At 60.5% G+C, this 56,843-nt stretch carries 51 protein-coding genes and 1 pseudogene; 21 read left to right on the top strand and 31 right to left on the bottom strand.

From position 1 onward, the window contains the following. Positions 1–267 (top strand): hypothetical protein (locus D7X94_RS18865; RefSeq protein ID WP_207667182.1); only part of this gene is annotated, 267 nt, incomplete at its 5' end. A 63-nt stretch (positions 268–330) separates the two neighbouring features. Here the strand turns inward: D7X94_RS18865 and D7X94_RS11750 are convergent. The 9 genes from D7X94_RS11750 to D7X94_RS11710 all read right to left on the bottom strand — a co-directional run bounded on the left by D7X94_RS11750 (position 331) and on the right by D7X94_RS11710 (position 6,944). Then, positions 331–1,098 (bottom strand): ClpP family protease, encoded by a 768-nt coding sequence (locus D7X94_RS11750; RefSeq protein ID WP_120427880.1) that lies wholly within the window; start codon positions 1,096–1,098, stop codon positions 331–333. 496 nt (positions 1,099–1,594) lie between these two features. Next, entirely contained in the window at positions 1,595–2,170 is a 576-nt protein-coding gene (locus D7X94_RS11745) for a SpoIIIAH-like family protein (RefSeq protein WP_120427879.1), read from the bottom strand. A 42-nt stretch (positions 2,171–2,212) separates the two neighbouring features. Next, complete coding sequence (locus D7X94_RS11740; protein ID WP_120427878.1) at positions 2,213–2,749, bottom strand: hypothetical protein; 537 nt, start codon at positions 2,747–2,749, stop codon at positions 2,213–2,215. Beyond that, positions 2,736–3,206: a hypothetical protein gene (locus tag D7X94_RS11735; RefSeq protein ID WP_120427877.1), complete on the bottom strand. Its 471-nt coding sequence runs from the start codon at positions 3,204–3,206 to the stop codon at positions 2,736–2,738. Before D7X94_RS11735 ends, D7X94_RS11740 begins: the two co-directional genes overlap by 14 nt. 401 nt (positions 3,207–3,607) lie before the next feature. Beyond that, entirely contained in the window at positions 3,608–4,729 is a 1,122-nt protein-coding gene (locus D7X94_RS11730; RefSeq protein WP_120427876.1) for a stage III sporulation protein AE, read from the bottom strand. Then, a complete protein-coding gene (locus D7X94_RS11725) occupies positions 4,726–5,121 on the bottom strand; it encodes a stage III sporulation AC/AD family protein (protein ID WP_120427875.1) in 396 nt (131 codons plus the stop codon). The genes D7X94_RS11730 and D7X94_RS11725 overlap by 4 nt, the downstream gene beginning before the upstream one ends. Then, positions 5,118–5,312: a stage III sporulation protein AC gene (gene spoIIIAC, locus D7X94_RS11720; protein ID WP_120427886.1), complete on the bottom strand. Its 195-nt coding sequence runs from the start codon at positions 5,310–5,312 to the stop codon at positions 5,118–5,120. Before spoIIIAC ends, D7X94_RS11725 begins: the two co-directional genes overlap by 4 nt. 226 nt (positions 5,313–5,538) lie before the next feature. Beyond that, positions 5,539–6,015: a stage III sporulation protein AB gene (locus D7X94_RS11715; protein ID WP_120427874.1), complete on the bottom strand. Its 477-nt coding sequence runs from the start codon at positions 6,013–6,015 to the stop codon at positions 5,539–5,541. Further along, positions 6,015–6,944 (bottom strand): stage III sporulation protein AA, encoded by a 930-nt coding sequence (locus tag D7X94_RS11710; RefSeq protein WP_120427873.1) that lies wholly within the window; start codon positions 6,942–6,944, stop codon positions 6,015–6,017. Before D7X94_RS11710 ends, D7X94_RS11715 begins: the two co-directional genes overlap by 1 nt. A 571-nt stretch (positions 6,945–7,515) precedes the next feature. Between D7X94_RS11710 and D7X94_RS11705 the strand changes: the two genes are divergently transcribed. After that, positions 7,516–9,084: a carboxylesterase/lipase family protein gene (locus D7X94_RS11705; protein ID WP_120427872.1), complete on the top strand. Its 1,569-nt coding sequence runs from the start codon at positions 7,516–7,518 to the stop codon at positions 9,082–9,084. Between the two features lie 961 nt (positions 9,085–10,045). On the opposite strand, the gene D7X94_RS11695 is transcribed toward D7X94_RS11705, so the two are convergent. Beyond that, on the bottom strand, positions 10,046–10,699 hold the full coding sequence (locus D7X94_RS11695; protein WP_120427870.1) for a TraX family protein: 654 nt from the start codon (positions 10,697–10,699) through the stop codon (positions 10,046–10,048). A gap of 1,010 nt (positions 10,700–11,709) precedes the next feature. Between D7X94_RS11695 and nth the strand changes: the two genes are divergently transcribed. From nth to D7X94_RS11675, 3 genes are all read left to right on the top strand, one after another. Beyond that, positions 11,710–12,339, top strand: coding sequence for an endonuclease III (gene nth, locus D7X94_RS11685; protein ID WP_120427885.1), 630 nt, complete (start codon positions 11,710–11,712; stop codon positions 12,337–12,339). Next, positions 12,336–13,295 (top strand): methyltransferase domain-containing protein, encoded by a 960-nt coding sequence (locus D7X94_RS11680; RefSeq protein ID WP_158591010.1) that lies wholly within the window; start codon positions 12,336–12,338, stop codon positions 13,293–13,295. Before nth ends, D7X94_RS11680 begins: the two co-directional genes overlap by 4 nt. Positions 13,296–13,660: 365 nt before the next feature. Continuing rightward, on the top strand, positions 13,661–14,824 hold the full coding sequence (locus tag D7X94_RS11675; protein ID WP_120427867.1) for a MalY/PatB family protein: 1,164 nt from the start codon (positions 13,661–13,663) through the stop codon (positions 14,822–14,824). A 445-nt stretch (positions 14,825–15,269) separates the two neighbouring features. On the opposite strand, the gene D7X94_RS11665 is transcribed toward D7X94_RS11675, so the two are convergent. Further along, a complete protein-coding gene (locus D7X94_RS11665) occupies positions 15,270–15,875 on the bottom strand; it encodes a ribonuclease H1 domain-containing protein (protein WP_120427865.1) in 606 nt (201 codons plus the stop codon). Positions 15,876–16,279: 404 nt separating this feature from the next. Here D7X94_RS11665 and D7X94_RS11660 point away from each other — a divergent pair, with 404 nt between their 5' ends. From D7X94_RS11660 to D7X94_RS11645, 4 genes are read left to right on the top strand one after another with little or no spacing between them, the layout of a single operon-like run. Beyond that, positions 16,280–17,716 carry an efflux RND transporter periplasmic adaptor subunit gene (locus tag D7X94_RS11660; protein ID WP_120427864.1) on the top strand — a complete coding sequence of 479 codons (1,437 nt, stop codon included), beginning with the start codon at positions 16,280–16,282 and terminating at the stop codon, positions 17,714–17,716. After that, on the top strand, positions 17,713–18,846 hold the full coding sequence (locus tag D7X94_RS19880; RefSeq protein ID WP_120427863.1) for an ABC transporter ATP-binding protein: 1,134 nt from the start codon (positions 17,713–17,715) through the stop codon (positions 18,844–18,846). Before D7X94_RS11660 ends, D7X94_RS19880 begins: the two co-directional genes overlap by 4 nt. Continuing rightward, a complete protein-coding gene (locus D7X94_RS11650; protein WP_120427862.1) occupies positions 18,836–20,971 on the top strand; it encodes an efflux RND transporter periplasmic adaptor subunit in 2,136 nt (711 codons plus the stop codon). Before D7X94_RS19880 ends, D7X94_RS11650 begins: the two co-directional genes overlap by 11 nt. Then, positions 20,964–22,220 (top strand): ABC transporter permease, encoded by a 1,257-nt coding sequence (locus D7X94_RS11645; RefSeq protein ID WP_120427861.1) that lies wholly within the window; start codon positions 20,964–20,966, stop codon positions 22,218–22,220. Before D7X94_RS11650 ends, D7X94_RS11645 begins: the two co-directional genes overlap by 8 nt. An 86-nt stretch (positions 22,221–22,306) precedes the next feature. On the opposite strand, the gene D7X94_RS11640 is transcribed toward D7X94_RS11645, so the two are convergent. Both D7X94_RS11640 and D7X94_RS11635 read right to left on the bottom strand, forming a co-directional pair. Continuing rightward, the gene (locus D7X94_RS11640) at positions 22,307–22,906 is read right to left on the bottom strand and encodes a 4'-phosphopantetheinyl transferase family protein (protein ID WP_120427860.1); all 600 of its coding nucleotides are present in this window, start codon (positions 22,904–22,906) and stop codon (positions 22,307–22,309) included. Positions 22,907–22,918: 12 nt separating this feature from the next. Then, positions 22,919–24,322 carry an MATE family efflux transporter gene (locus D7X94_RS11635; RefSeq protein ID WP_243111292.1) on the bottom strand — a complete coding sequence of 468 codons (1,404 nt, stop codon included), beginning with the start codon at positions 24,320–24,322 and terminating at the stop codon, positions 22,919–22,921. Positions 24,323–24,556: 234 nt separating this feature from the next. On the opposite strand from D7X94_RS11635, the gene D7X94_RS11630 reads away from it, so the two are divergent. The 3 genes from D7X94_RS11630 to D7X94_RS11620 all read left to right on the top strand — a co-directional run bounded on the left by D7X94_RS11630 (position 24,557) and on the right by D7X94_RS11620 (position 27,091). Then, on the top strand, positions 24,557–25,624 hold the full coding sequence (locus D7X94_RS11630; protein ID WP_120427859.1) for an RING finger protein: 1,068 nt from the start codon (positions 24,557–24,559) through the stop codon (positions 25,622–25,624). A 91-nt stretch (positions 25,625–25,715) separates the two neighbouring features. Beyond that, complete coding sequence (locus D7X94_RS11625; RefSeq protein ID WP_120427858.1) at positions 25,716–26,591, top strand: UTP--glucose-1-phosphate uridylyltransferase; 876 nt, start codon at positions 25,716–25,718, stop codon at positions 26,589–26,591. Continuing rightward, entirely contained in the window at positions 26,588–27,091 is a 504-nt protein-coding gene (locus tag D7X94_RS11620) for an AAA family ATPase (protein ID WP_120427857.1), read from the top strand. The genes D7X94_RS11625 and D7X94_RS11620 overlap by 4 nt, the downstream gene beginning before the upstream one ends. Positions 27,092–27,153: 62 nt before the next feature. Here the strand turns inward: D7X94_RS11620 and nrdR are convergent, their stop codons facing one another. Then, positions 27,154–27,618: a transcriptional regulator NrdR gene (nrdR, locus tag D7X94_RS11615; RefSeq protein ID WP_120427856.1), complete on the bottom strand. Its 465-nt coding sequence runs from the start codon at positions 27,616–27,618 to the stop codon at positions 27,154–27,156. Positions 27,619–27,832: 214 nt separating this feature from the next. Here nrdR and abc-f point away from each other — a divergent pair, with 214 nt between their 5' ends. From abc-f to D7X94_RS11580, 7 genes are all read left to right on the top strand, one after another. Continuing rightward, positions 27,833–29,737: a ribosomal protection-like ABC-F family protein gene (gene abc-f, locus D7X94_RS11610; protein ID WP_120427855.1), complete on the top strand. Its 1,905-nt coding sequence runs from the start codon at positions 27,833–27,835 to the stop codon at positions 29,735–29,737. Between the two features lie 1,417 nt (positions 29,738–31,154). Next, the gene (gene mtaB, locus D7X94_RS11605; protein ID WP_120427854.1) at positions 31,155–32,450 is read left to right on the top strand and encodes a tRNA (N(6)-L-threonylcarbamoyladenosine(37)-C(2))-methylthiotransferase MtaB; all 1,296 of its coding nucleotides are present in this window, start codon (positions 31,155–31,157) and stop codon (positions 32,448–32,450) included. A 799-nt stretch (positions 32,451–33,249) separates the two neighbouring features. After that, a complete protein-coding gene (locus D7X94_RS11600) occupies positions 33,250–34,560 on the top strand; it encodes an MFS transporter (RefSeq protein ID WP_120427853.1) in 1,311 nt (436 codons plus the stop codon). Beyond that, complete coding sequence (locus D7X94_RS11595) at positions 34,557–35,330, top strand: GNAT family N-acetyltransferase (RefSeq protein WP_120427852.1); 774 nt, start codon at positions 34,557–34,559, stop codon at positions 35,328–35,330. The genes D7X94_RS11600 and D7X94_RS11595 overlap by 4 nt, the downstream gene beginning before the upstream one ends. Beyond that, complete coding sequence (locus D7X94_RS11590; protein WP_120427851.1) at positions 35,327–35,773, top strand: DUF4190 domain-containing protein; 447 nt, start codon at positions 35,327–35,329, stop codon at positions 35,771–35,773. The genes D7X94_RS11595 and D7X94_RS11590 overlap by 4 nt, the downstream gene beginning before the upstream one ends. A gap of 190 nt (positions 35,774–35,963) precedes the next feature. Continuing rightward, on the top strand, positions 35,964–36,476 hold the full coding sequence (locus D7X94_RS11585; protein ID WP_120427850.1) for a CarD family transcriptional regulator: 513 nt from the start codon (positions 35,964–35,966) through the stop codon (positions 36,474–36,476). 523 nt (positions 36,477–36,999) lie between these two features. Next, positions 37,000–37,617 carry a transglutaminase domain-containing protein gene (locus D7X94_RS11580; protein ID WP_147401717.1) on the top strand — a complete coding sequence of 206 codons (618 nt, stop codon included), beginning with the start codon at positions 37,000–37,002 and terminating at the stop codon, positions 37,615–37,617. 103 nt (positions 37,618–37,720) lie between these two features. On the opposite strand, the gene D7X94_RS11575 is transcribed toward D7X94_RS11580, so the two are convergent. The 12 genes and pseudogenes from D7X94_RS11575 to D7X94_RS11525 form a co-directional block, all read right to left on the bottom strand. Continuing rightward, positions 37,721–39,511 carry a flavin reductase gene (locus D7X94_RS11575; protein ID WP_120427848.1) on the bottom strand — a complete coding sequence of 597 codons (1,791 nt, stop codon included), beginning with the start codon at positions 39,509–39,511 and terminating at the stop codon, positions 37,721–37,723. A gap of 31 nt (positions 39,512–39,542) precedes the next feature. Further along, positions 39,543–40,160 (bottom strand): MBL fold metallo-hydrolase, encoded by a 618-nt coding sequence (locus D7X94_RS11570; RefSeq protein WP_243111291.1) that lies wholly within the window; start codon positions 40,158–40,160, stop codon positions 39,543–39,545. A gap of 641 nt (positions 40,161–40,801) precedes the next feature. Beyond that, positions 40,802–41,266, bottom strand: coding sequence for a GNAT family N-acetyltransferase (locus D7X94_RS11565; RefSeq protein ID WP_120427847.1), 465 nt, complete (start codon positions 41,264–41,266; stop codon positions 40,802–40,804). A 3-nt stretch (positions 41,267–41,269) separates the two neighbouring features. Next, on the bottom strand, positions 41,270–42,487 hold the full coding sequence (gene ispF, locus D7X94_RS11560) for a 2-C-methyl-D-erythritol 2,4-cyclodiphosphate synthase (protein ID WP_243111290.1): 1,218 nt from the start codon (positions 42,485–42,487) through the stop codon (positions 41,270–41,272). Between the two features lie 188 nt (positions 42,488–42,675). After that, the gene (gene ruvX / locus D7X94_RS11555) at positions 42,676–43,107 is read right to left on the bottom strand and encodes a Holliday junction resolvase RuvX (protein WP_120427845.1); all 432 of its coding nucleotides are present in this window, start codon (positions 43,105–43,107) and stop codon (positions 42,676–42,678) included. Next, positions 43,104–43,778, bottom strand: coding sequence for a histidine phosphatase family protein (locus D7X94_RS11550; RefSeq protein WP_120427844.1), 675 nt, complete (start codon positions 43,776–43,778; stop codon positions 43,104–43,106). Before D7X94_RS11550 ends, ruvX begins: the two co-directional genes overlap by 4 nt. Continuing rightward, positions 43,772–44,686, bottom strand: coding sequence for a dihydroorotate dehydrogenase (locus tag D7X94_RS19235; RefSeq protein WP_442857908.1), 915 nt, complete (start codon positions 44,684–44,686; stop codon positions 43,772–43,774). Before D7X94_RS19235 ends, D7X94_RS11550 begins: the two co-directional genes overlap by 7 nt. 30 nt (positions 44,687–44,716) lie before the next feature. Next, positions 44,717–45,271, bottom strand: a pseudogene (locus D7X94_RS19230) (Type 1 glutamine amidotransferase-like domain-containing protein); the annotation flags it as partial. A 210-nt stretch (positions 45,272–45,481) separates the two neighbouring features. Then, positions 45,482–46,252: a dihydroorotate dehydrogenase electron transfer subunit gene (locus D7X94_RS11540; RefSeq protein WP_120427843.1), complete on the bottom strand. Its 771-nt coding sequence runs from the start codon at positions 46,250–46,252 to the stop codon at positions 45,482–45,484. Next, complete coding sequence (locus tag D7X94_RS11535; RefSeq protein WP_120427842.1) at positions 46,249–46,917, bottom strand: zinc dependent phospholipase C family protein; 669 nt, start codon at positions 46,915–46,917, stop codon at positions 46,249–46,251. The genes D7X94_RS11540 and D7X94_RS11535 overlap by 4 nt, the downstream gene beginning before the upstream one ends. Before the next feature lies 1 nt (position 46,918). After that, positions 46,919–47,860, bottom strand: a complete 942-nt coding sequence (gene pyrF, locus D7X94_RS11530) for an orotidine-5'-phosphate decarboxylase (protein WP_120427841.1) — start codon at positions 47,858–47,860, stop codon at positions 46,919–46,921. A gap of 753 nt (positions 47,861–48,613) precedes the next feature. After that, positions 48,614–49,870: a dihydroorotase gene (locus tag D7X94_RS11525; protein ID WP_120427840.1), complete on the bottom strand. Its 1,257-nt coding sequence runs from the start codon at positions 49,868–49,870 to the stop codon at positions 48,614–48,616. A gap of 325 nt (positions 49,871–50,195) precedes the next feature. Between D7X94_RS11525 and D7X94_RS11520 the strand changes: the two genes are divergently transcribed. Both D7X94_RS11520 and D7X94_RS11515 read left to right on the top strand, forming a co-directional pair. After that, complete coding sequence (locus D7X94_RS11520; RefSeq protein WP_120427839.1) at positions 50,196–50,732, top strand: GNAT family N-acetyltransferase; 537 nt, start codon at positions 50,196–50,198, stop codon at positions 50,730–50,732. An 82-nt stretch (positions 50,733–50,814) separates the two neighbouring features. Then, entirely contained in the window at positions 50,815–51,330 is a 516-nt protein-coding gene (locus D7X94_RS11515; RefSeq protein ID WP_120427838.1) for a GNAT family N-acetyltransferase, read from the top strand. Positions 51,331–51,438: 108 nt separating this feature from the next. On the opposite strand, the gene D7X94_RS11510 is transcribed toward D7X94_RS11515, so the two are convergent. From D7X94_RS11510 to D7X94_RS11490, 5 genes are all read right to left on the bottom strand, one after another. Further along, complete coding sequence (locus D7X94_RS11510) at positions 51,439–52,101, bottom strand: sugar O-acetyltransferase (RefSeq protein ID WP_120427837.1); 663 nt, start codon at positions 52,099–52,101, stop codon at positions 51,439–51,441. A 500-nt stretch (positions 52,102–52,601) separates the two neighbouring features. Then, the gene (locus D7X94_RS11505) at positions 52,602–53,375 is read right to left on the bottom strand and encodes a YdcF family protein (protein WP_120427836.1); all 774 of its coding nucleotides are present in this window, start codon (positions 53,373–53,375) and stop codon (positions 52,602–52,604) included. Positions 53,376–53,390: 15 nt separating this feature from the next. Continuing rightward, positions 53,391–54,068 (bottom strand): DUF3795 domain-containing protein, encoded by a 678-nt coding sequence (locus tag D7X94_RS18795; RefSeq protein ID WP_120427835.1) that lies wholly within the window; start codon positions 54,066–54,068, stop codon positions 53,391–53,393. Positions 54,069–54,132: 64 nt separating this feature from the next. Further along, entirely contained in the window at positions 54,133–54,564 is a 432-nt protein-coding gene (locus D7X94_RS11495; RefSeq protein WP_243111289.1) for a nucleoside deaminase, read from the bottom strand. A gap of 32 nt (positions 54,565–54,596) precedes the next feature. Continuing rightward, positions 54,597–56,138 (bottom strand): CPBP family intramembrane glutamic endopeptidase, encoded by a 1,542-nt coding sequence (locus D7X94_RS11490; RefSeq protein WP_120427834.1) that lies wholly within the window; start codon positions 56,136–56,138, stop codon positions 54,597–54,599. Positions 56,139–56,843 lie beyond the last annotated feature (705 nt).

Here is a 56,843-nt window from a genome sequence, read left to right as displayed (position 1 = left end):
AGCGGCAAGAGGAAACGGAGAGTTCATCTCGCCGTGCGAGATGAATCTCTTTTGCAACTGAGAAAAAAGTTTCCTAGTTCTGGAACCAGCCATCGCTGGCCGGAGGCACAACAGCCCGGCGAGTTTTGCTTTGCAAAACGGAAAGATAAACCGAGCGATGCGAGTGTTTATCTTTTTGACACTACCGCGAAACCCAGCCTACGCCTCGCACTCGCTTGGCGCCGTGCTCCGCAATCAGCCAGCGCACACACCCACGCGCCCATATAAAATCGCCAACGCCTGAAGCCTAGCCTTTTTATGTAGGCCCTTCCCGCCGGAAAGGCCGGTTTTCTATTGGGATTTTTTTGGCCGCCCGGGCCTGCGCTTCCCTTTCTCCTTGTCGATCATGCGGTTGAGGCAGTCCATGGCGTCAGAAAGAGAGCCAAGGGAGTCGATGAGCCCCTCCTCCACCGCGTCCGGCCCGTCCAGCACCGTGCCCACGTCCATCACCAGCTCCTGGGTGTTCATGGCCAGGGTGGTGAAGCGCTCTTTGCTGATGTTAGAATTTTGGGTGACGAAATTGGTGATCCGGTCCTGCATCCGCTGAAAATACTCCAAGGTCTGGGGGATTCCCAGCACCAGGCCGTTCATGCGCACGGGGTGGATGGTCATGGAGGCGGATTCCGCAATGAAAGATCGCTTCGCCGCCACAGCCAGAGGCACCCCGATGGAATGCCCGCCGCCCAGAACCAGAGACACGGTGGGCTTCTTCATGCCGGCCACCAGCTCCGCCAGGGCCAGCCCGGCCTCCACATCCCCGCCCACGGTGTTCAGCAGCATCAGGAGGCCGTCGATCTCCGGGTCCTCCTCCACCGCCACGATCTGGGGGATCACGTGCTCGTACTTGGTGGTTTTATTCTGAGAGGGGGAGATGTAGTGCCCCTCGATCTGGCCAATAATGGTCAAGCAGTGCACGGTGTGCCCGTGGTTGTGGGTGACCACTGAGCCGCTCTCCGTGATCTGCTTCTGCTGCTGAGACAGCTCCTCCTGCTCCTGGTTCGCTTCCTCCTGATTCTTCAAAGCCTTAACCTGGCTTTTTTTTGTGACAGTTTTTTTCATTGGACAGCACTCTCCTTTATGGAAAGAGTGTGCCCAAAACCGGAAAAAAGATACGGAACGATTTTTTAAAGTAATACTGTGTGGCCTCCGGCGGTTCAGGGGCTCTGCCCCTGAAAACCCCGCAACCTTTGAAAAGGTTGACGAAACTTTTACCCTGGTTTGCTTTGCCGCGTCCATTTGGCGATTGCCGTTGCCGTGGCTTTATTATACCATTCTTTTTCTCTCCGGGCAAGGCTAAGTTTTGAGGAAAAGCCAAATACATTATTCAGTCAATAACGAAATAATTTACGCGGTCAAGGGGCGGGGAAAATCGCCTGTGGCGATTTGTGGGGTTTGGGGGTGAGCGTCTGCCAGTGGCAGACATGCTGCGAACCGACCGAAGCGGTAGCTGAGACTCAAAACCCCAAGGTCTTGCCGTAGCCGCGCCTTTCCCCCTGCCACAGAAAAAACAGGCATCCCCGCGACCGGCGGAACATGCCTGTTTCTGAGCGCCGCCCTACTGCTTGGCGGCCCCGATGATCTTGATCTTTTCCGCGGAAAGCCCGGTCTGCTCCATCACCACCTCCTGGACGATAAGCATGTCGCTGTCCTGCAGGTCCCCGGACACCACCACGCTACACTGTTCCTCCGCAATATAGGCCACGGATTCCTCATAGCCCTTGGCCTTTAACAGGCTCTCCACATTGCTCTCTTTCAGAATGTTCTGGGCCATGGCCGAGGCCTGCTCTACCGCCAGCTTTTTGGCGTCGCTGTCCGCCTCCGCGTCCTCCAGCACATTGTCCAGCAGCTCCAGGGCCTCGTCCCGGGAGTTCTGCCGGTTCAGCCGGGCCTCTGCCAAGGACCCCGCCTTTCCGTTTGTCTGGACGGCTCCCTCCTCCAAGTTGTCGCTTACCGTCTCCACATAGGCGTTATTCACCAGCTGGGCCGCCCCCAGCTGGCTAGAGGTGTTCCCCTCGTCCCCCACGGGCAGTTTGTTGGTCCCGGCGAACTGCCAGTTCAAATACACCGCCGCCCCCAGCGCCAGCACCAGAGACGCCAACACCAGTTGTTTCCTGCCAAGTTTCTTTGTCATGGATGCACCCACCTTTGTCAATTTTCATTTATCAGTTTTCATTTATCCGCCCTCTACCACGCATACCCGGGAAGAGGATATCCCCAGGGCAGTGCGGGCGGCGTTTACCAGTTTTTCCCGCGCGGCCGGATCCGCCGCGCTCCGGCTTACAATGACAACCCCCTTTACTTTTGGCCTCAGTTCGGTTATAGAGAGCCCGCGCTGGGCTCCCCCGCTGTCTTTCAGGATCACATAGGTCCTTTCCGTCTCCCCGCCGCTTTCCCGGCGGTCCTCTTTACGGTCCTCGGCATAGACAGCTTCCCCCCCGTTTTCCAGAGTGACCATCACCTCCGGGTCGGGTTCTCCTGTCACCGCCCGGACCACCCGCCGCAAATCCTGCTCCAGCTGCCGCTGGTAGTCTCCGGCGGCCAGTGCCTCCTCGGTCTGTGTTTCTTGGGGCAGAGGCTCTTTCTGCCCAAACCAGGTGGAAAGATAGATCAGCGCGATCCCTCCCGCCCCCAGCAGAAACACCAGCCGGATGAATCGTTTGTCCTTTCTGACCGTATTCCAGAGCTCCCGCAGTTTTTCAAGATCCATCATAGCCTATCTCAACCTCCACCCTGTCTCCCAGGGCGTTCTCCAGCAGAGCCCGTGCCCGCTGGGCGTCGCTTTCATAGGAGAACAGGGCCGCGGCCTTGGTTAATACTATGCTGCCGTCCTCCATTATATTGATCGTAGCCGTGATTTTTTTCGCCGTCAGTCCCGCCGCCGCCAATAGCCCCTGGAGATATCTCTCCGTCTCCGCCTCCGCCGCTCCCGCGTATTGGCCCTCTACATATTCGTTGAGCTCCTGATTCTGCCAAGAATCCCCGGCCGGCTCCTCCGGCCATGTCCACTCCGCCCCGGCCAAGGCCGCTCCGGCGGAGGCCAGCAGCACCAAAGCCATCAGGGCCTGGACAAAGCCCAGCATCTTGCTTTTCGGGCAAAGCCGTCCGATCAGCTCCGCCGCGATGAGCGCGCCGCACACCATGCCGGCATTTTGCACCGCCTCTTCCATCTGTTTTCGCTCCTTTCTCTAAGGCCTTGGGGTTGTCTCGGCTGGTCTCGGATGCCGACTCGGTCGGGAGAGTTCATGCCTGCATGAACTCTCCCCCACTGGGGAGCTTTCCCGCCTCGGTCGGCGACGGGAAATCGCCGCAGGTGATTGTCATCCCCACACCCCACAAACTTTTTGAAAAGAAGTTTAAGACGTTACCTTCGGTAAGTCTCAAAAACTTTCACCCGCTCCTCATTTCATTCGTCGCGAACATTTTATGGAACAACATTGACCAGCTGGCGGAGTGTGGGGGTGAGCGTTCTGCCGGATACTTGGCAAAGCCAAGTATTGCAGACAACGCCGCGAACCAACCGAACCGGCAGACGAGCCCAGGTGAGACCAGCGCCCCCAAGATCTTGCCCTCACGAGCCCCCGGCAAAGACGATGGCGGCGGCGCTGGCTACGCACACGGCGCACACACTGGCCATCACAGCCAAAATCATTTTCGCTGTCCCGGAAAAGGCCTCCAGAAGGGCGCTCGCCTTAGAGGCTCCAAAAATGTCCCCTGCCGCCTGCCCCGCCGCGCACACGCCGCACCACAGGGCGCACTCGATCATGGCTGGGGCGAACAGGCACAACGCCGCAAGCATCCCGAAAGCCCCCACCCCGGATTTTACAATGTGCACGCTGTTCTGAATGGCTCCCACCGCGTCCCCCAAAGCTCCCCCCACAATAGGGACCCCCGTGGCAAGAGCCAGTTTCGCGGCCTTGGCGGCCGCCGCGTCTACCTGGGCGTTCACCGCTGTCTGCACCGAAAGCACCCCGGCAAAGGCGGTCACCGCCGTCACCAGCGCCCATTTCCCCAGAGCGTAGATCGCTTCGGCGGCTTTGTCCACCTTTACGGAGGACAAAGCCGAAGCCGCCGCCAACCCCAGATAGATCCGCAAAGCAGGCAAGAGAATTCCCCCTGCCAGCACCGGAATGGCTCCCCCGGCCAGCATTGCCAGAAAGCTGTACCCGCCGCCCGAGGCCAGGTTGCCCGCCGCTGCCAGCAGCCCGGCATAGACCGGCACCGCCGCCGCTAAAAACGCCGACGCGCTGTCAGCCACTTTCTGGCAGGCTCCCAGCATTCCCAGCACAGGCCCAACCATTACCACCGCGCAGGCGGCGGCTCCGATCATCTGGGCGTTTTCCCCCAGGGACCCCTCCTCAAAGCAGCTGCCCAGCCGGCAGAGGACGATAATTCCCAGCAGCGCCGCCAGGGCCTTCAAGGGGGCCCCCATCTTTTCACGGACCAGCTCCCCCGCCCCTTCCAGCAGGCTTTTTCCCGAGACGCCCTCCTCTACCATCCCGCCTTCCACGCCCGCCCGTGACAGCAGGTCCCGAGCGTCCTCGTCCAACGCCTGATACAGCTCCTCCGCCCCGCTTTTTTCATAGACTTCTCCTTGCGCCCAGGCAGAAGGGGCGGCGATTCCCAGAAGCAGGGCGATAACCAGCACCGTCAGACTCTGCCGGACCTTCCTTCTTTTTCCACTCTTTCTCATTGGATGATTTCTCCCAGAAAATCAAAAAGCTGGGCCAGCACCGGCATTGCCACAGCCAGCACGGCAATTTTCGCCGCCAGCTCCACCCCATAGGCCAGGGCTGCCTCCCCCGCGTCTTTACACAGTTGGGCCGCCAGCTGCCCCAGCACGGTCAGACCCACGGCTTTGAGCATCACAGAAAGGCACAGCCCTCCCAGTTCCCCGCCTCCCGCCAAATCCATGATCTGCTCCACCAGAGGCGCGGCGCTTTCCACCGCCCAAGCCAAGATCAGCACCGCCGTCAGCGCAGCCAGCAGCAGGGCGTATTCCCGGTTGCTCTTTTTTACCAGCGTGCCCAGCACCGCCGCGCACAGGGCGCATACGCCGATACCCAAAAGAGCCCCGGCGCTCATAGCTGAAACACTTCCTTGATGGTCTGGAACAGGGCGTCGATCTCGTTGATGATCATCATCAGCACCACGATGAGCCCCGCCAGGGTGGTCATCATAGCCTGCTCCTCCCGTCCGGAACGGATCAGCAGCTGGTTCAGCACCGCCACAATGATGCCAATGGCGGCTATTTTAAAAATCAGGTCCACTTCCACGGCTACGCCCACTTTCCTTTCCCGCATAACCGGGGACGTCCCGGTTTCGTGAAATATTTTTACGATAGTTACGGCCTCCGGCGGCTTAGGGAAGTTTTTGAAAAAAGTTCCCTAAGAACCCTCAAAAGCTTTTACCCTGGTTGGCATGAACCGGTCCATCTGGCCAGCGTAAAAGTTTTAGCTTTCTTCAAGAGCTCGCAGGGTGTGGGAGAGTTCGCCGGGGACCTCACATCACTACAATGCAGGCCGCCAGGCCACCGAAGAGCCCCAGGGCGATATAGAGCCTGCGCTTTTCCCTGCACTCCTCCCGGGCTTCCCTGAGATTCTCCTCCCCCAGGGCCATATGCAGCCGCAGGTGTTCTATCTGGCCCTGGGTGTCACTGGCCCCCAGACCCTGAGCAAAGTCCCGAAACAGCTGCCGGTCCTTGGGATTCCGGAGCAATTCCTCCCCCGTCCGGGCCAAAGCCTCCGCCGGGTTCCGCCGGAACTCCGGTCTATCCGCCGCCTCCCGGCAAAACCTGCTCTCACTCTTAGAGATTATCTCGCCCAATGGCCGGGAGGAATAGGAGATTTCCGTGCGCAGGGCCTGCATCAGCTGCTGGAATTCCGTCAACAGCCGGGCCCTCCGGCTCAGCCTCCCCGCCTCTCCCAGCCCCCAGCACAGGCCGCTGAGCACCAGCAGAATCCCTCCCAGAAGTCTCATCACCCAGCCCAGCTTTCCCGGCGGAACTCTCTCTCGACCTCCACATAGGCCAGACGGCCGGGGCTTCCCCGCCCCGCCAGAACAGCCAGCGTTTGAAACGCCCCTGTGTCCAGCAGCTCCCGGCAAAGGGGGCGGCTTTTGATGTGGCGGGCCTGCGCGTGCACGGTAGCCACCAGCCCCACTCCGGCATAGACCGACCGCAGCACCGGCTCCAGGTCCTGGGGGGCCAGCTCGTCGCACACCAAGACCTCCGGCGAAAGCGTTCGGATGGCGGCGTCAAAGGCCTCGGCCTTGGGATAGCCCCGAAGTATGTCCGCGCAGGGCCCCAGGTCGAATCCACCCAGCTCTCCCCGGCAATCCAGTACCGCCACCCGGCGGCTGGGCCCGAACCGCCCCAGGGACAGGGACCGGGCCACGTCCCGGAGAAAGGTGGTCTTGCCGCTGCTGGGCTCTCCGGCGATGAGCAGCCCCCGGGCTGGGTCAACTCCTTTTTGAAAAAGCCTGTCCCCGCAGCCGGGCACGTCCCGGGGAATCCGGAACACCAGAGAGGTGATGTCCCGCAGGGCTTTTACCCGGTGGTTCTCCGTTACGGCCGTGCCACAGACGCCCACCCGGCACAGGCCGTCCCAGTTCACATAGCCCTCCCGGATTTCGTTTTCATGGCTGAACACCGAATGCCCGCACACGGAGAAAAACAGCTCCTTGATGTCACCGGCAAAGACAGTGGCCAGCCCCGGTTCTAAAGCTCTGGACATTCCTCCGGACTCCCGCAGGTAAACCGCCCCCTCCCTCCCGCACACCGTCACCGGCTGGCCAACGGAAAAGCGGATGTCAAAGGCCTGGTCCTTCACCGGACCGGGCAGTGCCAGAAGCTCCTTCCCGTACAGGGGCAGCCGCCCCGCCACCGCGTCAAATCCCATGGTTTTCATCGTCTCACTCCTTTTTGTGTCTGGTCCATTCTATGGTTGTCCGGGAGAAAATAGAACAAGCCCTCCTGGGAAGACTTGTTCGGGCGTGTGTGTTGGGCGATGGTTTGGGACGATGTTTTAGACGATGTGTTGGAGTCTCGCCTGCCGGCTCGGTCGGTTCGCGGCGTGTCTGCCACTGGCAGACGCTCACCCTCCAGCGGCTTAGGGGCGTTGAGTCTCAGCTGCCGCTTCGGTCGGCGACGGAAGCGGCAGCTGAGACAGGCCCCTGGCCAGCTGAGAGCGTCCGCACCCAGCTTGGCAGAGTTTTCGCCGCACTTTTGCGCAGCAAAAGACAGCCGTCTCACGGCTGGGGCGGAAACGGAAAGATAGACCGAGCCGTGCGAGTGTTAATCTTTTTGACACCACCGCGAAACCTAGCCTGCTCATTTCGCTCCGCTTGGCGCGGTGTGCCGGAGGCCTCCTATTACTTCACAAACACCCCCACATTTTTCCTATTTTCTCTTGATCATCCTTCCAATTTATAGTAAAATAGTTGCAGATGAAAAATATTCCCTGAAAGGAACGATTGACTATGGCAAAACAGTTCGTCTGCTCCACCACCTCCCCCATCGTCCAGACCAAGGCCGGAAAGCTCCGGGGCTTCCTCTGGGACGGCACCTATACCTTCCACGGCATCAAGTACGCGGACGCCAAGCGCTTCCAGCCCCCCACGCCTCCCGCGCCCTGGGAGGGCGTGAAGGACGCCCTCTCTTACGGCTACGTCAGCCCCATGCTGGACCGGGAGACCGCCCAGGGCGAGGTGATGGTGCCCCACCGCTACTGGCCCAAGGACGAGAACTGCCAGTATCTGAACATATGGAGCCCCTCCATCGATCCCGCCGCCAAGAAACCCGTCATGGTCTGGCTCCACGGGGGCGGCTTCTCTGCGGGCTCTTCCATCGAGCAGGTGGCCTATGACGGCGACGCCCTCTCCAAGTTCGGCGACGTGGTGGTGGTCACCCTGAACCACCGGCTGAACATCCTGGGCTACCTGGACCTGTCCCCCTACGGGGAGAAGTACCAGAACTCCGCCAACGCGGGCAACGCAGATCTGGTGGCCGCTCTGGAGTGGGTCCACGAGAACATCGCGGGCTTCGGCGGCGACCCGGACAACGTGACCATCTTCGGCCAGTCCGGCGGCGGGGCCAAGGTGTTCAACCTGATGCAGATCCCCGAGGCGGACGGCCTCTTCCACAAAGGCATCATCATGAGCGGCGTGTTCGACGGCCTGCTGGGCCCCGCCCCGGACAAGGACAGCCGCCCCCTCATCGAGGCCATGCTCCAGCATCTGGGCCTCACGGCGGATCAGGTGGAGCAGCTGGAGACCATCGAGTATGAAAAGCTGGCGGAGGCATATAAGGCCGTGGCCCCGGAGATCGCCAAGCAGGGCCACTACACCGGCAACGGCCCCCTGGAGAACGAGTTCTACGTGGGCGACCCCAGGGAGGTGGGCTTCACGGACCACGCCAAGACCATCCCCACCATCATCGGCAGCGTGTTCGGGGAGTTCGCCTTTGCCCCCGGCGTGCCCCATAAGGACGAGCTCACCAAGGAGGAGCGCATGGCCATGGTCGCGAAGAAGCTCCGGGGCAACGCCGAAGAGGTCGCCCGGCTCTTCCGGGAGTGCTACCCGGAGAAGAACCTCACCGACCTGCTCTCCCTGGACGCCATGTGCCGGGAGGCCACCAAGGACTTCGCCCGGAAGAAGGCCCAGCACCCGGAGTCTCCCTCCTACTGCTACCTGTTCAATCTGGACATGCCCCTGGACGACGGCCACCCCGCCTGGCACTGCGCGGACATCCCCTTCTTCTTCCACAACACCCACATTGTGCCCATCTGCGACATTCCCGGCGTGTCCGACCGGCTGGAGGAGCAGATGGCGGGTTCCTTCGTGAACTTCGCCAAGTACGGCGACCCCAACTACCCGTCCCTGCCCCACTGGGACGCCTGCACCCCGGACGACGCCGCCACCATGATCTTCGACCGGGCCTGCGAGATGCGCCACCACCACGACGACGCCCTTTACGCCGCCTATCTGCCGGTAGCGCCCAATCCCTTCACCCCGCCCGAGGACGACGAGGAGCAGATCTTCCTGCACTGATTCCCGCATGGAAGTAGAATGAAAAAGCGGGCCCCGGAGCTTTTCGCCCTGGGGTCTGCTTTTGCTTTTCTGTTTGTTTTTGAAGGGGGGCTGTGGGCGCGACGGGCCCCGCTCGGGTTCGTCCTTCGGACGAACCGCCGGGAAAACGGGCTTTGCCCGTTTTCCCACGGCCATTTTGCGGCCTGCCGCAAAATGCGAGCGGGGTACACCGCGCCAAGCAAATGCAAGGCGTAGGCTAGGCTTCGCGGTCGTGACAAAAAGATAAACACTCGCGCGGCTCGGTTTATCTTTCCGTTTTCCTGCGGAAAACTCTGCAGGGCTGGGTGCGGGGCACATGCGGCAAAAGCCAGCGGCGTGTGCCCGCGCCCAGCTAGAAAACGTGCCCGGACTTGTGCTCCTTGCCTAGCCGCCGTGCGCGCCGTTCTCCACCCATCAAAAAAAGCACATGCTGCCCACAGAGCTGGCTTACCCCGAGACTAGGCCTCTTTCTTGCAAAAAGGGGCCTCTTGCCGGGCTTCGCCCGTCAATTCACCACCAAAAATGCGCTTCTTAGGAGTTTAAGGTCAAAGGCAAAACCATGGGACTCCGTCCCACACCCTGCAACCTTTGAAAAGGTTGACGAAACTTTTACCCTGGCTAGCTGAGTGCGCCTGCGCCCAGCTTGGCAGAGTTTTGCGAAGCAAAACTCATGACACACGGCGAAACCTAGCCCTATCTTTTCGCCATTCTTCGCGCCGTGTGCGACGAACGAAGTGAGGAAGCAGGGTAAAAGTTTTTGAGACTTACCGAAGGTAACGTCTTAAACTTCTTTTCAAACAGTTTGTGGGGTTCTTAGGGGGCGACAATCGCCAGTGGCAGACACGCCGCGAACCGACCGAGCCGGGGAAGATTGCCGGTGGCAATCGTTCTGACCCGACCGAGTCGGCAGACGAGACCAGGCGAGACCCAACGCCCCACGACCTTAAAAAGCCAGCCAGACGGCGTAAATGGCCAGCAGATGGGCGGGGTAGAACACATAGCCGAAGTACCGGGGCAGCCGCCGTCCCTGCTGGCCGTTGTAAAAGCCCAGGGGAACCGCCGCCCCGACGGCCCAGATCTGAAACCAGCTATTGTGAAAGCCGCAGTATAAAAGCGTCAGCGCACCAAGGCAAAGCATCCCCGCCCAGCGCTTCTCCCGGAACAGGAAAAATCCCATGGCCAGCAGCACGCCGTAACCCCCGTACATGGTCCCCAGGGCCTCTGCCAGCACCGCCAGTCCCCCGGCGCCCAGCCAGAAGAGTCCTCCCCGCTCCGCGCACCAGAGGGCCAGGAACATGAGCACCAGCTCGAAAAATACGTTCCGCCAGGGGTTCACTCCCATATATGTACCCCACCGGTCCCCGTACACGAAAATCTTGTATGGGATCTCGGACAGCAGGGCGAAGGCCCCCAGCCGCAGGAAGTACCGCTTCCGGTCCCCGGTTTTTACGAAGCCCTCCGCCAGCAGAAAGGCGAAGATGGGAAATGCCAGCCGCCCCACCATCCGCAGGGGCTCTGTCTGGGGGAAGAGCCGAAAGCCGATGTGGTCGATGAGCATGGTCCCAAGGGCGAGGCATTGCAGCGCCGCAGAGCTCATGAAATCCTCCTTTTTTTAAGACCTTGGAGGCTCTGCCTCCAAACCTCCGCAACCTTTGAGAAAGGTAAGACTTCGTAGAACGAAGTCTACGAAACATTTTACCCACTCCTCATTACATTCGTCGTGAAGGTTTTGATGTTGTGACAAGCTAACCGAACCATCGTAAAAGTTTTGCAGACTTCGCTCTGCGAAGTCTTAGCTTTCTTCAAAAGCTCGTGGAAGTTTGAGGGGTGAGCGTTCTGCCGGATACTTGGCAAAGCCAAGTATTGCAGACCATGCTGCGAACCGACCGAAGCGGCAAGCGAGACCGGCGTCCCCAAGATCTTGCCCTTAATAGCCTGAGAAGCGCAATTTTTGCGGGTGGTGAATAATAGGTCAACACTCGCTGCGCTCGGTTAACTATACAAGAGGGGGGCGGAGAGTTCATCTCGCCGTGCGAGATGAATCTCTTTTGCAACTGAATAAAAAGCTCCCCTGGAAACCGGAACCGGCCAGCGGCGTGAAGAAACGCACCCAGCCCGGCGAGTTTTCCGCAGGAAAACGGAAAGATAAACCGAGCTATGCGAGTGTTTATCTTTTTGACACTACCGCGAAACCCAGCCTGCTCATTTCACCATTCTTGGCGCGGCGGGCGTCCAGCACCCAGCTTTGCAAAACTCATGACGCCTGACGAAACCTTGCTATCTCATCGCTCCATTCCTCGCGTCGGGCGCCCCGCTCACATTTTGCGGCGAGCCGCAAAATGGCCGTGGGGAAACGGGCTTTGACCGTTTCCCCGGCGGTTCGTCCTATGGACGAACCCGAGCGGGGCGGATGCGGAGAACGTCAGCGGCGGGCGCAGCATCCCAGCCAGAAAATGTGCCCGGACTTGTGCTCCTTGCTCAGCCGCCGCGCGCACCGTTCCCCCTCAAAAAATCACACTTAAATTATATGTCCTGGTTTTTCCCTTGTCAACGGCCGGATTTTGGTGTATGATGTAGAAAAAAGCAAAAGGAGGCACGCCTATGCCCATCACTATCCAGGAGCGGGCCCTGCTGGCCGTGGACGCTCTGAAGAAAGAATATCCGGACGCCCTCTGCTCTCTGGAATACACCGACCCTCTCCAGCTGCTCATCGCCACCCGCCTGGCCGCCCAGTGCACCGACGCCCGGGTCAATCTGGTCACCCCGGCCCTGTTCGCCCGCTTCCCCACCCTGGAGGCCTTCTGCGAGGGCACCGAGGAGGAGATCGGGGAGCTGATCCACTCCTGCGGCTTTTTCCGGGCAAAGGCTCGGGACATTCTGGGGGCCTGCCGGAAAATCCGAGACGACTTCGGCGGGCAGGTGCCGGACAACATGGAGGACCTGCTCAGCCTGCCCGGCGTGGGCCGGAAAACCGCCAACCTGCTTCTGGGGGACGTGTTCCACAAGCCCGCCGTGGTCACGGACACCCACTGCATCCGCATCTCCGGGCGGCTGGGCCTGACCGCCAATAAGGCCCCGGAAAAGGTGGAGAAGGACCTGCGGGCCCTGCTGCCCCCTGAGGAATCCAACGATTTCTGCCACCGTCTGGTGCTCCACGGCCGGGCGGTGTGTACCGCCCGAAGCGCCAAATGCGGGGCCTGTTCTCTGGCGGAGTTCTGCCCCAAGGTGGGGATATGAGCGGGCTCCATCCGGTGTGCCCGGTGTGCCGGGGAGAATTGGCCCCCACCGGAGAGGGGGGCTTTTCCTGCACGGCCTGCGGTGCGGACTTCCCCAGCGCACGGGGGATTCCCTGCCTGTTTCCGCCGGAAACGGGGGACTTCTGGGCCGAGAGCCAGAGGGCTCTGGAGGAGTTTTTCGGGGAAAACCCCGCCCTTTCCAAAGCTCTGGAGGCGGCCCCTCCGGAAACCCTCAACGGCGCGGACCTCTCCGCCAAGGCCTCTCTGCTGCGAATCCAGGGGCGCTTCCGGGAGGCGGTGGAGGTTCACGAGGCCTCCTGGGCGCGGTGCTACCCCCAGGAATACAGAGACAGCTTCCAGGCCCAGATGGACTTTATCACAGAGAGCCTGAAAAGCGCCGTCGGGCCTGTGCTGGACATTGCCAGCGGCCGGGGCACGCTGATCTCCCAGCTTCTCTCTCAGGTGGAGGCCCCTCTGATTGCCAGCGATCTGTCTCCCACCGTGCTGGCGGATTACCAGGCCTCCCGCTGGGGGGAGCATCTCCAAAGCGGGCGGCTGGGTCTGATGGCCTTTGACGCCAAGAACATACCCTTTGAGGACGGCGCCGTCCCGGTCATCACCACCTGCCTGGGCCTGCAGAACATCCCCGGGCCCGAGGCCGCTCTCCGAGAGCTGCGCCGGGTCTGCGGAGGGACCCTCTACGCCATGTGCATGTTCTTCCCGGAGGAGGACGGGGTCAACCACAGAGCCGCCGCCAAAGTCGGCCTGCCCGGCGCGTTCTCTTTGGAACAGCTGCGGGGGATGATGGAGCGCTGCGGCTGGCAGGTCCGCCCGGAGGCGGGGCCCTGGTTCCAGATCCAGCCCACGCCCGAAGGGGAAATCGCCGCCGGGATGCGGGTGGACGCCCTGCCCGCCAGGGAAACCCGGTGCCGGTTCGCCACGCTGGTCTGCCAGTGATGGGCCGCTGGCAAGGTCGTGGGGCGCTGGGTCTCGGCTGCCGCCTCGGTCGGTTCGCAGCGTGTCTACCGCTGGCAGACGCTCTCCCCCACACCCCGCAAGGGGCCTAGACGCCTGAGACTTGGCTACGCCAAGTCTTTGACCGCGCAATGTCACTCCTCATTTCATTCGTCGTGAAGGTTTTATGTGTTTTGACGAGCTAACCGAACAACCGTAAAAGTTTTGCAAACTTCGCTCTGCGAAGTCTTAGCTTTCTTCAAAAGCTCGCGGAGGTTTGGAGGCAGCGCCTCCAAGGTCTTGCCGGAATGCGCGTTTCTTTGCGCATGGAGGCCCCATATTACTCAAAAAACAAAGGAGCAATCTCTATGAAGTACGATTTCGAGACCCTGATCGACCGCTCTCAGCACGGCAGCGGAAAATGGAACGGCATGAAGGAGAAAAAGCCCGATCTCTCCCCGGGAATCGTCCCCTTCTCCGTGGCGGATATGGAGTTCAAAAACGCCCCGGAGATCGGGGAGGGCCTGAAGGCCTATATGGACACCCATATCCTGGGCTACACCGGTCCCACAGAGGAGTATCTCGGCACGGTCTGCGCCTGGATGGAGAAGCGCCACGGCTGGCACATTGAGCCGGAGTGGATCTGCGGCACCCGGGGCGTGGTGGAGGCCCTGATGTTCGCGGTGCGGGCCTTCTGCCAGCCGGGCGACGGGGTCATCATCTTCACGCCGGTCTACTACCCCTTCTACATGGCCATTGAGAACCACAGCTGCCAGACCGTCCGCTGCCCCCTGGTCTATGAGGGCGGCGTTTATTCCATCGACTTCGGCCTGCTGGAAAAGCTGGCGGCGGAGGAGAACAGCAAAATGCTCATTCTGTGCAGCCCCCACAACCCCGTGGGCCGGGTGTGGACCGAGGAGGAGCTCCGGCGGATCACGGAAATCTGCCGGAAGAACCACGTGCGCATTGTCAGCGACGAGATCCACTTTGACATCATCATGCCCGGTCACAAGCACACCGTCATCGCCGCGGTGGCCCCGGAGGACGAGATCATCGTGTGCACCGCGCCCAGCAAGACCTTCAATCTGGCGGCCATGCAGACATCCAACATCATCATCCCCAACGAGGCGGACCGGGAGGCGTTCCGGAAGGTGGCGGGCCACGGCGGTCCCCCCGCTCTGGGCCTGGAGGCCTGCCGCATTGCCTATACCCAGTGCGAGGCCTGGATGGAGGAGATGATTGAGACCATCCACCAGAACTACCGGCTGGCGGTGGATTTCATCCGGGAGAATCTGCCGGAGATCAAGCCTGTGGAGCTGCAGGGCACCTATCTTCTCTGGCTGGACTGCACTGCTCTGGGCAAGACCAAGGAGGAGCTGGAGGAGATGATGGTCCAGAAGGCGGAGCTGTTCCTGGACGAGGGCTACATGTTTGGCGAAGAGGGCGCGGGGTTCGAGCGGGTGAATCTGGCGGTGCCCCGGCGGGTGCTGGAGGAGGCCCTGGAGCGCCTGGAGAAGGCTGTGCGGGGATAGACGCAGGCTTTCTGATTCCGGCAAAGCCCACCAGGGTAAAAGTTTCGTCCACCTTTTCAAAGGTGGTGGGAGTTTGAGGGCAACGCCCTCAAGGTCTTATCTCTTGACCTTACCTCCTGAGAAGCGCATTTTTGCAGGGGTGAATTTGCGCAGAATGCGCAAAGAGGGGATGCTTTTTGCAAAGAGAAAAAGCATCCCCTGGAAACCGGAACCAGCCAGTGCTATATAGCTTTCGTTGGCTTTGCAAATGCAAAGCCAAACAGGAAACCCCATACGTGGGTTTCTTGCGGGGAACAGTCCACTGGACTGTTCCCCTATTTTCCCGCGTTGCTTTCTCAGGTGTTTCAGGTCAAGGGCAAGACCTTGGGGCGTTGCCCCAAACCCCACAAACTTTTTGAAAAAAGTTTGATCAAAAACTTTTACGGCGCCCGCCGCCGGCTCGGCTCTAGATTCCCAGGGCTTTTCGCGCCAGCGCGTCCGCCATATCATTATACTTGTCGCCGGAGTGGCCCTTCACCTTCACAAAGCGCAGCTCCACCGTCCTGGCCGTCTCCCGGCACTCCGCCGCGTACCGCTGGGTCCCCGGCTTGTTGGCCTTCCAGCTGCCGTCCGCCCAGCGGCCCAGGCCCTCGTAGTCGTGGTGGATCTCCACCGCCGGAATCCCCCTCTCCCGGCAGTACCGCAGCACCGTCAGCACGCCCATGATCTCCCCCGCCACATTGTGCATTTCGGAGAGCTCCCGGTCCGAAAAGCGCTCTGAGAATTCCACCTGCCCCCCCTCATAGAACAGCACCGCCCCGCAGGAGAAATCCCCGGTGACCTTGTCGTAGCTGCCGTCCACATAGGCCACGGCCCCCTGCCAGAGCTCCTCCGGCTCCGGCTCCGCGCCCTTTTCCCAGCCCCGCACAAAGGCCTCCGCCTCCTCCCGGGTGGGAAAGCTCTTGTAAACCGCCCGGGCGACCCCATGCACCTGCCGCTTGCATTCGTCCCAGGTGGTATAGATCCCGGAACCATCCCGGCCTACCCGTACCGCGTAAAATTTTTTTGCCATGTCTGCCTCCTTTAAGGTGCGCTTTCCGAAAAGACTCCCTTTATAAACACGTTTTCCGCGTCTTTACAGTATAGCGGAAAAAAAAAGTAAAATCAACCGTGACCTTTCGCTGCAAAACGGTGTCTTTATAATTGTAGAGGGACATCTGCCGCTCTCGTTAATAAAATTTTAAAGATTGGAGGTCAAAAAGCGGTTGATATGTCTGGGTAAATGATGTATAATAACACAGTATATTGTGGGCATATAGTCAACGCGGTTCATAAAGAATCACAAAGGCTTTTTGAACCAGGCGGCGGAGTTCTTATCCCCCGGCCCGCCCGGCATTGTAATCGCCCTGCCGGCTTTCCCGCGCGTTTACTATAACTGTGCCCTGCAACTCTGTATAGCAAGGAGCGCACCCGTATATGGAACATAATACAGCGAACAATCCCGGGAGGAACCCCCAAAATAAGAAGCGCCCCGCCCTGATCGCGGCGGGATGCGCGGCGGGCCTGGTCATCATTGGGCTCTGCGTGTGGTTCTTCTGGCTGAAAGGCTATTTGGAGGCCAGCGGCGCCTCCCCTGTCTACGTAAGCTCCGTGGCTTCCATCACCGGCGCCGGCGTAGATACCGACCCCCGCTATTCCGGCCTGGTGGAACCCCAAAAGATCACCAAGATCAACAAGGACGACACCCGCACCGTCTCAGAAGTGCTGGTGGCGGAGGGGGATCCGGTCTCTGTGGGCACGCCTCTGTTCCGCTATGACACCGGCGAAATGGACCTCTCGATCCGCCAGGCCGAGCTGGAGCTGGAGGGCATCGCCAACCAGATCACCTCCTTCCAGGACCAGAAAAAAACTCTGGAGGCGGAAAAGAAGGACGCCAGCAAGGACGACCAGCTTTCCTATACCATTGAGATTCAGTCTGTGGAGCTTCAGATCAAAAACCAAGAGTACCAGCGTTCTGTAAAGCAGAGCGAGCTGGAAAAGCTCCGCTCCGCCCGGGACAACAACGAGGTTCTCTCCGAGGTGGAGGGCGTGGTCCAGCAGATCAACCTGACCCCCCAGACCGACAACATGGGCCAGCCTTTGCCCTATATGAGCATTCTCTCTTCCGGGGAGTTCCGCATTAAAGGCACCATCACCGAGATGAACATTGGCTCTCTCTATGAGGGCCAGGCCGTCACGGTCCACTCCCGGGTGGACAGCGGCGCTACCTGGTCCGGCGTTGTGGACACAGTAGAGCACGAGCCGGCCCAGGACAATAACAACAATATGTACTATTACGGCGGGGACCAGGGAGAGCAGAGCTCCAAATACAATTTTTATGTGGTGCTCAACTCTCTGGACGGCCTGATGCTTGGGCAGCACGTATATATTGAGCCGGACAACGGGGGCTCTTCTGCCCGCGCCGGCATCTGGCTTCCCTCCGCCTATGTGGTCAGCGACGGCGCGGGAAGCTATGTCTGGGCCCGGGACGAAAACGAAAAGCTGGAACGCCGGGCCATTATGCTGGGAGAATATGACTCCGCCGAGGACCTGTATCAGATCTCCAGCGGCCTGGAGGTCAGCGACTATATCGCCTATCCTGTGGAGGGCTTGGTAGAGGGCGGCCCCACCACCACCGACGCCTCCGCCCAGACCCTTCCCGGTGAGGACGGCATGGGCGGCGATACCACGGGCGGGGATATGGACCCCAACTTTGGAATAGACAACACCCTGCCCGAGGGCGGGGAGGCCATTCCCGATGATGGCGGCATGGTTCCCGAGGGGGACGCCGGCACTCTGGATGACGGCGCGGCCGTTCCTGAAGGCGGAGATGATACAGCGGGCGGCGACGGCACGGAGGGCACGGAACAATGATGCTTGAACTGCGCGACATCTATAAAACCTATTTGCAGGGCAAAATGGAGGTTCCCGTGCTGGGCGGCATCTCCCTCTCCGTGGAGGAGGGGGAATATGTGGCCATTATGGGGCCCTCTGGCTCCGGCAAAACCACCCTGATGAACATTATCGGCTGTCTGGACAGCCCCACCTCCGGGGAATATATCCTGGACGGCGAGGACATTGCCAAGATCAGCGAAAAGCGCATGTCCGAGGTACGGCTGCACAGCATCGGCTTTGTATTTCAGAGCTTCTACCTGCTCTCCCGGCAGTCCGCCTTGGATAACGTGGCCTTGCCCCTGCTCTATGCGGGCGTGCGCCGCCGGGAACGCCAGGAGATCGCCCGCAAGGCCCTGGAACGGGTGGGCCTGGGCGACCGCACGGAATTCAAGCCCACCCAGCTCTCCGGCGGGCAATGCCAGCGGGTAGCCATTGCCCGCTCTATTGTAAACAGCCCGAAAATCCTTTTGGCCGACGAGCCCACCGGCGCCCTGGACACCAAGTCCGGCGAACAGATCATGGAGATTTTCCAACGGCTGAACGACGAGGGCGTCACCATCGTGATGATTACCCACGAGCCGGAGATCGCCGCCCACGCCAAGCGCACCCTGCACATCCGGGACGGACTGCTTTTAGGCGGTTCCGGCCAAGATTCCGGAATGCCCCATTCTCCTGCCGCGACACAGGCGGCTACGGCGGCATCCGCCGCCCACGCCGCTCTCCCCCGGCCAGCGGTTCCCACTCCGCCGGCCCCGGCGCCTTCCACCGGCCAGCGGCCCCTCTCGCAGGCTGGCGGCCCGGCCCCAACGGCTGCTCAGCAGCCGGACCCCTCTCAAAAAGGCCCCGCGGCACCTCAAAGTCTCCCGCAGGCCGGGAAGGCGCCGGAGTCCAAGCCCCGTCCGGAAATTCAGAAGGCTCCTAATCCTGAAAAGGCCCCCGGGCCGGAGAAGCCCCAGGAGCCCGAATTCCCGGACGAGGAGCCTATCAGCGGCCAGTCCATCATCGCCGCCTTAGAGCGCCAGCTCAACCGGCTGACGGAGGATCTGGAAAATCCGGAACACGCAAAAGCCGCGCCGGAAGGAGGGGAGGAACCGTCTCATGAACAATAAGGCAAAAACCCGGAAACGGCTGATTATTCTTGGAATCACGGCGGTCGTCCTTGCCGGGATTATCATCGGGACCGTTCTCTATATTCAGTACCGCAACGACCAGAAAACCGTCAAGGTTCAGCCCGTGAGCTATGTGTCCACCAGCTACTGGGGGGATCAAACCTCCTGCTCCGGCAACATCGTCTCCGATTACGTGCAGGAGCTCTACCCGGACACCGGCAAGTCCATCAGCGAAATCTTCGTCCAGGAGGGGCAGCAGGTCAGCGTGGGCACCCCCCTGCTCCAATATGACCGCACTTCCCTGGAGCTGGACGTGGAGGCCAAGGAGATCGCCTCCAAACAGGCGCAGGTGCGTATCGACGAAGCCCAGCGCCAGCTGAAAAAGCTCCAGAACACCAAGCCTGTCTCCAACAACAACAATAATAACGGGGGCGGCGGCACGGTGGTGGTTCGGCCCACGCCCACCCGCAAGCCAACCCCCACTCCCAAGCCTACGCCAAAGCCCACACCCAAACCCGTGGTCACCCCCACCCCCTTCCCCACCCCAGACCCGGATGTGAACGTATATGAGGAGCTGGATGAAAACTCCAAGCCCTATAAGGGCAGCGGCACCAGCGAGGACCCCTACTATTTCCTGTGCAAGGACGGCTTCCGGATGACACCCGGATTCCTCAAGCTGCTCTTCGGCCTGAACCAGCCGGATCCCACGCCGGTCCCCGTTGTCACCCCGGAGCCTACAGGCGAGCCCACCCCCACCCCCACGCCGGAGCCGGACCCCACGCCCCCGGAGGGCGGCGGCTCTGAGGGCGGGGATTCCCAGAGCCCGGAGGCAGACCCTCTAACCCCCATGAACATGGCCTTTTTCCAGAGCCCGGGGGAGCCCCAGGCCCTGGCTGTGGAGGGGGAGCGCGACGCCCTTCGGTCGCCCTTCGCGGCGGTATTTGAGGTGCGCAAGCACGACTCCAATTACGGCGAGCTCATCTCTTCCTTCACTCTGGACGGCACCAGTCTTTCCGCCATTCTCAGCCTGCCCGGCCTGGTGGGCGGCATACAGGCCGGGGAAAGCATCCTGGAAGGAGACTTTTTCGATCCCGCGCCCAAGGATGCCACTCCCACGCCCAAACCCACCGCAAAGCCCACTCCCGAGCCTGATAATTACAATTCTATGGGCTATACCTCCGCGGAGCTGAACAAGCTCATCAAGGAGAAAAAGCGGGAGATTACCAATTTACAGCACAATTTGAAGCAGGCCCAGCTGGATCTGGACAAAGCCAAGCGCTCTCTGGAGAATTCTACCGTGCTCAGCACCGTGGACGGCCAGGTACGCACCCTGATCGACATCGACTCCGCCCTAGCGGAAAGCAAACCCTTCCTGGTGGTGTCCGGCGCCCAGCAGTACTTTGTCAGCGGCACCCTCAGCGAAAACCTGCTGGGCAGCGTAAACGTGGGGGATCAGGTGACTGTCACCTCCTGGATGAACGGCATGACCTACACCGCCCAGATCGTCTCCATCTCCGACTATCCTGTGGAGAACGGCTATTTTAATGGTGGCGGCAACCCCAACAGCTCCCAGTATGAGTTTACCTCCGTGCTTCTGGACCCGGACGACACCATTCAGTCCGGCGCCTATGTGGATATCTCCATGAACATCACAGACACTACCAGCACGGACGCCCTGTATCTGGATAAAATGTATATCCGGGAGGACGATTCCGGCTACTACGTGATGATGGCAGGCCGGGACAACCGGCTGGTAAAGCAATATATTCAGGTGGGCAAGACCATCTACGGCGGGGGATACTATGAGATCAAATCCGGCGTGGGGATCGAGGATTTCGTGGCCTTCCCCTATGGTCCGGATGTAAAGGAAGGCGTTCGGGCCCTGCTGGCCGATACGGGCGAACCTCCCTGGCCGGAGGAAAACGCTTCTTCTGATGTTTCCAGCCTACCTGAAGGCGGGGACGAAGAATTCGGCTCCCCTGATATGGGAATCATGCCCCGGACAGTGGATCCCGGCGAAGCCGAAGAGGGCGGAGAAGCCTCCGGGGAGGCTGAGGGCTCCACAGAGTCCGACGAAACCGGCGGCGTTGCTCCCGCTGAAAATGGAGGTGAGCTCCTTGATTGAGAATATCCGCCTGTCCTTTCAGGGCATCTGGGCCCATAAAATGCGGTCCTTTCTGACCATGCTGGGCATTATCATCGGCATTGCCGCCATCATCTCCATTGTCTCCACCATCAAGGGCACCAACGAGCAGATCAAACAAAACCTGATCGGCGCTGGCAACAATGTGACCCGGGTACAGCTTTACCGGGCAGACAACAGCGACTATCCCTATGGCATGGACGAGGGCATCCCCCAGGGCATCCCCCAGATTTCCAGTGGGACGCTGGACGAGATTGCCGCCATGGACGATGTGGTTTCCGCCAGCGCCTATACCCGCCGGAACTATGGCTACTCCTATTACTACGGTAACGTGGAGCTCTCCAGCTGCCCCACCTATGGGGTAGACAACAACTATTTCACCACCTGCGGCTATTCCGTCAAACGGGGGCGGATGTTCGTTCCCAAGGATTTCACGGATTTCCGCCCGGTAGCCGTAATCGACGACAACACCGCCAAGTCCCTGTTCCAGAGCGAGGACCCCATCGGCAAGACCATTGAGTACAATTCCATTGCCCTGGTGGTTGTGGGCGTGGTAGAGTTGGACACCAAGTTTGAGCCGGTGATCAATTCGGAAGAAGATTACTACACCTACATGAACAACCGCAACGCCGGCGCGGTTTTCCTGCCCAACGTGATCTGGCCCACTCTCTTCGCCTATGACGAGCCCCAAGAGCTGGCCGTGCGGGTAAGCTATACCGAGGCGATGTCCAAGGTAGGCAAGGACGTGGCCGAGCTGCTGAACACCCACTGCACCAATGAGACGATCGTCTACAAGGCAGAGAACACCCTGGAAAAGGCCAAAGACCTCCAGGACCTGAGCAACGCCACCAACCAGCAGCTGGTATGGATTGCCAGCATCTCCCTTCTGGTAGGCGGCATCGGCGTAATGAACATCATGCTGGTGTCCGTCACCGAGCGCACCCGAGAAATCGGACTGAAAAAGGCCATCGGGGCCAAAAAAAGCCGGATTCTCTGGCAGTTCCTGACAGAGGCGGCCGTACTCACCAGCCTGGGCGGCGTTCTGGGCGTGGGCGCGGGCATTGGCATGGCGGAGCTGATCTCCAACGTGGCCCAAACTCCGGTGGCCATCAGCGTGCCCGCTATTTTCCTGGGTGTGTTGTTCTCCATGGTGATCGGCATTATCTTCGGCCTGATCCCTTCCGTAAAAGCCGCGAACCTAAACCCCATCGACGCCCTGCGGCACGAATAACCGTGTTCCTTTTCCAAGATACAAAAAAGCTCCCCCGACAGAATCGGGGGAGCTTTTTTGCGGCGGTATGGCGGCGCAGGGGGGCATTATATCTGTGCATACGGCTGAAGTGCCTCCCAGCTCACCCACTCCAGCTCCAGGGCAAAGGGCTCCCCGCAGCACTCCGTCAGATGCCAGGCCTCCGGTCCCCGCTCCAGCCGCAGGCTCCGCAGCCAGGGGCCTTCGCCCCGCAGCCGGGGTTCTGGCCCCAGCCGGGAAAAGGCCGTCTCCTGGATGCCCTGGGCCATTCCCATCCCGGTGTATTTCATGTGGGCTTCCTTGCAGGTCCACAGCTGGGTCAGAAGGGACGGGTCCTCCCCGGTGAGAGCCTCCTCCCCCTCTCCACGAATCCGCGCCGCCAAGGTCGATGAAAATACCCTCTCCCGCTCCAGATCCAGCCCCACGGGGAAGGATTCCAGGGCGCAGGCCGCCAGCCCTCGGCTGTGGCTGATGTTGAAGTGGAACCGCTTGTCTCTGAAATAGGGCTTGCCGTGTTCCCCGACCTCCAGTGCCTGCTTTATGTTAACCGGAACCTCCAGCCCCAAGCGCTCCATGCCATAACAGAGCAGGGCCCATCCGGCCTTCCGCTCCGCCGCCACTGCGGCTTTCCGGTCAAGCTCTTTGGGTAGTTTAGTTATGTAAACCAACCGGATTCCCCCTTACTGGCCCTCGGCTCCGGCGGGCTCCTTCTCGAAGAGGCCTTCCCGGGTGATGTTCTTCAGCCATTTCCCGGAGCGGTAGCGCTTAAAGACCCAGGGCCACTTTACGAACTCGTCGGTACACATAATGAAATACACCCACAGCACCGGCAGCTTGAACACGAACGCTGCCAAAAAGCCCACCGGCAGGGCGTAGACCCACATGTCGAAGAAGTCGCAGATCAGGCCGAAGCGGCTGTCCCCTCCCGCCCGGAACACGCCGGCTATCAGGGTGGTGTTCACCGCCGCGCCCATCACGTAGTAGCTGTTGATCAGGAGCATCACGCTCAGGTAGCCCAGGGCCGTCTCGGTGAAATTGCCGTTCCCGGCGTACAGCAGCACAAAGGGCCGGGCACACAGCACGATCAGCCCCCCCACGGCTCCCGCGGCCACGGTGAGCCATAAAAGCCGCCGGCCGTCCGCACGGGCCTCCTCCAGCCTGCCCTCGCCGATCTTCTGCCCCAGCAGGATGCCTCCCGCACTGGCCAGGCCAAAGCACAGGACAGTGCCGAAGCCCCGCACCACCGTGGCCAGAGAGTTGGCCGCAACGGCGTCGTTGCCCAGATGGCCGATAATCACCGAGTACAGGGAAAACGCCAGCCCCCAGACCACGTCGTTGGCCATGGCGGGCAGGGAGAGCTTGAGAAAGTCCCGGAACAGCACCGCGTTCTTCACAAAGATCATCCGCAGCTTCAGCTTCACCTGGGGGGACCGTGCGGACACCACAAAGCACAGGGCCAGCTCCACCAGCCGGGAGATGGAGGTGGCCAGGGCCACGCCGTTGGCCCCCATCTTGGGCACGCCCAGCCAGCCGAAGATAAAGACCGCGTTCAGGATTACGTTCAGCACCACCGCCACTGTGTTGAGCACCGTGCCGATTGCCACCCGGCCCACGCTGCGCAGGATAGAGATGTATACCTCCGTCACGCCCCAGCACAAATAGCACACGCTGAGAATCCGGATATACCCTGCCCCCAGCTGGATCAGCTCCTGGTCGTTGGTAAACACCAGCATCATATACTGGGGGACCGTCAGGGCCAGCACCGCGAAACCCAGGGAGATGCCCACGGAAAACCGCAGGGCGATCCCCTGAACCACCTCGATGGCCCGGAAGTCCTTTTTGCCGTAATACTGGGCGCAGAGCATGGTGGCGCCGGTGCCCAGACCATAGAACACCATGAACAGCACGCTGGCGTACTGGCTGGCCAGGCTCACCGCCGAGATGGCCGATTGGCCCACAAAATTAAGCATCACCACATCCGCCGAGCTCACCGCAGAACTCAGCAGGTTTTGCAGCACAATGGGTGTGACCAGCTTGACGATCTGGCCATAGAAAGGGCTGCTGAACCGTTCCTTCAACCTCATTTTCATTTCCTCCGCAAGCAAATAGAATTGCTTTATCATAGCATACCCCTCTGAAAAATGCAAGGCGGCGGAAACTTTTCCTCTCCGTTTCGCCCTGAAAAGCCTGGGAATTTGTTAACAGAATGAAAATTCCCCGGGTTTTCGTTGCACTTTTCGCCGGAATCGTGTACAATATCTAATATCTTATTATAATCGTTTCGGAATTCTAGAACGGAGAGGGAATGGCTTTTGGCTATGATTGATTTTAACGGCGTGAAATGCCCTGTCTGCGGCGTACCCTTTCAGGAGGACGACGATGTCGTGGTCTGCCCCCAGTGCGGCGCGCCCTATCACCGCCACTGTTATGAGAAAGAGGGCAAATGCATCTTCACCGGCCTGCATGAATCCGGCAAGGAATGGTCGCCCCCCAGCCCCCCCAAGGCTCCCGACGTGTCCGCCGAGATCAAGGACCGGGAGTGCCCGGCCTGCGGCTGCCTGAACAGCCACAGCGCCCTATTCTGCAGCCGGTGCGGCGGCTCCCTTCTGGGCCAGCCCCAGCGCTATCAGAATTCCCCGCCGCCTCCGGTGCCTCCCCACCCCGGCCAGAGCCAGCAGCAGCCCCCTCCGTACGCTCCCTATGGCGGCGCGCCCCAACGGGGGCCCTATATTCCCGCTCCCTTTATTTTCGACCCCATGGGCGGGGTGAACCCGGCGGACATGCTGGACACGGGGGTGAGCTTTGGAGACGCCTCTAAGCTGGTGAAGCAGAACACCTCCTATTATATGCCGGTTTTCCGCTATATCAAGCAGACCCGCCGGAACAAATTCAACTTTTCGGCCTTCCTCTTTTCCGGGGCCTGGATGCTCTACCGCAAGCAGTATAAGTACGGCGCCATTTTTACGGGGCTGATGTTTCTGCTCTATCTGCTGTACCTGTCGGCCTCGGTGTTTGTGGCCACCCCCCAGCTGATCTCTCTAATGGAACAGGCGGGCATGGACATCAGCCAGGGCTTCTCCCCCAGCAGCGAACAGATGCTGGTGATCTCCCAACTTATGGGCGAGGACCCCGTCATCTATCTGAAGGTCTGCCTGCCCCTGATCTGCCTGGTGCTGATGCTGGCCGTAATGATCTTTTTGGGCGTGCGGGGCAATAAGATGTATATGAATCACTGTGTGCGCAAGGTCCGGGAGGTAAAGTCTGCCAACCTGGCAGACGAGCCCCAGATGACGCTGGACAATCTGGGGGGCGTGAACACCTCTATCGCCGTGTGCATGTTCGTGTGCTATTTTCTGCTGGTGAACGTGGTTCCCCTGCTCTTGTAGTTTTTGATACGGGGGCCAGCGCATTCCGCTAACCAAGGTAATAGTTTCAGGGAAGAGGCCTCCACGGCCTCCCAGAAAAAGGAGTAGAGCGATGAAAAAGGTACGCAAGGCCGTAATCCCCGCGGCGGGTCTGGGCACCCGAGTGCTCCCCGCCACCAAAGCCATGCCCAAGGAAATGCTGCCCATTGTGGACAAGCCCGCCATTCAATACATTGTGGAGGAGGCCGCCGCCTCGGGCATTGAGGAGATCCTGATTATCACCAACCGGGGCAAGGGCCTTCTGGAGGACCATTTCGACCGGGCCCCCGAGCTGGAGGACCGGCTGGCCACCGACCCGGGCAAAGCCGCCATTCTGGAGCAGGTCCGAAGCATCACAAAGCTGGCGAATATCTGGTATGTGCGCCAGAAAGAGACCAAGGGCCTGGGCCACGCGGTAAACTGCGCCCGGAACTTTATCGGCGGGGAGCCATTCGCCGTGCTCTATGGGGACGATGTGATTATGGGAGAGGACCCCGCCTGCGGCCAGCTGATTCGGGCCTATGAACAGTATGGCCTGGGAGTGGCGGGGGTAAAAGAGGTCTCTCCCCAGGCCATCCACAAGTACTCCTCTCTGAAGGTGGAGCCCTTGGCGGGGAACTGCTTCCGCTGCACGGACATGATCGAAAAGCCCGCCCCAGGTCAGGAATTCTCCCTCTATTCCATCCTGGGCCGCTGTGTGCTGCCCCCGGAGATCTTCGATATTCTGGACGTGACCCCTCCCGGCGCGGGCGGCGAGATCCAGCTCACCGACGCCATGAAAACCCTGGCCCGGCGGAAGGGCATGGTGGCTCTGGACTTTACAGGCAAGCGCTACGACATGGGCAGCAAGCTGGGGGTCATGCAGGCCGGGGTGGAAGCCGCCCTGGGCCATCCTGAAATCGGCGGGGAATTCCGGGCCTATCTAAAGGAGCTGGCAAAAACCCTGTGAAGCGACTGATTCTGATAAACGGCACTATGGGCGTGGGAAAGACCGCCCTCTGCCAGGAGCTGAAAAAGAGGCTTCCGCCCTGCGTGTTTTTAGACGGCGACTGGTGCTGGGATATGGAGCCGTTCCAGGTGACCCAGGAGACCAAGACTCTGGTGATGAACAACATCACCGATATGCTCAACCGCTTTTTGGCCTGCCCGGCCTTTGAGACAGTGCTCTTTTGCTGGGTCCTGCATCAGCAGGCTATTTTAGACGAGCTGCTGGCCCGGCTGCATCTGGAAAGGGCAGAGCTCCGCATATTCACTCTGACGGCAAAACCGGATACCCTGCGGGCCCACATCCAGAAAGACGTTGACACCGGACTCCGCGCCCCTGATGTGCTGCAAAGAAGCCTGGAGCGCCTGCCGCTATACGAAAAAATGGACACGGAAAAACTGGCTGTAGAGACAGGCTGTCCCGCCCAGTTGGCGGATGAAATCCTGCGGAGGCTGGCAAAATAAAAACCAGACGCGACCGGTTCCGGCGCGCCTGATTTTTCCTTCGGGGAGCGGTTCCCCGGGCTTTATCCGTTCTGCTTGCTGCTGATGATTTTGCTCAGCTCTTCCATAAAGCTGTTGATGTCCTTAAACTGGCGGTACACTGAAGCGAAGCGCACATAGGCCACCTCGTCCACTGTTTTCAGCTTTTCCATGGCATAGGTGCCAATGCGCTGGGAGGAAACCTCCTTGTCCAGGGAATTCTGAAGCAGCGCTTCGATCTCTGTGACAATATGCTCCAGGGTGTCAATAGATACCGGGCGTTTCTCGCAGGCGCGCAGCAGGCCGTTAAGCAACTTCTGCCGGTCAAAGGCCTCCCGAGAGCGGTCTTTCTTGATGACCACAATGGGCACGTTCTCGATGATCTCATAGGTGGTGAAGCGCTTGCTGCATTTCAGGCACTCGCGACGGCGGCGGATTCGTTCGCTTTCGTCTGTGGGGCGGGAATCTACCACTTTGCTCTCGGTATATCCACAGTAGGGGCATTTCACGGTTACAACATCTCCCTTTCTTGTGCTGTTCTTACGATTATACACGAAATCTGCGGTAAATGCAAGGATTTTAAGAAATTACTTTACATAAATTATTAAGACATGATTTGGCATATCGTTAACGCGGCCCAAAAGGGAACGCCCGCTGTTCTCCTGTTCCGGGGCGCTTTTTCGCGATGCCCCATTCCCGCTTTTGAAAGGAACGTTTTTCTCTATGGCAATTTTAACAGTCAGTGGGATTTCCCTCAGCTTCGGCGAGGAAAAGATCCTGGAAAATATCAGTTTTGAAATACAGAAAGGCGAGCGGGTGGGCCTTGTGGGGGTGAACGGCAGCGGCAAGACCAGCCTGTTCAAGGTCCTCACCGGGGAGTATGTCCCGGATACCGGCGCGGCGGTGTTCTCCAAGGAAACTTCCCCCGGCTACATGGAGCAGCACGTATGCCGGGACCTGGAAAAGACCGCCTACGAGGAGGTCATGACCGTGTTCGCCCATCTCCTCAGAATGGAGGCCGAGCTGGAGGAGCTCTCTCTGCGGCTCTCCCAGAACCCGCCCCCAGAGGAGCAGGAGGCCCTCATCCTCCGCCAAGGGGAGCTGAACGACTGCTTTGTGGACCAGGGGGGCCTCACCTGCCGCTCCCGGGCCAGGAGCACCCTTCTGGGCCTGGGCTTCACCGAGGAGCAGACGGAAAACCGGGTGGGCGTGCTCAGCGGCGGCCAGAAGGCCAAACTCCAGCTGGCGAAAATGCTCCTGGGCGGGGCCAATCTGCTGCTGCTGGACGAGCCCACCAACCACCTGGACATCCCCTCTGTGGAGTGGCTGGAGGGCTTTCTCCAGAGCTATGCCGGGGCCTACATCGTCATCTCCCACGACCGGTACTTCCTGGACAAGGTGACCACCCGCACCCTGGAGATGCACGGCAGAACTCTGGACTCCTACAAGGGCAACTATAGCCGCTCTCTGGAGCTGCGGGCGGAGAAGCGCCTGGCTATGGAGCGGGTGTACGAGAACACCCAGCGGGAGATCAAGCGCATCGAGGGGATCATTGAACAGCAGAAGCGCTGGAATCAGGAGCGCAACTACGTGACCATCGCCAGCAAGCAGAAGGCCATCGACCGGCTGGAGGCCACCCTGGAGAAGCCCGAGCAGGACCCGGAGAGCATCCGGTTCCAGTTCCACGCCAGCCGCCGCAGCGGGGACGACGTGCTCACGGCGGAGGACCTGAGCCTCTCCTTCGGGGGCCCGCCCATCTTCCAGAACGTGAACCTGGAGATCAAGCGTGGGGAGAAGATCTTCCTCATCGGGCCCAACGGCTGCGGGAAAACCAGCCTTTTCAAGATCCTGCTGGACCAGTACCGGCCGGACACGGGCTTCGTGCGCATTGGCGCGGGGGTGGACCTGGGGTATTACGAGCAGTCCCAGATGAGCCTCCACGACGAGAAGGAGGTCATCGACGAGATCTGGGACCTGCATCCCCGGATGAACCAGACGGAGGTCCGCAGCGCCCTGGCGGTGTTCCTCTTCAAGGGGGAGGACGTGTTCAAGCCCGTGGGGGCCCTCAGCGGCGGCGAGCGGGCGCGGATCCTGCTTTTGAAGCTCATGCTCTCCAAGGCCAATTTCCTGCTGCTGGACGAGCCCACCAACCACCTGGACATCGGCTCCTGCGAGGCCCTGGAGGAGGCCCTTTCCGGCTACGACGGCACTCTCTTTGTGGTGAGCCACGACCGGTATCTCATCAACAAGCTGGCGGACAAGGTGTACGTGCTGGGGCCCTGGGGCGCGGCCCTGTACCACGGCAACTACGACTACTACTTGGAGCGCCGGGAGGCCATGGAGGCTCTGGAGGAGAAGAAGGCCCAGCCCAAGGTGAACCTCTACAAGCAGCGCAAAGAGCGGGACGCGGAGCTGCGGAAGAAGAAAGCGGCCCTGGCCCGGCTGGAAAAAGAGATCGACCAGGCGGACGCCCGCAGGCAGGAGCTGGAGGCCCGGCTGCTGGACCCGGAGGTCTCGGCGGACTATCAGGCGGTGACAGAGGCCTCGGCGGAGCTCTCCGCCCTCTCGGAGCAGACCGACCGGCTGCTGGCCCAGTGGACGGAGCTCAGTGAGGCTCTGGAGGGGTAGTCACACCGCAAGGTCGTGGGGTTTCACCCCACACCCCACAAACTTTTGAAAAAAGTTTGATCAAAAACTTTTACCCACTCCTCACTTCGTTCGTCGTGAAAATTTTATAGGGGGAATTGACCGGTCCAGCTGGTCTTAAGCTGGTCGTCGTGCGGGGGCGAAACCCCGCGACCTTGCCCTTGACCTTAACACCTGAGAAAACAACGCAGGAAAATAGGAAAACAGTCCACTGGACTGTTTTCCGCAAGGTCTCAGCTTCCGCTTCGGTCGGCGCTGAACGGTCTCCACAGGAGACCAGCGCCCCTCGTCGGGGGGTGAGCGTGTGCCTGTGGCACACAAGCCGCGAACCGACCGAGCCGGCAGGCGAGACTTCTTGTTTGGCTTTGCATATGCAAAGCCAACAAAAAGGCCTGGAAGCCGGAGAAAGCCAGCGGCGTATGCCCCGCTCGCATTTTGCGGCGAGCCGCAAAATGGCCGCGAGGAAGCGGGCCTTGCCCGTTTCCTCCGGCGGTTCGTCCGAAGGACGAACCCGAGCGGGGCGCCTGACGCGAAGAATGGAGCGATGAGATGGCTGAGCTTCGTCAGGCGTCATGAGTTTTCCTGCGGAAAACTCGCCGGGCAGGGTGCGGTGCACACCCTGCGGAGAAAGCCAGCTCTGGGCGCAGCATCCCGGCCGAAATGCCCGCCCGGCCCTGTGCCCCGCAACCAGCCAGCGGGCGCACTCACGCGCCCATATAAAAAAGGAAACGAAACGCTCCCCCGCCTGGGATAGGCTTGACAAAGTTTCGCCGCTATGCTAAAATAAGCGTAAGAAAAGGGCATTGCCGCAAGCGGTTGGCCCGGTTCAGGTGTTTTGTATTTCTACAAAAGCCGTCACTTTGCCGAGTGGCGGTTTTGCTTTGTTACCCTCTTGAACAGCGGCAGTCTTGACAAATCCCGGGCGCACGTGTATAATAAAAGCAGAAAATAAGGAGAGTCCGCCGGATAGACGGTTGGCCCGGTTAATTGGTACTTCTAAATAAAAGCAACCGCTTTACCTTGGCCGGGGAGCGGTTACTTTTTTGTGTTCTTTTTTGAGTGGTAGGGGGCCTTCGGGCGCACAAGACTTGGCTACGCCAAGCCTGCCGCGCCCTACGGCAAGACCTTGGGGACGTTGGTCTCGCCTGCCGGTTCGGTCGGGTCAGAGCAAGAGTTCATGCCTGCATGAACTCTTCGCCACTGGCGATTTTCCCCGCCCCTTGACCGCGCAATGTCACTCCTCATTTCATTCGTCGTGAAGGCTTTGATGTTTTGACGAGCTGACCCAACAACCGTAAAAGTTTTCGTCCACCTTTTTCAAAAGGTGGCGGGGTTTTTAGGGGTGGAACCCCTAAACTGCCAGCGGCCATCCGATACTTCAAAATCCAGGAGCGAAGCCATGAAAGTGAAATTTCTGACCCTTGGCTGCAAGGTGAACCAATACGAGTCCCAGGCCATGCTGGAGGCCCTGCTGCGCCAGGGCTTTCAGGCCGCGGAGGAGGGCGAGCCCGCCGACGTGGCGGTGGTGAACTCCTGCACCGTCACCGCCCAGAGCGACCAGAAGGCCCGGCAGGCCCTGCGCCGCCTCAAGCGCCAGAACCCCCAGGCGGTGATGGTCCTCACCGGCTGCTGGCCCCAGGCCTTTCCAGAGGATGCCGCCGGGCTTCCCGAGGCGGACATTGTGCTGGGCACGGTGAACCGCGGCGCGCTGGGGGAGCGGATCCTGGCCTTCCTCTCCACCCGGGCGCGGATCGTGGACATCGCCCCCCACGAAAAAAAAGAGGCCTTCGAGCCCATGACGGTCCACGGCTTCAGCGGCCACACCCGGGCCTTCGTGAAGATTCAGGACGGCTGCCAGCGCTTCTGCTCCTACTGCGTGATCCCCTTCGCCAGGGGGCCGGTGCGCTCCAAGCCCCTGTGTGACCTGCGCCGGGAGGTGGAAGGGCTGGCCGCCTCGGGCTTTCGGGAGGTGGTGCTCACGGGGATCAACCTGCCCGCCTACGGCCAGGACCTGGGCCTTGACCTCTGCGACGCCATCGAAGCCGCCTGCGGGGCCGATGGGATCCGGCGGGTGCGCCTGGGCTCGCTGGAGCCGGAGCGCCTGACCCCGGAGGTGATTGCCCGGATGCGTGCCCAGGAGAAGCTCTGCCCCCAGTTCCACCTGTCCCTGCAGAGCGGCTGTGACGGCACCCTGCGCCGGATGAACCGCCACTACACCGCCGCCCAGTACCGGGAGATTGTGGAGAACCTGCGGGGGGCCTTCCCCGGCTGCGCGGTGACCACGGACATCATGGTGGGCTTTCCCGGGGAGACGGAGGAGGAGTTCGCGGCCTCCCTGGCCTTCTGCCAGGAGCTGGGCTTTGCCAAGGCCCATGTGTTCCCCTATTCCCGCAGGCCGGGGACTGTGGCGGACCGTGCCCCAAACCAGGTGGACGCCGCCGTGAAGGAGGCCCGCGCCCGCCGGATGTCCGCCGCCATGGACCAGAGCCGCCGGGCGTTTTTCCAGGCCCAGGTGGGGCTTGAGGAACCGGTGCTTTTTGAGGAGGCGATGTGCCCTGGGGTCTACGAGGGGCACACGCCCAATTACACCCCCGTGCGGGCGGAGAGCCGGGAGGACCTCTCCGGGCGGATTCTGCTGGTGCGGCTGACGGGCGCAGAAGGGGACTGGTGCCGGGGGGAGCTGGGGTTTGCTTGATTTCCGGCGGCCCCCGCTCGGGTTCGTCCGAAGGACGAACCGCCGGGGAAACGGGCAAAGCCCGTTTCCCCACGGCCATTTTGCGGCGAGCCGCAAAATGCGAGCGGGGCACACGGCGCGGACAATGGCGAAAGGATATAGCTGAGTTGCGCCGTGTGTCACGAGTTTTGCAAAGCAAAACTCGCCGGACTGGATGCGAGGCGCACAGAGCCGACTCCGCGGGCGGAGAGCCAGCCGGACGCCCTGTGCCCGGTGCGCGCCCATCAAACAAAAACCCACACGCCGCTGGCTTTCTCCGGGCTAAGGGCTTTTGTCCCGCCTGTTCCGCAGTCGGGATAAGAGTCTCGCCTGCCGGCTCGGTCGGTTCGCAGCGTTGTCTGCAATACTTGGCTTTGCCAAGTATCCGGCAGAACGCTCACCCCCCGACGAGGGGCGCTGGTCTCCTGTGGAGACCGTTCAGCGCCGACCGAAGCGGAAGCTGAGACCTTACGGAAAACAGTCCACTGGACTGTTTTCCTATTTTCCTGCGTTGTTTTCTCAGGTGTTTAAGGACAAGACCGTGGGACTCTGTCCCACACCCTGCAACCTTTGAAAAGGTTGACGAAACTTTTGCCCTGGCTGGCTGAGTGCGCAAAAGCCAACCAGGGTAAAAGTTTTTGAGGGTTCTTAGGGAACTTTTTTCAAAAAGTTCCCTAAGCCGCCAGCGGCCATCCAAAAACAAAATAAATTCCACAAAACCCCTTGTGCTTTTCCCAAAAATATGGGATACTATATCCATACCATGCAAAGGGGTGTTTCTATGGCAACCAAGAGCCCGGCAAAAAACGAGAAAAAATTCACCAGGGAGGAAAAAAGCTGGATCCTCTACGACTGGGCCAACTCCGTCTACGCCACCAATATCCTGGCGGTAATCTTCCCCATCTACTTCGGCAATGTCTGCCAGCAGAACGGCGCGGACAATCTGGTGCTCTGGTCCTACGGCACCTCCATCTCCACCTTTGTGGTGGCCATCCTGGCCCCGGTGCTGGGCGCATTGGCCGACCACAAGGGCCACAAGAAAAAGCTCTTCGCCGCCTTTCTGGCCATCGGCGTGGGCTTCACTCTGGTCAGCGCCCTCTTCGGAGAATACCGGATGCTCCTCATCGGCTACGTGCTCTCCCACATCGGCTTCTCCGGCTCCTGCCTCTTCTACGACTCCTTCCTCACGGACGTGACCACCAACGAGCGCATGGACCGGGTGTCCTCCTGGGGCTACGCCATGGGCTACATCGGGGGCAGCACCATCCCCTTTGTGATCTCCATCGTGATCCTTCTGGTGATGGGCATGGAAAACATGCTGGCTTTCAAGCTGGTAATCGTCCTCACCAGCCTGTGGTGGGCGGTGTTCAGCATCCCCTTCCTGAAAAACGTGCGGCAGGTACACTACATCGAGGCCAAAAAGAACCTGGTACGCTCCACTTTTCAGAATCTGGTGCGCACCGCCAAGGATATCTTCTCCCAAAAGCACATCTTCCTCTTTATCCTGGCATATTTCTTCTATATTGACGGCGTGGGCACCATCATCTCCGTGTCCACTTCCTATGGCTCCAAGCTGAAGCTGGACAATATCAGCATGATTTTGGCCCTGCTCATGACCCAGATCGTGGCCGTGCCCTTTTCCATCCTCTTCGGCAGGCTGGCGGAGCGGATCGGGGCGCTGCGGGCCCTCTGCGGCGCGGTGGGGGTGTACTTCTTTATCTGCCTGGTGGGCTTCTACATGGGCTTCAACATTGAGAACCACCCTGACGACCTGTCCGCCCGCACCCTGTCTCTGGTGCTGTTCTGGTGCATGGCCTTTCTGGTGGGCACGGTCCAGGGGGGCATTCAGGCCATCTCCCGGTCCCATTTCGGCAAGCTCATCCCCCCAGAGCGCTCCAACGAGTACTTCGGCTTCTTCGATATCTTCGGTAAGTTTGCTGCGGTGATCGGCCCTCTGCTGGTGGCTCTGTTCACTCAGCTCACCGGCCGGGACTCCATCGGCGTAATCAGCCTGGCCATCCTGTTCCTCCTGGGCTTCGCGCTGCTTCTGGCAGGCCAGCGGCAGGCAAAGCAGGGAGGGCGCGCCGCATGAGCGCACCCATCGACCCCGCCGGCATCTGGTATCACGGCTCTCCCCTGGAGCTCTCAGAGCTTCGGACGGGCAGCACCGTCACCCAGTGGCGGGCCCTGGCGGAGGCCTTTTCCCACAAGCCCACATGCCTGGGCTATGAGACATATGGGGACGGCGGAAGCATCATCCACAACGGCACGGCCCCCGGCTGGCTCTACGTGGTGGACGAACCAGTGGCCCTGGACGCGGACGTCTATCCCCACCCCCGGACCACCATGGACGAGAACGCGGAGTTCCTCACCCGGCGGCCCCTGAAGCTGCGGCGGGTTGCCGGCCTGCCCAAGCCCGGCTGGCGGATTCGCCCCGCCCGCCCGGAGGACGCGCCCCAACTGTTTTTGCTGAACCAGCGCTTCAACGGCCCCTCCCTGACCACCGTGGAGGCCGTGGCCCGCTCCCTAGGGGAAAACTCCCAGGAGACCGCCTTTCTCGGGGAGGCGGAAGGCCAGCCCGCCGGATTCCTGTGCGTTCAGGCGCTGCGGTCCTTCTGCTACGAGCGGCCCACAGCCCAGGTGACGGAGCTCTTTGTCCGGGAGGAATTCCGCCGCCAGGGCCTTGCTCTGGAAATGCTCCGGTTTAGAGAGGCGTACTGCCGGGATGCCTGGGGCGCGGAGGAGTTCTCCCTGCTCACCGGGAAAGACAACCTCCCCGCCCAGAGCCTCTACCGTAAGGCGGGCTACACGCCGGAAGATGAGCTCCTTTTCGCAAAATCCATTCAGGAGGTATCACCATGAAGCAATGCGCCCATTGCGGCCAGTGGAGCGAGGATCAGGCTCCGGCCTGCGCCGCCTGCGGGGCCCCTCTGCCCCCCAGCGCTCCTGTTCCCGCCCAACCGCTTCCCTACACCCCGCCGGGATTCGTGCCCCGGCCTGTCCGCCCAGGGACACCGGTCCCTTCTGTGCCCCCGGCCCTGTTTCCCCGGCAGAAGCCCTTTACCTGGATGGATATCTGCACGGTGTTGGGCTTTACCTCTTCCCTGGTGGGCTACTTTTTCACCAGCATTGTGCTGTTGCCCCTGGGGCTTGTCGCCTCCATCCTGGGCTTTCGGGGGGACCGCACCCGGGGCTTGGCCGTCGCCGGAATCGTGATCTCCGCCTTGGGGCTGCTGATCCGGATTATGGTTCTGCTCACCGATTGCGGGCTTCTGCCCCACTGGGTTGCCAACGGCGTGTGGTAACGTTAGCGTGGTTCCAAAGAGATCAAATGCCAGTTTTTTAGTGCGTTTACAATAAGGCTCATTTTTTGAAAAAAATTTCCAATTCACCCCCTCTTTTATGATTTCTTGCTTACATTTTTGAAAAAAACGTGTTATACTATATATATGTAAAAAAGCACGGACGCAAAAAGAAAAAAGAGGGGGTAAAACTATGTATCAGGTAGGGCAGTTGGTACAGTACGGCGGAACAGGCGTGTGCCGGGTCAGCGAGATTAAGGCCCAGCAGTTTCCCGATTCCCAGGAACGGCTTTATTACATCATGCGGCCGCTGTATCAATCCTGCGTTATTTCCGTGCCGGTGGACTCTGAAAAGGTGTTCATCCGGCCCATCATCTCCCGGGAAGAGGCGGACCGGCTTATCTGCCTGATTCCCACCCTGAACTGTCCGGCGGTCCACTGCCGGGCCAGCCGGGAGCTCTCCGAGCGCTATGACGCCATGCTGAAAAGCCATAACTGCCAGGACTGGATGGAGCTCACTCTCTCCATCTCCGCCAAAAAGCGGGCCATGCTCCAGCAGAAGCGGAAGTTCGGCAGCGTGGACGAGCGCTTCCTCAAGCAGGCGGAGGACATGCTCTTTGGGGAGTTTGCCGCCGCCTTGGAAATCCCAAAGGACCAGGTGCGGGGGTATATCGACGCCAAGCTGGAGAGCCTGCAGGCGAGCTGACGCTGACGCGCACAGCTGACCAGGATAAAAGTTTTATGGAACTATTTTTTGAGACGCGCCCCAGGCAGAGCACGTTCGGCTGGCTCTTTGCCCGCGGGGATAGCGCTGCGCACCCAGCTTTGCAGAGTTTTGCTTTGCAAAACTCATGACGCCTGGCGAAACCCAGCTATCTCATCGCTCCATTCTTCGCGTCAGGCGCCCCGCTCGCATTTTGCGGCTCGCCACAAAATGCGAGCGGGGTGAATGCGGAACCAGCCAGTTCTGCGTGTATACGTACCCAGTTTTGCAGAGTTTTCGCCGAACTTTTGCGTAGCAAAAGACAGCCGTTTCGCGGCTGGGGTGGAAACGGAAAGATAGACCGAGCCGTGCGACTGTCAATCTTTTTGACACCACCGCGAAAACCAGCTTACGCCTCGCACACACTTGGTGCGATGTGTTTGGGAAAAGCTATGGGGTAATGCTTCGGAATGACGTACACGCTGAAAATTCCATAGATGATACGCTCATCAAAGGAATGGTTCGATTGGACGATGCGTCTTATCGGTCTCTGTATTCTCAAGTAAAAAAGTATGATATGACCCGGCATGAATTATTTGATTTTGCAGGACAGTTTCGTGGGAAAACAGATAGAGAGACAATCTCCAATGTGATAAAGTTTACCTCTGAAATTGCGGCAAAATATGATGTAGATTTTAAAGATATGCTTTTTGGAGGTACTGAGAAGCAAATTATAGAACGAGGCACAGACTGGTGTGCGGATATGGCGCGGGTTTGTGCCGTATTCCTTCAGTGCTCTAACATACCATGCCGGATTGTGTATCTGGCAAATCCTGAAAAGGCATATAACGGCTATGTGGTCTGCGAAGCATACTATGAGGGACGGTATGGTGTGATAGACCCGATTTATGGATATATGTTTTATGACAATACCCCAATCAGCGCGTATGATATTATGAAAGAAAAAAGGCATCTCCATCCATATAACGAAAACTACAGCGGTTTATACTCTGCAATCGCCATAAGCGAGTATGACCCAACAAGTGGCAAAAATGATTATACGATATCTGTTCCCAACGCGTACACCTTGAAATTGATTGATACGGAGCATAATGACCAATGGATTATGGGAGAGGACAGATAAACGATACCGTATAAAAATAAAAGGGCAAGACAGACCGCCGCGGCCTGTCTTGCCCTTACCTTCTTTATGAGGTCTTCCCCTCTCTGGTTCTCGCTTCTCTTTTTTACTCGATCCGCTCAAAGTCCGCCGGGCCGTGCTTGCACAGGGGGCACACGAAGTCGTCCGGCAGCTCCTCGCCCTCGTACACGTACCCGCAGACCTTGCACACCCAGCCCTTCTTGCCCTCGGTCTGGGGCTTGGGCTTCACGTTGTTCTGGTAGTAGGTGTAGGTCATGGTCTCCACGTTGGAGATCACCCGGGCTTCCGTCACGGTGCAGATGAACATGCCGTGGGTGTCCAGGTCCACGTACTGCTCCACCTTCAGGGACAGGAAGGAGTTGATATACATGGGCAGGAAAGCCAGGCCGTTGTCTGAGCGGAGAATCTCCTGACCCGCGAACTTGTCCGCCGCGCGGCCGCTCTGGAAACCGAAGTTCTGGAACAGGGAGAAGGGCGCGTCCTCTGAGAGGCAGTTGATGTTCATCTTCCCCGTCTGCTTGATCACATGATGAGAATAATTGTCCTTATTGATGCACACCGCGATCTGGTTGGGGGTGTTGGTCACCTGGGTCACCGTGTTCACAATCAGGCCGTTGTCCTTTTTGCCGTCGTTGCTGGTGACCACATACAAGCCATAGCCGATGTTGAACAGAGCGGTGAGGTCGTGCTTGTCTGCGGTGTCGTCCTGGCGGGCCAGATAGTCCTGGCACAGGTTGTTGGCCAGGGCCTCCAGCTTCTCGCCGCTCTCCCCGTTCAGGGCGGAGCGGATGGTCACCACCGGCTCGGCCAGGGTGATCTTTTTAGACTTCTCCAGCATTCCCTTCATCACCCGTGCGGCCATGGGGGCCCAGGTGCCGTTCTCAATGAGGGCCACGGTGCGGTTCTGGAAGTTCCTCTCTGTGAGGTGGTTGATGAAGGTGCGCATAAAGGGGAAGATCTCCGCGTTATAGGTGGTGGTGGCCAGCACCAGCTTGTTGTAGCGGAAAGCGTCCTCCACTGCCTCCGCCATGTCGCAGCGGGCCAGATCGTGGATAACCACCTTGGGGCATCCCTTCTGGCGGAGCTTCTCCGCAAACTGCTCCACGGCCTTTCTGGTGTTGCCGTAGACAGAGGTATAGGCAATGACAATGCCCTCGCTCTCCGGGGTATAGGAGGACCACAGATCATAGAGCCGGAGATAGTGGCCCAGGTTCTCCTTGAGCACGGGGCCGTGGGTAGGGCAGATGATCTGAATATCCAGCCCCGCCGCTTTCTTGAGCAGGGCCTGCACCTGGGCGCCGTATTTGCCCACAATGCCGATATAATACCGGCGGGCCTCGCAGTCCCATTCCTCCTCCACATCCAGCGCGCCGAACTTGCCGAAGCCGTCGGCGGAGAACAGGACCTTGTCGCAGGTATCATAGGTCACCAGCACCTCCGGCCAGTGGACCATGGGAGCGGCCACAAAGGCAAAGGTGTGCCTGCCGGTGCACAGGGTATCCCCTTCCGCTACCACCAGGCGGCGGTCCTCAAAGGCTGTACCAAAGAACTGGCCCATCATGGCAAAGGACTTCTCGCTGGAGACGATGGTGGTTTCCTGATACATCTGCATGAAATGGGCGATGTTGGCGGAGTGGTCTGGCTCCATATGCTGAATGACCAGGTAGTCCGGCTTTCGGGAGCCCAGAACGCTCTGGATATTGTCCAGCCACTCATGGGTGAATTTGGCGTCCACCGTGTCGAACACCGTAACCTTTTCGTCCAGCACCACATAGGAATTGTAGGCCATGCCGTTGGGCACCACGTACTGGCCCTCGAACAGGTCCACCTGATGGTCGTTGACGCCTACATACTTGATATCCTGGGTAATTTCCATATAAACTCTCCTTTAATTATAGAATTTGCAATTAAGATCCTGCATAAGCGAGCACCACCACCTCCGGCTCCATGCCGGGGGTGATCTCCAGGGTATCCCCCTCTGCCCGGCGGACCTTGCCGCACAGCGCCAGAAAGTCCTCCACCGTGCCCAGCACATCAAAGCCAAAGCTCTCAGAACGGTAGTGCATGGGGATGACGACCCGGGAATGGATGGCGTCCACAATGGCCTTGGCCTCCTGGGGGCCCACAGTGTAAAAGCCGCCCACAGGAATCATCACCGCGTCCAGGTTCTGGAGCCGCTCCAGCTGGGCGGGACTGGGCATACAGCCGATGTCCCCGAAATGGGCCACACGGACGCCGCCCGCCTCCAGGATATGGATGCGGTTGGGGCCGCGCTTTGCGCCCTGGCAGTCATCGTGAAAGGAGTCCAGAGCCTCCACATGGAAGGGGTTCTCCCCCTCTTTCAGCGTGACGCCCGCAATGTAGTTATGGTCATGGTGCTGATGGCTGCACAGCACGCCCCCGGCGGTCTCCCGGATCTCCTTGCAGCCCGGCACGCTGCCCGGCTCAAAGGGGTCCAGCACCAGGGCAAAATCTCCGCACTCCACCCGGAAGCAGGAATGGCCCAGCCACTTCAATTTCATCATGCTATTTCCTCCGTAACATATTTGTTTGATCGCTATACTTTCTGGGAGTTTTTTATGGGGGGAACGGCACACGGCACGAAGAATGGCGGAAGGAGATAGCTGAGTTTCGCCGTGTGACATGAGTTTTCCTACGGAAAACTCTGCCGGGCTGGGTGAACGGGCAAACAGCCCGGCGGGAACTTTTGGCTGAGATACTGCGCCCAGAGTTGGCTGTCTCCGTTTTCCAGGGGTGCTTTTTGTTCCGTTGCAAAAGAGTTTCATCTCGTGCAACGAGATGAACTCTCCGCCCCCCTCTTGATAGTTAACCGAGCGTAGCGAGCGTTAACTATCATTCACCACCCGCAAAAATTGCGCCTCTCAGGTGTTAAGGGCAAGACCGTGGAGCTCAAGAGTTCGCGAAGCGAACTCTCCCACACCTCGCCGCCTTTCAGAAAGGCAAGACTTCGTTTCACGAAGTCTACGAAACATTTTAATCTGGCTGGCTGAGTGCCCAAAAGCCAACCAGGGTAAAAGTTTTTGATCCAAATTTTTTTCAAAAAGTTTGGTCCAGTCCAGGGTGAAACCCTGGCTGCCAGAGGCCAAAACACGCCTTCAACAAAGTATACTTTTTAACTGTATACATGGAGGCCTGTTAAGCGCGGTCACATGGCGCCAGCGCCATCCACGCGATATAGATACACATTCTCACCCTCGTCTACCTCTCCTGTGTCCCGAAAGCCAAATTTCTCATAGAGGTATACAGCGCGCCTGTTCTCCTTTTCCAGGGTGACATAGACCTTCTGGCTGTGGTACTGAGCGCAGATCTGCCGGACGATCAAGGGCAGGGCCCTTTGGCCGTACCCCTTGCCCTGGTGGTCAATGTCAATCATGTACCGGCACAGCAAAGGGCGGTTCCCCTTCCAAAGGCCGTAGAACACAAAGCCCACCATCATCTCTCCATCGTAAACCACCCGGCAGTCCCAGTTCTCCTCGTATACCGCCTGAAGCATGGAGAACGCCGTACTGGTGACCCACTCCTCGTCTAGGGGATTCTCGTGCTTCGGGTCTGTGGTGAGAAAAACAGCGTCCCGCCAGTTCTCTTTTGTAACGGGCTCCAAATGCAGCACCGTTTATCCCTCCTCGTTCAGCAGACACACCGCTTGGGCGGCGATGCCATCTCCCCTCCCGGTGAAGCCCAGACCCTCCTCTGTGGTGGCCTTTACGCTCACCCGGCCCGTGTCTATACCGCAGGCCCGGGCGATGTTCTCCCGCATTTTTTCTATATGGGGAGCCAGCTTGGGCCGCTGGGCAATCACCGTGGCATCGATATTGCCGATCTCCCAGCCCTTGCGCCTGACCACCCGGCAAACCTCCGCGAGCAGCTGGAGGCTGTCTGCTCCCTGGTATTGGGGGTCGCTGTCTGGAAAGAGTTTTCCAATGTCCCCCAGTGCCGCAGCGCCCAACAGGGCATCCATCACCGCGTGGGACAGCACATCCGCGTCGGAGTGGCCCAGCAAGCCCCGCTCAAAGGGGACGTTCACCCCGCCCAGAATCAGTGCCCGGCCCTCTGCCAGCCGGTGTACATCGTAACCGCTGCCAACACGCATTCCCTCACTTCCCTCCATTTCATTCCTTTTTTCTTCCTCCACCGCCGCCCGGGCCAGAAGCAGGTCCTCCGGCGTGGTGAGCTTGAGATTTTTATAGTCTCCCCGGGTCAGCTTCACCCGGCCCCCGGCGGCCTCCACCAGCTGGCAGTCGTCGGTGCAGTCCAGGCCCTGAGCCCGGGCTTTTTCCGCCGCGTAGAGGTAGAGCTCCCGTTGGAATGCCTGGGGCGTCTGCACCGCCCAGAGCCGGCCCCGGTCCGGGGTGGACTCCACGAAGCTCTCTCTATCCGCCAGCTTGCAGGTGTCCTTGCTGGGCACCGCCGCCGTGGCCGCTCCAAAGGCCAGCGCGTCCCGGCAGACCGCCTCCACCAGGGCCAGGCTCAAAAAAGGCCGGGCTCCATCGTGAAACAGCAGGTACTCCCCCTCTCCCTCCAGGGCCTGGACCCCCTTCCACACGGATTCCTGCCGGGTTTCCCCTCCCTGGGCGAACACAACGGTTTTCCCCTGTACCGTCCTGGCCGCTATTTCCGCCGCCAACCCGGCGATTTCCGCCATCTCTTCCTGTCGGCACACCACGCAGAGCTTCCTGATATAGGGGCTCTGGAGAAGCGTTTCCATAGACCGGCACAGTACCGGCCGGCCTCCCAAATCCTCCAGCACCTTGGACCGCCCCCCGGGGAGGGCTCCCATCCGGCTGGAGCTGCCCGCAGCTACCAGCACCGCGCCAAACCCGCCGTTTTTCACGCCATCCGCCTCCATCCTGCTTTCACACGCAAAGCCATTTCAACAAAGTATACTTTTTGAGAGATCGTGTGCGCAGCCGCTTGTCTCTCAGAAAGTATACCATAGTATTCCCAAAAAGGAAACCTATAATTGGAAATCCCAGAACTTTTTCCGGGAACAGCCCCCAAAACGCGCCCCCAACGCCCGCTCTACTCCCCGGGGGAAGAGAGGTTCCGCCGTCTCCGCAGAAAATCCTCCAAAATAATCACCGCCGCCACCGCGTCCACCACGGCCTTGCGCTTTTTGCCCCGGGTGTTGGTGTCGTTCAGGTAGCCGTGGGCCGTGATGGTGGTGCCCCGCTCGTCCACAAACTCCACCGGCAGGCCGGAGAGCGCCCCCAGCCTCTCCCCCATCTCCCGGGCAAAGCGGGCGCTGTCCCCCTCGGTGCCGTCCATGTTCCGGGGCAGGCCCACGGCCAGAAGCTCGGCTCCGGCCTCCTTGGCCGCCGCCGCCACCTCCTCCATGAGCCGTTCCGGGTCCCGCTGGGCGATCACTTTGAGGGGGGAGGCCAGCAACTCCCCCTTATCGCACACCGCAAGGCCCGTACGGGCATGGCCCAGGTCCACGCCGAGAATGATCATACCGGCTCCGCCCCCTTGCCCTGGTCGAAGCGGTAGTACATTCTGGGCTTTCGCATCTCTTCGGGCAGGTGGGAGAGGTCGTTGGTATAGCGCCAGTGGAGAGCGCCCCCCTCCGCCTCCAGCAGGCTCACGCTGGTATTGCCAAAAACCTGGCTCCGGCGGAGGCCTTCCGGGCTTCCCGTCTCCACACGGGCCCAGATATTCCGTAGCGCGCCCCCGTGGGTCGCCACGGCGACGGTTTTCCCCGGATTCCCCTGGATGATCCGGTCCAAGGCGGCGTTCACCCGGGCATAGACCTCCTCCATGGTCTCGCCGCCGGGGAAGCGGCACTGGTCCGGGGCGTTGTCCCAGTCCCAGGCCACCTGGGGGAAGCGCTCCGCCACCTGGGAGAGGAGCAGGTTCTCCATGTCCCCCACGTCGATCTCCAAAAGGCCGGGCTCGTCTGTCACATCCACAGGATGATACTTCGCCAGGGCCTGGGCGGTTTTTCGGGCCCGGAGCAGAGGGCTGGTGTAGACCGCGTCCAGGTGCTCGTTGCGAAAGCGCAGACCCAAGAGCTCCAGCTGCTTCTGGCCGTCCGGGCTCACGTCCGCGTCGAAGCGCCCCTGAAACCGCCCGCCCAGGTTGCCCATGGACTGGCAGTGGCGGATGAGGTACACCTTCGTCACCATGGCCGCACACCTCCCGTGAGCTCAGAGACAGACCGGATGCCGTTCTCCTCCAGATAGGCCAGCAGGCCGTCCCGGATTTTCAGGGGGGCGTAGGGGTCGGTGAAGATGGCCGTGCCCACCTGGATGGCGCTGGCCCCGCAGAGGAGCATTTCCACCGCGTCCTGCCATGTGGCGATGCCCCCCAGGCCCACGATAGGGATTTTCACCCGCTGGGAGGCCTGCCACACCATGCGCAGGGCCACAGGGAGCACCGCCGGGCCGGAGAGGCCCCCGGTGTTGTTGTGGATGATGGGCCGGCGGGTGCGGATGTCCACCCGCATCCCGGTGAGGGTGTTGATCAGGGACACCGCGTCCGCCCCGGCGCTCTCGGCGGCGGCGGCCATCTCCCCGATGTCGGTGACGTTGGGGGAGAGCTTCACCATCAGGGGCTTTTTGCACACCCGGCGCACGGCCCCGGTGACCCCCGCCACCCCTTCCGCCGTGACCCCAAACTGCACCCCGCCCTCCTTCACGTTTGGGCAGGAGATGTTCAGCTCCACCATGTCCACGGAGGTGTCGTTCAAGAGCTCGGCGGTGCGGCAGTAGTCCTCCACGGCACTGCCCGCCACGTTGGCGATAATCCGGGTCCCCTGGCGGCTGAGCCAGGGCAGGTCCTCCCGGATGAAGTGCTCCACCCCGGGATTCTGCAGGCCCACGGCGTTGAGCATCCCTCCGGGGGTCTCGGTGACCCTGGGGGGCGGGTTGCCGGGGCGGGCATGGAGGGTGGTCCCCTTGCAGCTGATCCCTCCCAGTTCGCTGAGAGGGTAGAGCTCCCCGTATTCCCGGCCGAAGCCGAAGGTGCCCGAGGCGGCGATCACGGGGTTGCGGAACTCCACCCCGGCCACCGTCACCCGCAGGGGGGAGAGGATTTCCTCCACCAGCCGCCCCTGGCCGTCCAGCAGCAGGCCCTCGCCGTCGTCCAGGCGGCAGACCTTACGGCCCCGCTCCTTCTCGTAGGCGGCGCACTGGGCCTCCAGGCCCTCGTAGCGGGTGTGGAAGCGGCTATAGTGGGGCAAAATTTCCAGGTCCGTGAGGCCCAAGGCCTGGGCGTCCCCGCCCGGCTCAAGCCGCTGGAAGAGCTCCAGGCTGGGGCCCAGGGCCAGGGCCCCGGCGCTCCAGGCGATGAGCAGGCCCTTCTCCGCCACCCGGCGCAAGGCGTCCTCCCCGCCGTGCCGGTGGATGGAATCCAGGAGGTAGCAGGGGTCGCCGCCCATGAGCTCCACCGCGTCGTAGTTCAGCAGGGCCTCCGGGGGCTGGAAGTCGAAATCGAAGATCTCCGCCCGCAGGCCCAGGGCTGCCAGCTCCTCCTTACAGCGGGGGACGTGGTAGTTCTTCTCCCGGTAGTCCGGGTCCGCGGTCACCACCAGGGCGGCCCAGCCTCCGGCTTTTGCGAACCGCCCCGCCGCCCGGCGCAGGGCCGGGCTGGTGAGGCCGTTGGAACACAGAATGATCATGAGCTTGCTCCTCTCTCTGGGGGATTTGCGTTTTTGAGGTATTTTATATGGGGGGTACGGCGGGCGCGGGAGCTAGTCAAGGGGCACCAGTCTGGGCGCGCGTTTTGGCTTTGTACCCTGCGCCCGCCAATGGAACGAACGCGGAGCGGGTAAAAGTTTCGCCGGCCTTTTCAAAGGCCGCAGGGGCTTGGGGACAGAGTCCCCAAGGTCTTAAAGTGCGCCCTCCGCGATGCTCTCCATGGGGAACACCGGGCCGTCCTTACACACATGGCCATAGTACTCCCCGCCGCTTTCGTCCAGCAGAGCCACCGCGCAGCCCAGGCAGGCCCCCACGCCGCAGGCCATCCGCTGCTCCAACGAGAGATATCCCGCCGCGCCCCTCTCCTCCGCCAGGGCCTTGGCCCCCCGAAGCATGGGCCCCGGCCCGCAGGCGAGGAGCACGTCGAAGTCCTCCCCCGCCGCAAGCTCCGTCACCAGCCCGTGGAAGCCATAGCTGCCATCGTCCGTGGCAATGAGCACCCTGGCCCCGGCGGCGCGGAAGTCCTCCTCCAGAATCACGGCCTGCCGGGTGCGGAAGCCCAGCACAGCCACCGCGGCTTCCCCCAGCTCCCGGGCCGCGGCCAGCAGCGGGGGCACGCCGATCCCCCCTCCCAAAAGCAAGGTCCGCTTCGCCCTGTCGAGAGGGAAACCCTTGCCCAGGGGGGCCAGGATCTCCAGGGAGTCCCCGGCCTGGAACCGGGCCAGCTCCGCCGTGCCCTCCCCCCGCACCTGGAACACCAGCCGCAGCTCCCCCCGCTCCCGGTCGATGCCGCATAGGGAGATGGGACGGCGCAGGATGTGCCCCGGCAGGCGCACCTGGGCGAACTGTCCGGGCAGGGCCAGAGCCGCCAGCTCCGGGCAGCGGAGGCGGAAGTCGAAGATCCCTGGGGCGATCTCCGCCGCTTCCGTCAATGTACACAGAACAGAATCAAACGGTTTCATCGTATCCTCTCCAATCTATTCCACGCCAGGGACCAGGGGTCCAACAGAGGCCCGCCCCCGCTGAGGGCGGAGAGCTCCTTTTGGCACACCTGAAAAGCCTCCTCCACAAACTCCTGGGCCATCTCCCAGGTGAGGAAGCCCGGCTCTTCCGGTTCTCCCGGCTCTTCCCGGCGAAAGTCCTCTTCCATCTGCTCCAGCAGCTCCCCAGGCCGCAGAGAAAACCGCAGGCACACGTCCTCTTTCTCCCCGTTTTCAGGGAGTTTCACGGTATTTTTCAGGCCGTACCGACGGATAAACTGGCCGTTGAGCCGGCTATAGTCCCGGTACAGGATGTGGAACTCCTCCTCGCTCAGCCTGCCCCAGCGCCACTTCCCGTGCTGGAACCTCCGGTAGACGCTGTCCTGGACCAGGTGGAGGTAGTAGCCCAGATAGAGCCCCTCCTCCCGAAGGCGGTCCCCATAAAGCCGCCGGAAGGCCTCCAGGTCGTAGGTGCGCAGGGGGTCCCGGTCCGCCAGAAAATGGCTGGCCCGGTTGCCCTTTCCCGCTGTCTCCGACCGGGGGGCGTCCGGCAGAAGAGACCCAAAGAGAAAGGCCTCCGGCTGGGCGAACTCTCTGGTTTTCAGCAGCTCCCTGGCCAGGAGCAGGTGCATGATCCGCGAGGCCATGCTACACCGGCAAGCTGATGCCGCCCAGCTCCGCCATGATCTCGTTCCGCATCCGGACGGCCTCCCGGCGTGCGGCCCCGGCGTAATCCTCCGGGTCGCAGCCCTCCTTCTGCCAGGCGCAGAGGATGGCCCGGGAGGAGTTGACGATGGCCCCGGCCCCGTGCCTGTCAAAGCCCTGGGCCACGTCCTTGGCCGCGCCCCCCTGGGCCCCGTAGCCGGGCACCAGGAAGATGGTGTTGGGCAGGGCCTTCCGCAGCTCCTTCAGCTGCTTGGGATAGGTGGCCCCCACCACGGCCCCCACGCCGGAGTAGCCGTACCGGCCGGGCAGCTTCAGGCCCCACTGCTGGCACATATTGCCCATGGCCCGGTAGAGGGGCTCGTACATGGCGTGGAGCATCTGGTCCTGGAACTCCCCGGCGGAGGGGTTGGAGGTTTTCGCCAGCACGAAAATGCCCTTGTCCCTGCCGGCGCACACGGAGAGCAAGGGGTCGATGCCATCGGTGCCCAGGTAGCCGTTCACCGTGAGGGCGTCCGCCCCGAAGGCCTCGAAGGACTCGCCCTCCACGTCGGTCTGGCCCAGATGGGCGGCGGCGTAGGCCTCCATAGTGGCCCCGATGTCGTTGCGCTTGCCGTCAGTGATGACGAAGAGGCCCTTGCTCTTGGCGTAGGCGATGGTCTCGCTGAGGGCCCGCATCCCCTGCCAGCCGTACATCTCATAGTAGGCGGCCTGGGGCTTCACGGCGGGGACCACGTCCCAGAGGCTGTCGATGAGGCCCTTGTTGAAGGCCAGCAGAGCGGCGGCGGCGCCCTCCAAGGTTTTGCCGTGCTCCGCAAAGCAGCGGGCCTTGATGTGCTCCGGGATGTAGCTGAGCTTGGGGTCCAGCCCCGCCACCGTGGGGTTCTGCTTGCGCATGATGTTTTCCAGCAGCCGGTCCATTGACATGAGATTTTCCTCCTCAGTATGGTTTGATATTTTTTATGTATTTATATATGGGGGGTACGGTGGGCGCGAGAGCGCGTCCAGATTTCAGCTGGCCCAGAGCGCGTTTTGGCTGGGTGCGAACGCTCGCCGCTGGCTGAGAGCACAAAGCCCGCCAGGGTAAAAGTTTTTGAGACTTACCGAAGGTAACGTCTTAAACTTCTTTTCAAAAAGTTTGTGGGGTTTGGGGGCGCTGGTCCCCAGTGGGGACCGTCAAGCGCCGACCGAGGCGGCAGCCGAGACCCAACGCCCCAAGGTCTTGTCCTTAAAACACCTGAGAAAGCAACGCAGGAAGATAGGAAAACAGTCCGGTGGACTGTTTTCCGCAAGAAACCCTCGTCGGGGGTTTCTTGTTTGGCTTTGCATATGCAAAGCCAACGAAAGGCTTGCCTACCGCACAGAGCTGGCTGGTTCCGGTTTCCAGGGGTGCTTTTTATTCAGTTGCAAAAGAGTTTCATCTCGTTATACGAGATGAACTCTCCGCCCCCCCTCTTGCCGATGTTTTGCGGAGCAAAACTCGGATAGTTAACCGAGCACAGCGAGCGTTAACCTATTATTCACCACCCGCAAAAATTGCGCTTCTCAGGTGTTTAAGGTCAAGGGCAAGGTCGTGAGGCTCTGCCTCACACTCCGCGAGCTTTTGAAAAAGCTCGCGCAAAACTTTTACGGTTGTTAGGCTAGCTTGTCAAACAACATAAAACCTTCACGACGAATGAATCAGAAAACCCGCCTCCCCCGGAAAAAGGTCATCTTCACCCTTCCGGTGAGCTCCATGCCCTTGAAGGGCGTATTCCGGCTCTTGCCGTGGAGCTTCCGGGGGTCCACGGTCCAGCGCTCCTCTGGGTCGAAAAGCGCCACGTCGGCGGGCCCGCCCACCACAAGGCTTCCCCCCGGAATGCCCAGGATTTTCGCCGGGTTCCGGCTCATCTTCTCGATAATTCCGGAGAGGCTCATCCGGCCGGAAAGGACCGTCAGCACCGCCGCCAGAGAGGTCTCCATGCCGATGGAGCCGTTGGGCGCGGCGATGAAATCCGCCTTCTCCTCCGGGGTATGGGGGGCGTGATCCGTGGCGATGGCGTCCAGGGTGCCGTCCAGAAGGCCCTCGATCAGGGCCTGCCTGTCCTCCTCGCTGCCCAGGGGCGGGTTCATCCGGCAGTCCGCGTCCATGCCCTCCAGGGCCCGGTCTGTGAGCAACAGGTAGTGAGGGCATGTCTCGGCGGTGACCTTCACCCCCCGGGCCTTGGCGTCCCGGATCAGGGCCACCGAGCCCTTGGTGCTCACATGGCAGATGTGGATGGGCGCGCCGATGCTGGCCGCGGCCGCAAGCTCCCGGGCCACGCCGCAGTCCTCGGCGGCGGGGGGAATCCCCTTCACCCCCAGCTTTTGGGCGGTCTCCCCCTGGTTCATCAGGCCCCCGCGAGCCAGATCCCGGTCCTCGCAGTGGGCGGTGAGGAGCAGCCCCAAAGAGCGGGCCCGGTCCAGGGCCTCCAGCAGGCAGCGGGTGCTGGCCACCGGTTTACCGTCGTCGCTGAGGGCCACGGCCCCCGCCCGGCGCAGGGCCTCATAATCCGCGCATTGGGTCCCCTCCAGGCCCAGGGTCACGCAGGCGGCGGTGTATACGGCGGCATCGGCGGATTTCGCCCGCTCCAGAAGGTTCGCCACCAGCGCCGGGGAATCCATGGGGGGCTGGGTGTTGGGCATGGCCAAGAGGCTGGTGACGCCCCCCGCCGCAGCGGCCCGGCAGGCGGAGAACAGGTCCTCCTTGTGGGTCTGGCCCGGGTCCCGCAGGTGGACGTGGAGGTCCACCAGACCCGGCGCGGCCGCCAGTCCCCGGCAGTCCACGATTTCGCAGCCCTCAGAGGGCAGGTCCTCCCCCAGGGCGGCGATTTTCCCCTCCTTCAGCAGGATGTCTCCGGGGCCGTCCAGGCCCTGGGCGGGGTCGATGATCCGGGCGCCTTTCAGCAAAAGTTTCATAGGCTCCTCCTAAAAAGATACCCCCACTCATCTCTGAATGGGGGAAAATCCGGCAAAGAAAGGGGAACGCTGGGCACCCAGCACAAGGACCCGGAACCCGAAGGATTTTTTGCTTTTAGAAGCCCTCCGCACAAAAATCCCCTCCCCATTTTTGGATTATTCTACCATAAAGCGCCCTCTTTGTCAAGGCTGGTTTTACCGCGCCTCTTTTCTCTTTCGTGTTGGCGGCTCCAGCCATTGTGGACTTCACTAACAGCCACTTGAAATGGAAAAAAACTTATGATATAATCGGCTCGACAAACCGGAATTTACGGAGTAATGCTATATGCAAATTAGAGCGAAAAAGGTAAGGTTAAACAGTACGGATATAAAACACATTTACTTTGAGGCATTCCCTAAAAAGGAGCGAATGCCGTTTCCAATGATGGTGGCAATGTCTAAATTGTGGAACACGGAGTTTCTAGGGTTTTATGATGGCAACACCTTGTGTGGCTTTGTATATTTGGCACACAACAGCAAAATTGTGTTTGTTATGTTTTTTGCCGTAGATAAACGCCTTCGCTCAAAAGGTTACGGAAGCGCTATATTACAGAATATACAAAGCAAGTATCCCGAAAAAAAGATTATCATTTCCATTGAACCTTGTGATAAAGATGCCTCCGACATAGAACTGAGAACAAGGCGAAAAATTTTTTATATGCGAAACAGATACCAAGAAACAGGATATATGATAAAGTTAAACGGTATTGTTCAAGAAATAATCATCAGCAACGGCGAATTTGATAAAAAACAATTCCGCACTTTCTTTGTAGCGTATAGTAATGGCACTATGTGGCCAAAGATATGGAAACAGACCAAATAAGAGTAAATTCCAGTTTTGTCATCAGGCATTGTCATGAATCATTGATTGGAATGTGCGATGAAGCCCACCTGGAGGTATATAAATGAAAGTACAGACAATAGAAACGCCGAGGCTATATCTGCGCAGCTTCGAAAAAGAGGACGCGCGATTTGCAATCAGTATTTGGAACGACCCGGAAATGGGCGAGTATTTGCCCGACGAGGCCATGGAAGAGATCGACGAGGATTATGTCAGGGAAATAGAGGCATTATCCGAGGACGAGGACTGCTGTTATCTGATCTCCGAATTGAAGGATACACATGTAAGGATAGGGACCTGCAGCTTTATGGTAAGCGATAACGGAAGGACTTACGATATTGCGTACTGCGTTCACAGAGATTACTGGAGAAACGGATATGCTATAGAGGCCGCAAAGGGCATGATCGATTATGCCGTCAGGCAGGGAGCAAAAAGGATTACTGTAAGAGTCAATAAGGAAAATATCGCTTCGAATAAGGTCGTAAGAAAACTGGGCTTTCAGGTAACAGGAGAAAGCACTTATAAAAAGCGCGGCACGGAGAAAAATTTTTCGGATTATTTGTATGAATTGCAGGTGTAAATTCCCGTTTATCGGGCAGTGAGTCATCCCCGGCTCACTGCCCATTCCGTTATCTTAACGATGGAAAATTTTTAGAAGCGTTTCTCAGCAGGAAAGAGAAAAGGGGTTTTACCGCTGCTCTTCATCCGGGAGCACCTGGCAGCCCCCCAGGACCTCCGGCATATGGGCCATGCTGTCCGCCTCCGTGATCTCCCGGATCACCCGGCAAGGGACCCCGGCGGCGAAGCTGTTCGAGGGGATATCCCGTGTGACCACGCTGCCCGCGCCGATAACGCAGCCGTCTCCGACGGTCACCCCCGGACAGACGGTGACGTTGGCCCCGAACCAGCAGTCGCTGCCGATGTGCACGGGCTTGGCGTAGCAGAGGAGCTTCTTTTCCCCCTCCGCCGTGCGCATGGCCCGGCGCTCGGAGGCGATCATGGGGTGTACCGGGGTGACGATGGTAACGTTGGGCCCGAAATTGCAGTTCTCCCCAATGGTGACCTCCCCGTCGTCCTGGACGGTGAAGTTGAAGTTGGCGAAAAAGCCCTTGCCGATCTTCGTGTGCTTGCCATAGTGGAAGGCGATGGGACCCTGAATGCGCCCGCCCTCGCCGAATTCGCCGATGATCTCATGGAGGATCCGGTCCCGCTTCTCGAACTCGTCCTCGTGGGTCTGGTTGTAGTCCACGTTCAGGTTGTGGGTCCTGCGCTTCATGGCCACCAGCTCCGGGTCTGCGGGGCAGAACAGCACCCCGGCCTTGATTTTTTCTTCTTCACAGGCAAATTTCATGACGATCCCTCTTTCTTTGTTGATTGTGTATGGCCTCCGGCGGCTGGGGGCTTCGCCCCCTGACCCCCACCACTTTTGAAAAAGTGGACAAAACTTTTACCCACTCCTCGCTTTGCTCGTCGTGAACGTTTTACGGTTTTCGCGCAGCCACAACACATTGCGCGGTCCAGGGGCGGGGAAAATCGCCGGTGGCGATTGCTCTGACCCGACCGAACCGGCAGGCGAGACCAGCGTTCCCAAGGTCTTGCCCTTGACCTTAACTTCCTAAGAAGCGCATTTTTTGAAGTAGTGAATAACAGTTAATCCTCGTTTCACTCGGCTAACTGTCCGAGTTTTGCTTCGCAAAATATCGGCAAGAGGAAATGCAACTGAGAAAAAAGTTTCCTAGTTCCGGAGCAGGCCAGCGGCAACGCACGAGCGTACCAGCCGAGAGCACACCCGGCTCTCTGAAATCTGGACGCACTGCCGCGCCTAAAAAGCCCCCATATCAAAAGTCCCTTCTATCCCCCCAGCATTTCCTCCAGATACCATTTGGTCAGGGAGAGCAGCTCCCGGCCGTAGTAGGAGGGGAAAATGATGGGGTCCGTCTCCGCCGGGAGGCCATAGGCCTCGAAGCCCGCCGCCCGGGCCAGCCGCACCGCCCGGTACAGGTGGAAATTCTGGCTGACCACCGCCACCCTGGTGTCCAGCCCCTCCTTCTGGGCCAGCTCCATGGCGAACGTCAGGTTCTGCCGGGTGTTCCGGGACTTGTCCTCCATGTAGATCCGGTCCGGGTCGACGCCGCCCCGCACCAGGGCGTTCTTCGCGGCCAGGGATTCCGGGCAGGGCTCGTTGCCCCCCATGCCCCCGGTGACGATGCACCGCGCCTCGGGGTTGGCCTCCAGATACTCCCGGGCCTTGGCCACCCGGTTGGTCAGGCTCATGCCCATGCGCTCCGCGCTGTACACCTGGGCCCCCAGCACCACCACGTTCAGGCCGTCCGGGGTCTTTGCCGCCTGGTAGGAGACGATAAGCCCGGTGAGGTATCCGGCCCAGCCCAGGCCCAGCACATAGAGCGCCGCCCACACCCAGCACAGAACCCGCCGCCAGCCGCCCCGGCGGGCCCATTTGGGGGCCCAGAGGACCAGGGCCAGCCCCATCCCGCACACGGCGACCCCAAAGACCGAGCCCTCGCCGAAGCCCCCGTGGAGGATGGGCATACAGAACCAGAGGATGCCCAGAACGCACAGGGCCGCAAAGGCCCATTTTCCCAGCTTCCGAACCCGCTTTCCCATTCTCGCCCCCACCTTTTACAGGAATTTTTCGTAAAATTCCACCAGCTTTTCCGCTGTGTCCAGGCCCTCCGGCCGTTCCCCGGCCTGTTCCAGGGCCATGGCATAGGCCTCTTTGCCGTGTTTCGCGATAAACCGGGCAGCGCCCTGGGCGGTATAGCCGTCCCCGGCGTCGAAGTAGCCCTTCCGGCATTCCGTTAGGTCCGGGCAGGCGTAGCAGCCGTCCAGGCTCCGCTCTCCGGCGCAGGCTGTGTTGGGGCATTTGCCGTCCTCATAGAGGGTAGCGAAGGAGCACCCGGGGTAGACGCTCCGGCAGCCGCCGCACCACTGGGAGAAGGGGCAGTGGTCGCAGTGGTGCCCGCACACGCCCTGGGGATCCGTTCCCTCCCGGGCCGCGGACACCAGCCGGGCCTTGGTCTGGGAACAAGCCTGGATCCTGGCCCCGGGCGGGGTGTCGCCGTGCTCCGGGTCGTTGGAAAAGCTCTCCAGCAGCTGGCAGGGGAAGTCCGGGCACTCGCCGCAGAAGCCCCGCTTTTTCCCGATGGCGCATTGGGCCAGGGCGCACTCCCCGTGGAAGGGATGCCCCTCTGTGGCGATGCACCCCCCGCATCCCGTGCTCTCCCGGAACCCGCAGTCCTGGCAGCACAGCCCGCAGTAGGAATCGATCTCTTTTCTGATGTTCTGATAGTCTCCCATTGTTTCCTCCTTTTGGCCCCCCGCAAAATCTGGGGCAAGCATGTTTTCTATATCAGGACGGTCCTCAGTTCCCCCGCAGGTCCCGGAAGAACCCTTCCAGCAGGGCCCTGCACTCCTCCTCCAGAAACCCCCGGTACACCTTGGGATGAAAGGCCCCCGGCAGGGTCAGCACATTGGCCGCCGTGCCGCAGCAGCCCGCCGCCAGGTCCTCGGTTCCAAAGACAATCCGTTCTATCCGGGCGTTCACTGCAGCCCCCGCGCACATGGGGCAGGGCTCCAGGGTGACGTACAGCTGGCAGCCCGTCAGCCGCCAGGACCCCAGCTTTCCGGCGGCCCTTTCCATGGCCTCCATCTCCCCGTGGGCCAGGGGGCTCTGGAGCGCTTCCCGGCGGTTGCGGCCCTCGCCCAGAATCTCGCCCCCCCGGACCACCACCGCTCCCACCGGCGCCTCTCCGGCCAGGGCGGCCTCCCGGGCCAGCTCCAGGGCCCGGGCCATAAACCTTTTTTCCGGCAGAAATTCCCGCTCCATCACAGGAAGAGGCACAGGGTATACAGAATCACGATGAACAGCAGCCCCCACAGCACCAGAGACCTGGCCAGGCACCTCGCGGACTCCCCCAGCTTCAGGGAAGGCCAGCCCAGAGGAGACTGCTCCCGGAAGTTCCGGCTGAACAGGCTCTTCAGCCGCTTCCGCCAAAGCGTGACTCCCAGCAAAGCCGCCAACAACCCCAATGCCATGGGCCCAAACAGCAGGATGTTCTCCAGTAGCGCCATATTGTCCGGCCCCGCCAGGAATCCGGCGTACTCCCCCAGCACAGCCAGGGCGTTGTTCAGCATGTGGATGGCCACGGAGACCCACAGGTTCCCCGTAACGGCATAGAGCCAGACCATAACGGCTCCCGCCAGGGTGGCGAACACCACCGAGGAGGGGCTCAGGTGGGCGAAGCCAAAGATCAACGCCGAGCCCACCACCGCGAAGCCTGTGCCAAACCGCCGCAGCCCGGAGAAGATCACGCCCCGGAACGCGAACTCCTCCACCAGGGGCACCAGCACCGCCACCCCCAAAAGCTCCACGGCCAGCTGGGACCAGCTTTTCCCCTGGCCCAGCCCAGAGGCCGGCTCGGAGGCGCCCAGGGATTCCAGAAGGGCGTCCACCCCGGCGGCGGGGAAATTCGCCAACAGGCACAGCCCCAGCCCTCCCAACACCAGCACCAGAGAAAAGGGCCCCACCTTCTGAAAGCGCAGATGATAGTTCCAGTCCCGCCGCCTGCCGCCAAAGAGCATATAGCCAAGGCAAGGGCTGGCCGTACACAGGGGAGACATGGCCACTGTCATCACCGCCAGGGCCAGCCCCTGAGAGGGGGCGCTCAGGTCCAGCCCGGCGCTCATGCAGGCATAGACCACAACGCTCTGTATCAATAGGCTCAGCATGGTCATGACGGCCACCAGCACGCTCATGGTATTCAGATCCCGCACCGCGTTGGTTTTTCGCGGGTCCTTGGACTTTACCGCGTAGGAAGGCGGAGGGGCATACCCGCAGGCCTGGGACGGAACCGGCGGCGGGGCATAGGAATACGGGGGCTGAGCAGGCCCGCTGGGTTGGGCGGGCGGCGGAACCGGGCCCGGCGTGCCCTGAGGCTGGTACGGGCCGCAGTAGCCGGGGGCCTGAGCCGGACTCCCGGCGGGCGGTTGGGCCTGGGCGGGAATAAACGGGGCCGCGTTTGCGGCCGGACCCCCGTAATACACAGTCCCGGGCGCTACCGCCTGGGGGGTGGCCTGGGGAACCGAAGCATACGGATATGGAGGCTGAGCGGGCCCCCAGGGTTGGGCGGGCGGCGGAACCGGGCCCGGCGCGCCCTGGGGTTGGTACGGGCCGCAGTAGCCGGGGGCCTGCTCCGGGCTTCCGGCGGGCGGCTGGGCCTGGGCGGGGATAAACGGGGCCGCGTCTGCGGCCGGACCCCCATAATACGCAGTCCCGGGCGCTGCCGCCGGTTCCGGCTGCGGGGACATGCTCTGCCCCGGGGCCTGCGCGGCGTTGGCCGCCTGGATCTCTTGATTTTCCTGATTCATAAATTTCCTTTCTTTCCGGCGTTTCTTCTCTTTCCTCAAACAGATCTCACAGGGAGAAGCCCCCTTGGGGGGTGGGGGGATGTCTTTGTCTTATTCTTTGTCTTTGTCTTATTCTTTGTCTTTGTCTTATTATGGCTGAGGTTTCTACTGCCGTTTTTACTGTCACTTTTACTGCTGTTTATACTGTCGTTTTTACTGTCACTTTTACTGAACCCGCCAAGCGCCTTCTCCGGCCCGGCCCTAGAGCCGCCTGCCTTTGCGGCCTTTCTGTTTCCCTTCTCAAAGGGCGGTTTCTGTCGCGCTTTCAGGGCCGCTTTTCCGCGCATCCCAACGCGGTGGTTTTGCACACGTTCGGGACAGGCTTCTTTTTGCCCATTTGCGGCCGGGAGAGAGAGCTTGGCACGCTTCCAGGGGCTTGCAAGGCGTGCTGGGTGCGTTCATCCACGGCGCTGGCTGGCTCCGGTTTCCAGGGGACGCTTTTCTCAGTTGCAAAAGAGATTCATCTCGCTGTGCGAGATGAACTCTCCGTCCCCTCTTAAGAGTTTTGCTTTGCAAAACTCGGATAGTTAACCGAGCGCAGCGAGTGTTAACCTATTATTCACCACCCTGGCAAAAATACGCTTCTCAGGTGTTTAAGGGCAAGACCTTGAGGGCGTTGAGTCTCAGCTGGTCTCGTCTGCCGACTCGGTCAGGTCAGAACGCTCC

It is taken from the genome of Acutalibacter sp. 1XD8-33, from assembly GCF_003612555.1.
Classification (GTDB): domain Bacteria; phylum Bacillota; class Clostridia; order Oscillospirales; family Acutalibacteraceae; genus Acutalibacter.
This window is presented reverse-complemented; position numbering and strand designations above follow the sequence as displayed.

What these genes read in the sequence shown, in the direction of transcription:
- D7X94_RS11495 (WP_243111289.1), bottom strand. Translation starts at nt 54,564, where the DNA reads ATGGCCCGGGCCCTGGAGCTGGCCCGGGAGGCCGCCCTGGCCGGAGAG.
- D7X94_RS11600 (WP_120427853.1), top strand. Translation starts at nt 33,250, where the DNA reads ATGGCAACCAAGAGCCCGGCAAAAAACGAGAAAAAATTCACCAGGGAG.
- D7X94_RS11520 (WP_120427839.1), top strand. Translation starts at nt 50,196, where the DNA reads ATGCAAATTAGAGCGAAAAAGGTAAGGTTAAACAGTACGGATATAAAA.
- D7X94_RS11550 (WP_120427844.1), bottom strand. Translation starts at nt 43,778, where the DNA reads ATGGTGACGAAGGTGTACCTCATCCGCCACTGCCAGTCCATGGGCAAC.
- D7X94_RS11540 (WP_120427843.1), bottom strand. Translation starts at nt 46,252, where the DNA reads ATGAAACCGTTTGATTCTGTTCTGTGTACATTGACGGAAGCGGCGGAG.
- D7X94_RS11725 (WP_120427875.1), bottom strand. Translation starts at nt 5,121, where the DNA reads ATGAGCGCCGGGGCTCTTTTGGGTATCGGCGTATGCGCCCTGTGCGCG.
- ruvX (WP_120427845.1), bottom strand. Translation starts at nt 43,107, where the DNA reads ATGATCATTCTCGGCGTGGACCTGGGCCATGCCCGTACGGGCCTTGCG.
- D7X94_RS11525 (WP_120427840.1), bottom strand. Translation starts at nt 49,870, where the DNA reads ATGAAACTTTTGCTGAAAGGCGCCCGGATCATCGACCCCGCCCAGGGC.
- D7X94_RS11675 (WP_120427867.1), top strand. Translation starts at nt 13,661, where the DNA reads ATGAAGTACGATTTCGAGACCCTGATCGACCGCTCTCAGCACGGCAGC.
- D7X94_RS11595 (WP_120427852.1), top strand. Translation starts at nt 34,557, where the DNA reads ATGAGCGCACCCATCGACCCCGCCGGCATCTGGTATCACGGCTCTCCC.
- D7X94_RS11570 (WP_243111291.1), bottom strand. Translation starts at nt 40,160, where the DNA reads ATGATGAAATTGAAGTGGCTGGGCCATTCCTGCTTCCGGGTGGAGTGC.
- D7X94_RS11660 (WP_120427864.1), top strand. Translation starts at nt 16,280, where the DNA reads ATGGAACATAATACAGCGAACAATCCCGGGAGGAACCCCCAAAATAAG.
- D7X94_RS11740 (WP_120427878.1), bottom strand. Translation starts at nt 2,749, where the DNA reads ATGATGGATCTTGAAAAACTGCGGGAGCTCTGGAATACGGTCAGAAAG.
- D7X94_RS11505 (WP_120427836.1), bottom strand. Translation starts at nt 53,375, where the DNA reads ATGGGAAAGCGGGTTCGGAAGCTGGGAAAATGGGCCTTTGCGGCCCTG.
- D7X94_RS11750 (WP_120427880.1), bottom strand. Translation starts at nt 1,098, where the DNA reads ATGAAAAAAACTGTCACAAAAAAAAGCCAGGTTAAGGCTTTGAAGAAT.
- D7X94_RS11745 (WP_120427879.1), bottom strand. Translation starts at nt 2,170, where the DNA reads ATGACAAAGAAACTTGGCAGGAAACAACTGGTGTTGGCGTCTCTGGTG.
- D7X94_RS11510 (WP_120427837.1), bottom strand. Translation starts at nt 52,101, where the DNA reads ATGAAATTTGCCTGTGAAGAAGAAAAAATCAAGGCCGGGGTGCTGTTC.
- D7X94_RS11650 (WP_120427862.1), top strand. Translation starts at nt 18,836, where the DNA reads ATGAACAATAAGGCAAAAACCCGGAAACGGCTGATTATTCTTGGAATC.
- D7X94_RS11490 (WP_120427834.1), bottom strand. Translation starts at nt 56,138, where the DNA reads ATGAATCAGGAAAATCAAGAGATCCAGGCGGCCAACGCCGCGCAGGCC.
- D7X94_RS11515 (WP_120427838.1), top strand. Translation starts at nt 50,815, where the DNA reads ATGAAAGTACAGACAATAGAAACGCCGAGGCTATATCTGCGCAGCTTC.
- D7X94_RS11710 (WP_120427873.1), bottom strand. Translation starts at nt 6,944, where the DNA reads ATGAAAACCATGGGATTTGACGCGGTGGCGGGGCGGCTGCCCCTGTAC.
- D7X94_RS11535 (WP_120427842.1), bottom strand. Translation starts at nt 46,917, where the DNA reads ATGGCCTCGCGGATCATGCACCTGCTCCTGGCCAGGGAGCTGCTGAAA.
- D7X94_RS11630 (WP_120427859.1), top strand. Translation starts at nt 24,557, where the DNA reads ATGATTGATTTTAACGGCGTGAAATGCCCTGTCTGCGGCGTACCCTTT.
- D7X94_RS11590 (WP_120427851.1), top strand. Translation starts at nt 35,327, where the DNA reads ATGAAGCAATGCGCCCATTGCGGCCAGTGGAGCGAGGATCAGGCTCCG.
- D7X94_RS11625 (WP_120427858.1), top strand. Translation starts at nt 25,716, where the DNA reads ATGAAAAAGGTACGCAAGGCCGTAATCCCCGCGGCGGGTCTGGGCACC.
- D7X94_RS11665 (WP_120427865.1), bottom strand. Translation starts at nt 15,875, where the DNA reads ATGGCAAAAAAATTTTACGCGGTACGGGTAGGCCGGGATGGTTCCGGG.
- pyrF (WP_120427841.1), bottom strand. Translation starts at nt 47,860, where the DNA reads ATGTCAATGGACCGGCTGCTGGAAAACATCATGCGCAAGCAGAACCCC.
- D7X94_RS11635 (WP_243111292.1), bottom strand. Translation starts at nt 24,322, where the DNA reads ATGAGGTTGAAGGAACGGTTCAGCAGCCCTTTCTATGGCCAGATCGTC.
- D7X94_RS11585 (WP_120427850.1), top strand. Translation starts at nt 35,964, where the DNA reads ATGTATCAGGTAGGGCAGTTGGTACAGTACGGCGGAACAGGCGTGTGC.
- D7X94_RS11730 (WP_120427876.1), bottom strand. Translation starts at nt 4,729, where the DNA reads ATGAGAAAGAGTGGAAAAAGAAGGAAGGTCCGGCAGAGTCTGACGGTG.
- D7X94_RS11705 (WP_120427872.1), top strand. Translation starts at nt 7,516, where the DNA reads ATGGCAAAACAGTTCGTCTGCTCCACCACCTCCCCCATCGTCCAGACC.
- D7X94_RS11575 (WP_120427848.1), bottom strand. Translation starts at nt 39,511, where the DNA reads ATGGAAATTACCCAGGATATCAAGTATGTAGGCGTCAACGACCATCAG.
- D7X94_RS19880 (WP_120427863.1), top strand. Translation starts at nt 17,713, where the DNA reads ATGATGCTTGAACTGCGCGACATCTATAAAACCTATTTGCAGGGCAAA.
- mtaB (WP_120427854.1), top strand. Translation starts at nt 31,155, where the DNA reads ATGAAAGTGAAATTTCTGACCCTTGGCTGCAAGGTGAACCAATACGAG.
- D7X94_RS11735 (WP_120427877.1), bottom strand. Translation starts at nt 3,206, where the DNA reads ATGGAAGAGGCGGTGCAAAATGCCGGCATGGTGTGCGGCGCGCTCATC.
- D7X94_RS11680 (WP_158591010.1), top strand. Translation starts at nt 12,336, where the DNA reads ATGAGCGGGCTCCATCCGGTGTGCCCGGTGTGCCGGGGAGAATTGGCC.
- abc-f (WP_120427855.1), top strand. Translation starts at nt 27,833, where the DNA reads ATGGCAATTTTAACAGTCAGTGGGATTTCCCTCAGCTTCGGCGAGGAA.
- D7X94_RS18795 (WP_120427835.1), bottom strand. Translation starts at nt 54,068, where the DNA reads ATGGGAGACTATCAGAACATCAGAAAAGAGATCGATTCCTACTGCGGG.
- D7X94_RS11695 (WP_120427870.1), bottom strand. Translation starts at nt 10,699, where the DNA reads ATGAGCTCTGCGGCGCTGCAATGCCTCGCCCTTGGGACCATGCTCATC.
- D7X94_RS11715 (WP_120427874.1), bottom strand. Translation starts at nt 6,015, where the DNA reads ATGAGACTTCTGGGAGGGATTCTGCTGGTGCTCAGCGGCCTGTGCTGG.